Origin of the sequence: Paenibacillus sp. Dod16, from assembly GCF_049893405.1 — a bacterium.
Classification (GTDB): domain Bacteria; phylum Bacillota; class Bacilli; order Paenibacillales; family Paenibacillaceae; genus Paenibacillus_AQ.
In genome coordinates this window covers 1-54,069 of the sequence record NZ_JBNDYG010000021.1, presented here as the reverse complement: position 1 = coordinate 54,069, position 54,069 = coordinate 1, and the positions used below count along the sequence as shown (strand labels likewise).

Annotated in this window: 79 protein-coding genes; 69 read left to right on the top strand and 10 right to left on the bottom strand. The window is 44.2% G+C overall.

Annotation, left to right across the window (positions count from 1 at the left end; genetic code table 11):
* The first annotated feature begins 165 nt into the window (after positions 1–165).
* Entirely contained in the window at positions 166–546 is a 381-nt protein-coding gene (locus ACPV3A_RS16715) for a DUF423 domain-containing protein (protein WP_339219354.1), read from the top strand.
* Between the two features lie 85 nt (positions 547–631).
* On the opposite strand, the gene ACPV3A_RS16710 is transcribed toward ACPV3A_RS16715, so the two are convergent.
* Positions 632–1,183 carry a hypothetical protein gene (locus ACPV3A_RS16710; RefSeq protein ID WP_194544224.1) on the bottom strand — a complete coding sequence of 184 codons (552 nt, stop codon included), beginning with the start codon at positions 1,181–1,183 and terminating at the stop codon, positions 632–634.
* A gap of 223 nt (positions 1,184–1,406) precedes the next feature.
* Between ACPV3A_RS16710 and ACPV3A_RS16705 the strand changes: the two genes are divergently transcribed.
* Positions 1,407–1,709 carry a YunC family protein gene (locus ACPV3A_RS16705; RefSeq protein ID WP_113057527.1) on the top strand — a complete coding sequence of 101 codons (303 nt, stop codon included), beginning with the start codon at positions 1,407–1,409 and terminating at the stop codon, positions 1,707–1,709.
* 174 nt (positions 1,710–1,883) lie between these two features.
* Here the strand turns inward: ACPV3A_RS16705 and mtnA are convergent, their stop codons facing one another.
* Both mtnA and mtnK read right to left on the bottom strand, forming a co-directional pair.
* Positions 1,884–2,963, bottom strand: a complete 1,080-nt coding sequence (gene mtnA / locus ACPV3A_RS16700) for an S-methyl-5-thioribose-1-phosphate isomerase (RefSeq protein WP_220684112.1) — start codon at positions 2,961–2,963, stop codon at positions 1,884–1,886.
* Positions 2,960–4,183: an S-methyl-5-thioribose kinase gene (mtnK, locus tag ACPV3A_RS16695; protein ID WP_220684113.1), complete on the bottom strand. Its 1,224-nt coding sequence runs from the start codon at positions 4,181–4,183 to the stop codon at positions 2,960–2,962. Before mtnK ends, mtnA begins: the two co-directional genes overlap by 4 nt.
* Before the next feature lie 308 nt (positions 4,184–4,491).
* Here mtnK and ACPV3A_RS16690 point away from each other — a divergent pair, with 308 nt between their 5' ends.
* The 6 genes from ACPV3A_RS16690 (at position 4,492) to sufB (ending at position 10,580) form a co-directional block, all read left to right on the top strand.
* Entirely contained in the window at positions 4,492–4,968 is a 477-nt protein-coding gene (locus tag ACPV3A_RS16690) for a Dps family protein (RefSeq protein ID WP_071218026.1), read from the top strand.
* 445 nt (positions 4,969–5,413) lie between these two features.
* A complete protein-coding gene (gene sufC, locus ACPV3A_RS16685) occupies positions 5,414–6,196 on the top strand; it encodes a Fe-S cluster assembly ATPase SufC (RefSeq protein WP_071218027.1) in 783 nt (260 codons plus the stop codon).
* A 22-nt stretch (positions 6,197–6,218) separates the two neighbouring features.
* Positions 6,219–7,523 (top strand): Fe-S cluster assembly protein SufD, encoded by a 1,305-nt coding sequence (sufD, locus tag ACPV3A_RS16680; RefSeq protein ID WP_194544220.1) that lies wholly within the window; start codon positions 6,219–6,221, stop codon positions 7,521–7,523.
* Complete coding sequence (locus ACPV3A_RS16675) at positions 7,520–8,740, top strand: cysteine desulfurase (RefSeq protein ID WP_071218029.1); 1,221 nt, start codon at positions 7,520–7,522, stop codon at positions 8,738–8,740. The genes sufD and ACPV3A_RS16675 overlap by 4 nt, the downstream gene beginning before the upstream one ends.
* Complete coding sequence (sufU, locus tag ACPV3A_RS16670) at positions 8,730–9,149, top strand: Fe-S cluster assembly sulfur transfer protein SufU (protein WP_071218030.1); 420 nt, start codon at positions 8,730–8,732, stop codon at positions 9,147–9,149. The genes ACPV3A_RS16675 and sufU overlap by 11 nt, the downstream gene beginning before the upstream one ends.
* 33 nt (positions 9,150–9,182) lie before the next feature.
* Positions 9,183–10,580 carry a Fe-S cluster assembly protein SufB gene (sufB, locus tag ACPV3A_RS16665; protein WP_071218031.1) on the top strand — a complete coding sequence of 466 codons (1,398 nt, stop codon included), beginning with the start codon at positions 9,183–9,185 and terminating at the stop codon, positions 10,578–10,580.
* Positions 10,581–10,647: 67 nt separating this feature from the next.
* On the opposite strand, the gene ACPV3A_RS16660 is transcribed toward sufB, so the two are convergent.
* From ACPV3A_RS16660 to ACPV3A_RS16650, 3 genes are all read right to left on the bottom strand, one after another.
* A complete protein-coding gene (locus tag ACPV3A_RS16660; RefSeq protein WP_426200336.1) occupies positions 10,648–11,688 on the bottom strand; it encodes a tyrosine-type recombinase/integrase in 1,041 nt (346 codons plus the stop codon).
* Positions 11,689–11,756: 68 nt separating this feature from the next.
* Entirely contained in the window at positions 11,757–12,212 is a 456-nt protein-coding gene (locus ACPV3A_RS16655) for an ImmA/IrrE family metallo-endopeptidase (RefSeq protein ID WP_426200335.1), read from the bottom strand.
* 6 nt (positions 12,213–12,218) lie between these two features.
* Positions 12,219–12,548 carry a helix-turn-helix domain-containing protein gene (locus ACPV3A_RS16650; protein ID WP_426200334.1) on the bottom strand — a complete coding sequence of 110 codons (330 nt, stop codon included), beginning with the start codon at positions 12,546–12,548 and terminating at the stop codon, positions 12,219–12,221.
* Between the two features lie 183 nt (positions 12,549–12,731).
* On the opposite strand from ACPV3A_RS16650, the gene ACPV3A_RS16645 reads away from it, so the two are divergent.
* The 5 genes from ACPV3A_RS16645 to ACPV3A_RS16625 are packed head-to-tail and all read left to right on the top strand — an operon-like array spanning position 12,732 to position 14,509.
* Positions 12,732–12,947, top strand: a complete 216-nt coding sequence (locus tag ACPV3A_RS16645) for a helix-turn-helix domain-containing protein (protein WP_426200332.1) — start codon at positions 12,732–12,734, stop codon at positions 12,945–12,947.
* Between the two features lie 20 nt (positions 12,948–12,967).
* Positions 12,968–13,159, top strand: coding sequence for a hypothetical protein (locus ACPV3A_RS16640; RefSeq protein WP_426200331.1), 192 nt, complete (start codon positions 12,968–12,970; stop codon positions 13,157–13,159).
* Positions 13,156–13,950, top strand: coding sequence for a phage antirepressor KilAC domain-containing protein (locus tag ACPV3A_RS16635; protein WP_426200329.1), 795 nt, complete (start codon positions 13,156–13,158; stop codon positions 13,948–13,950). Before ACPV3A_RS16640 ends, ACPV3A_RS16635 begins: the two co-directional genes overlap by 4 nt.
* A 50-nt stretch (positions 13,951–14,000) precedes the next feature.
* On the top strand, positions 14,001–14,291 hold the full coding sequence (locus ACPV3A_RS16630; protein ID WP_426200328.1) for a hypothetical protein: 291 nt from the start codon (positions 14,001–14,003) through the stop codon (positions 14,289–14,291).
* Between the two features lie 41 nt (positions 14,292–14,332).
* Positions 14,333–14,509, top strand: coding sequence for a hypothetical protein (locus tag ACPV3A_RS16625; RefSeq protein ID WP_426200327.1), 177 nt, complete (start codon positions 14,333–14,335; stop codon positions 14,507–14,509).
* Here ACPV3A_RS16625 and ACPV3A_RS16620 read toward each other — a convergent pair.
* Complete coding sequence (locus ACPV3A_RS16620; protein WP_426200326.1) at positions 14,481–14,705, bottom strand: hypothetical protein; 225 nt, start codon at positions 14,703–14,705, stop codon at positions 14,481–14,483. The two genes, ACPV3A_RS16625 and ACPV3A_RS16620, sit on opposite strands and share 29 nt — an antisense overlap.
* A gap of 539 nt (positions 14,706–15,244) precedes the next feature.
* Here ACPV3A_RS16620 and ACPV3A_RS16615 point away from each other — a divergent pair.
* The 53 genes from ACPV3A_RS16615 to ACPV3A_RS16355 all read left to right on the top strand — a co-directional run bounded on the left by ACPV3A_RS16615 (position 15,245) and on the right by ACPV3A_RS16355 (position 48,155).
* On the top strand, positions 15,245–15,445 hold the full coding sequence (locus tag ACPV3A_RS16615) for a hypothetical protein (RefSeq protein WP_426200324.1): 201 nt from the start codon (positions 15,245–15,247) through the stop codon (positions 15,443–15,445).
* A gap of 60 nt (positions 15,446–15,505) precedes the next feature.
* On the top strand, positions 15,506–17,134 hold the full coding sequence (locus ACPV3A_RS16610) for an AAA family ATPase (RefSeq protein WP_426200323.1): 1,629 nt from the start codon (positions 15,506–15,508) through the stop codon (positions 17,132–17,134).
* 2 nt (positions 17,135–17,136) lie between these two features.
* On the top strand, positions 17,137–17,913 hold the full coding sequence (locus tag ACPV3A_RS16605) for a recombinase RecT (protein WP_426200322.1): 777 nt from the start codon (positions 17,137–17,139) through the stop codon (positions 17,911–17,913).
* Positions 17,894–18,706, top strand: coding sequence for a PD-(D/E)XK nuclease-like domain-containing protein (locus tag ACPV3A_RS16600; RefSeq protein ID WP_426200321.1), 813 nt, complete (start codon positions 17,894–17,896; stop codon positions 18,704–18,706). Before ACPV3A_RS16605 ends, ACPV3A_RS16600 begins: the two co-directional genes overlap by 20 nt.
* Before the next feature lie 12 nt (positions 18,707–18,718).
* Positions 18,719–19,132 carry a single-stranded DNA-binding protein gene (gene ssb, locus ACPV3A_RS16595; RefSeq protein WP_426200320.1) on the top strand — a complete coding sequence of 138 codons (414 nt, stop codon included), beginning with the start codon at positions 18,719–18,721 and terminating at the stop codon, positions 19,130–19,132.
* Between the two features lie 11 nt (positions 19,133–19,143).
* Complete coding sequence (locus ACPV3A_RS16590) at positions 19,144–19,497, top strand: hypothetical protein (protein WP_426200319.1); 354 nt, start codon at positions 19,144–19,146, stop codon at positions 19,495–19,497.
* 11 nt (positions 19,498–19,508) lie between these two features.
* Complete coding sequence (locus ACPV3A_RS16585) at positions 19,509–20,471, top strand: HNH endonuclease (RefSeq protein WP_426200318.1); 963 nt, start codon at positions 19,509–19,511, stop codon at positions 20,469–20,471.
* 14 nt (positions 20,472–20,485) lie between these two features.
* The gene (locus ACPV3A_RS16580; protein WP_426200317.1) at positions 20,486–20,848 is read left to right on the top strand and encodes a hypothetical protein; all 363 of its coding nucleotides are present in this window, start codon (positions 20,486–20,488) and stop codon (positions 20,846–20,848) included.
* On the top strand, positions 20,845–22,134 hold the full coding sequence (gene dnaB, locus ACPV3A_RS16575) for a replicative DNA helicase (RefSeq protein WP_426200316.1): 1,290 nt from the start codon (positions 20,845–20,847) through the stop codon (positions 22,132–22,134). The genes ACPV3A_RS16580 and dnaB overlap by 4 nt, the downstream gene beginning before the upstream one ends.
* A 15-nt stretch (positions 22,135–22,149) precedes the next feature.
* On the top strand, positions 22,150–22,281 hold the full coding sequence (locus tag ACPV3A_RS16570; protein ID WP_426200314.1) for a hypothetical protein: 132 nt from the start codon (positions 22,150–22,152) through the stop codon (positions 22,279–22,281).
* Positions 22,278–23,063 carry a sigma-70 family RNA polymerase sigma factor gene (locus ACPV3A_RS16565; RefSeq protein ID WP_426200313.1) on the top strand — a complete coding sequence of 262 codons (786 nt, stop codon included), beginning with the start codon at positions 22,278–22,280 and terminating at the stop codon, positions 23,061–23,063. The genes ACPV3A_RS16570 and ACPV3A_RS16565 overlap by 4 nt, the downstream gene beginning before the upstream one ends.
* A 16-nt stretch (positions 23,064–23,079) precedes the next feature.
* Positions 23,080–23,604: a crossover junction endodeoxyribonuclease RuvC gene (locus tag ACPV3A_RS16560; RefSeq protein WP_426200312.1), complete on the top strand. Its 525-nt coding sequence runs from the start codon at positions 23,080–23,082 to the stop codon at positions 23,602–23,604.
* An 82-nt stretch (positions 23,605–23,686) separates the two neighbouring features.
* On the top strand, positions 23,687–24,244 hold the full coding sequence (locus ACPV3A_RS16555) for a dUTP diphosphatase (protein ID WP_426200310.1): 558 nt from the start codon (positions 23,687–23,689) through the stop codon (positions 24,242–24,244).
* A 29-nt stretch (positions 24,245–24,273) separates the two neighbouring features.
* Positions 24,274–24,420 (top strand): hypothetical protein, encoded by a 147-nt coding sequence (locus ACPV3A_RS16550; protein ID WP_426200309.1) that lies wholly within the window; start codon positions 24,274–24,276, stop codon positions 24,418–24,420.
* A gap of 356 nt (positions 24,421–24,776) precedes the next feature.
* Complete coding sequence (locus ACPV3A_RS16545) at positions 24,777–25,181, top strand: hypothetical protein (RefSeq protein WP_426200308.1); 405 nt, start codon at positions 24,777–24,779, stop codon at positions 25,179–25,181.
* Between the two features lie 22 nt (positions 25,182–25,203).
* Positions 25,204–25,440, top strand: coding sequence for a hypothetical protein (locus ACPV3A_RS16540; protein ID WP_426200307.1), 237 nt, complete (start codon positions 25,204–25,206; stop codon positions 25,438–25,440).
* 51 nt (positions 25,441–25,491) lie between these two features.
* Positions 25,492–25,827 carry a hypothetical protein gene (locus ACPV3A_RS16535; RefSeq protein WP_426200306.1) on the top strand — a complete coding sequence of 112 codons (336 nt, stop codon included), beginning with the start codon at positions 25,492–25,494 and terminating at the stop codon, positions 25,825–25,827.
* 66 nt (positions 25,828–25,893) lie between these two features.
* Positions 25,894–26,352 (top strand): YopX family protein, encoded by a 459-nt coding sequence (locus ACPV3A_RS16530; RefSeq protein WP_426200304.1) that lies wholly within the window; start codon positions 25,894–25,896, stop codon positions 26,350–26,352.
* Between the two features lie 3 nt (positions 26,353–26,355).
* Complete coding sequence (locus ACPV3A_RS16525) at positions 26,356–26,523, top strand: hypothetical protein (protein ID WP_426200303.1); 168 nt, start codon at positions 26,356–26,358, stop codon at positions 26,521–26,523.
* Positions 26,516–26,824, top strand: coding sequence for a hypothetical protein (locus ACPV3A_RS16520; protein ID WP_426200302.1), 309 nt, complete (start codon positions 26,516–26,518; stop codon positions 26,822–26,824). Before ACPV3A_RS16525 ends, ACPV3A_RS16520 begins: the two co-directional genes overlap by 8 nt.
* Entirely contained in the window at positions 26,821–27,174 is a 354-nt protein-coding gene (locus tag ACPV3A_RS16515; protein ID WP_426200301.1) for a hypothetical protein, read from the top strand. The genes ACPV3A_RS16520 and ACPV3A_RS16515 overlap by 4 nt, the downstream gene beginning before the upstream one ends.
* The gene (locus tag ACPV3A_RS16510) at positions 27,171–27,386 is read left to right on the top strand and encodes a hypothetical protein (RefSeq protein WP_426200300.1); all 216 of its coding nucleotides are present in this window, start codon (positions 27,171–27,173) and stop codon (positions 27,384–27,386) included. Before ACPV3A_RS16515 ends, ACPV3A_RS16510 begins: the two co-directional genes overlap by 4 nt.
* Positions 27,383–27,658: a hypothetical protein gene (locus ACPV3A_RS16505; RefSeq protein WP_251535377.1), complete on the top strand. Its 276-nt coding sequence runs from the start codon at positions 27,383–27,385 to the stop codon at positions 27,656–27,658. The genes ACPV3A_RS16510 and ACPV3A_RS16505 overlap by 4 nt, the downstream gene beginning before the upstream one ends.
* Positions 27,659–27,660: 2 nt before the next feature.
* Positions 27,661–27,870 (top strand): hypothetical protein, encoded by a 210-nt coding sequence (locus ACPV3A_RS16500; RefSeq protein ID WP_426200299.1) that lies wholly within the window; start codon positions 27,661–27,663, stop codon positions 27,868–27,870.
* 101 nt (positions 27,871–27,971) lie between these two features.
* On the top strand, positions 27,972–28,436 hold the full coding sequence (locus ACPV3A_RS16495) for an ArpU family phage packaging/lysis transcriptional regulator (RefSeq protein WP_426200298.1): 465 nt from the start codon (positions 27,972–27,974) through the stop codon (positions 28,434–28,436).
* A 12-nt stretch (positions 28,437–28,448) separates the two neighbouring features.
* A complete protein-coding gene (locus tag ACPV3A_RS16490) occupies positions 28,449–28,667 on the top strand; it encodes a hypothetical protein (protein ID WP_426200297.1) in 219 nt (72 codons plus the stop codon).
* A gap of 528 nt (positions 28,668–29,195) precedes the next feature.
* Positions 29,196–29,345 carry a hypothetical protein gene (locus ACPV3A_RS16485; RefSeq protein WP_426200296.1) on the top strand — a complete coding sequence of 50 codons (150 nt, stop codon included), beginning with the start codon at positions 29,196–29,198 and terminating at the stop codon, positions 29,343–29,345.
* Positions 29,342–29,572, top strand: a complete 231-nt coding sequence (locus ACPV3A_RS16480) for a hypothetical protein (RefSeq protein WP_426200295.1) — start codon at positions 29,342–29,344, stop codon at positions 29,570–29,572. Before ACPV3A_RS16485 ends, ACPV3A_RS16480 begins: the two co-directional genes overlap by 4 nt.
* Positions 29,569–29,868 carry an HNH endonuclease gene (locus tag ACPV3A_RS16475; protein WP_426200294.1) on the top strand — a complete coding sequence of 100 codons (300 nt, stop codon included), beginning with the start codon at positions 29,569–29,571 and terminating at the stop codon, positions 29,866–29,868. The genes ACPV3A_RS16480 and ACPV3A_RS16475 overlap by 4 nt, the downstream gene beginning before the upstream one ends.
* Positions 29,865–30,161: a hypothetical protein gene (locus tag ACPV3A_RS16470; protein WP_426200293.1), complete on the top strand. Its 297-nt coding sequence runs from the start codon at positions 29,865–29,867 to the stop codon at positions 30,159–30,161. Before ACPV3A_RS16475 ends, ACPV3A_RS16470 begins: the two co-directional genes overlap by 4 nt.
* A gap of 144 nt (positions 30,162–30,305) precedes the next feature.
* A complete protein-coding gene (locus tag ACPV3A_RS16465; protein WP_426200292.1) occupies positions 30,306–30,671 on the top strand; it encodes a hypothetical protein in 366 nt (121 codons plus the stop codon).
* Positions 30,668–32,335 (top strand): terminase large subunit, encoded by a 1,668-nt coding sequence (locus tag ACPV3A_RS16460; protein ID WP_426200290.1) that lies wholly within the window; start codon positions 30,668–30,670, stop codon positions 32,333–32,335. The genes ACPV3A_RS16465 and ACPV3A_RS16460 overlap by 4 nt, the downstream gene beginning before the upstream one ends.
* A gap of 13 nt (positions 32,336–32,348) precedes the next feature.
* Positions 32,349–33,497 (top strand): phage portal protein, encoded by a 1,149-nt coding sequence (locus tag ACPV3A_RS16455; protein ID WP_426200289.1) that lies wholly within the window; start codon positions 32,349–32,351, stop codon positions 33,495–33,497.
* A gap of 13 nt (positions 33,498–33,510) precedes the next feature.
* Complete coding sequence (locus tag ACPV3A_RS16450; RefSeq protein ID WP_426200287.1) at positions 33,511–34,224, top strand: head maturation protease, ClpP-related; 714 nt, start codon at positions 33,511–33,513, stop codon at positions 34,222–34,224.
* Positions 34,221–35,462, top strand: a complete 1,242-nt coding sequence (locus tag ACPV3A_RS16445; protein WP_426200286.1) for a phage major capsid protein — start codon at positions 34,221–34,223, stop codon at positions 35,460–35,462. Before ACPV3A_RS16450 ends, ACPV3A_RS16445 begins: the two co-directional genes overlap by 4 nt.
* A gap of 13 nt (positions 35,463–35,475) precedes the next feature.
* Positions 35,476–35,637 carry a hypothetical protein gene (locus tag ACPV3A_RS16440; protein WP_426200285.1) on the top strand — a complete coding sequence of 54 codons (162 nt, stop codon included), beginning with the start codon at positions 35,476–35,478 and terminating at the stop codon, positions 35,635–35,637.
* A 2-nt stretch (positions 35,638–35,639) separates the two neighbouring features.
* Positions 35,640–35,933, top strand: a complete 294-nt coding sequence (locus ACPV3A_RS16435; protein WP_426200284.1) for a head-tail connector protein — start codon at positions 35,640–35,642, stop codon at positions 35,931–35,933.
* Positions 35,930–36,241 (top strand): phage head closure protein, encoded by a 312-nt coding sequence (locus ACPV3A_RS16430; RefSeq protein WP_426200283.1) that lies wholly within the window; start codon positions 35,930–35,932, stop codon positions 36,239–36,241. Before ACPV3A_RS16435 ends, ACPV3A_RS16430 begins: the two co-directional genes overlap by 4 nt.
* A 2-nt stretch (positions 36,242–36,243) precedes the next feature.
* Positions 36,244–36,693, top strand: a complete 450-nt coding sequence (locus tag ACPV3A_RS16425; RefSeq protein ID WP_426200282.1) for an HK97 gp10 family phage protein — start codon at positions 36,244–36,246, stop codon at positions 36,691–36,693.
* 6 nt (positions 36,694–36,699) lie between these two features.
* On the top strand, positions 36,700–37,086 hold the full coding sequence (locus tag ACPV3A_RS16420; protein WP_426200280.1) for a DUF3168 domain-containing protein: 387 nt from the start codon (positions 36,700–36,702) through the stop codon (positions 37,084–37,086).
* 5 nt (positions 37,087–37,091) lie between these two features.
* Positions 37,092–37,496 carry a phage tail tube protein gene (locus ACPV3A_RS16415; RefSeq protein WP_426200279.1) on the top strand — a complete coding sequence of 135 codons (405 nt, stop codon included), beginning with the start codon at positions 37,092–37,094 and terminating at the stop codon, positions 37,494–37,496.
* Between the two features lie 49 nt (positions 37,497–37,545).
* The gene (locus tag ACPV3A_RS16410; RefSeq protein WP_426200277.1) at positions 37,546–37,908 is read left to right on the top strand and encodes a hypothetical protein; all 363 of its coding nucleotides are present in this window, start codon (positions 37,546–37,548) and stop codon (positions 37,906–37,908) included.
* 20 nt (positions 37,909–37,928) lie between these two features.
* Complete coding sequence (locus tag ACPV3A_RS16405) at positions 37,929–38,228, top strand: hypothetical protein (protein WP_426200276.1); 300 nt, start codon at positions 37,929–37,931, stop codon at positions 38,226–38,228.
* Between the two features lie 44 nt (positions 38,229–38,272).
* The gene (locus ACPV3A_RS16400) at positions 38,273–39,190 is read left to right on the top strand and encodes a hypothetical protein (RefSeq protein ID WP_426200275.1); all 918 of its coding nucleotides are present in this window, start codon (positions 38,273–38,275) and stop codon (positions 39,188–39,190) included.
* 106 nt (positions 39,191–39,296) lie between these two features.
* Positions 39,297–41,777, top strand: coding sequence for a phage tail protein (locus ACPV3A_RS16395; protein WP_426200273.1), 2,481 nt, complete (start codon positions 39,297–39,299; stop codon positions 41,775–41,777).
* Between the two features lie 13 nt (positions 41,778–41,790).
* Positions 41,791–42,150: a DUF6711 family protein gene (locus ACPV3A_RS16390; RefSeq protein ID WP_426200272.1), complete on the top strand. Its 360-nt coding sequence runs from the start codon at positions 41,791–41,793 to the stop codon at positions 42,148–42,150.
* Positions 42,150–44,036, top strand: coding sequence for a hypothetical protein (locus ACPV3A_RS16385; RefSeq protein ID WP_426200271.1), 1,887 nt, complete (start codon positions 42,150–42,152; stop codon positions 44,034–44,036). The genes ACPV3A_RS16390 and ACPV3A_RS16385 overlap by 1 nt, the downstream gene beginning before the upstream one ends.
* 69 nt (positions 44,037–44,105) lie before the next feature.
* Complete coding sequence (locus ACPV3A_RS16380; RefSeq protein WP_426200270.1) at positions 44,106–44,603, top strand: stalk domain-containing protein; 498 nt, start codon at positions 44,106–44,108, stop codon at positions 44,601–44,603.
* 64 nt (positions 44,604–44,667) lie between these two features.
* Positions 44,668–44,895: a hypothetical protein gene (locus tag ACPV3A_RS16375; RefSeq protein WP_426200269.1), complete on the top strand. Its 228-nt coding sequence runs from the start codon at positions 44,668–44,670 to the stop codon at positions 44,893–44,895.
* The gene (locus ACPV3A_RS16370; RefSeq protein WP_426200267.1) at positions 44,849–46,576 is read left to right on the top strand and encodes a glycosyl hydrolase family 28-related protein; all 1,728 of its coding nucleotides are present in this window, start codon (positions 44,849–44,851) and stop codon (positions 46,574–46,576) included. Before ACPV3A_RS16375 ends, ACPV3A_RS16370 begins: the two co-directional genes overlap by 47 nt.
* 528 nt (positions 46,577–47,104) lie before the next feature.
* Positions 47,105–47,206, top strand: a complete 102-nt coding sequence (locus ACPV3A_RS16365) for a hypothetical protein (protein ID WP_426200266.1) — start codon at positions 47,105–47,107, stop codon at positions 47,204–47,206.
* Positions 47,207–47,226: 20 nt separating this feature from the next.
* Positions 47,227–47,430: a holin gene (locus ACPV3A_RS16360; RefSeq protein ID WP_426200265.1), complete on the top strand. Its 204-nt coding sequence runs from the start codon at positions 47,227–47,229 to the stop codon at positions 47,428–47,430.
* Positions 47,430–48,155, top strand: coding sequence for an N-acetylmuramoyl-L-alanine amidase (locus ACPV3A_RS16355; protein ID WP_426200264.1), 726 nt, complete (start codon positions 47,430–47,432; stop codon positions 48,153–48,155). Before ACPV3A_RS16360 ends, ACPV3A_RS16355 begins: the two co-directional genes overlap by 1 nt.
* A gap of 31 nt (positions 48,156–48,186) precedes the next feature.
* Here the strand turns inward: ACPV3A_RS16355 and ACPV3A_RS16350 are convergent, their stop codons facing one another.
* The gene (locus ACPV3A_RS16350; RefSeq protein WP_426200263.1) at positions 48,187–48,588 is read right to left on the bottom strand and encodes a hypothetical protein; all 402 of its coding nucleotides are present in this window, start codon (positions 48,586–48,588) and stop codon (positions 48,187–48,189) included.
* 345 nt (positions 48,589–48,933) lie between these two features.
* Here ACPV3A_RS16350 and ACPV3A_RS16345 point away from each other — a divergent pair, with 345 nt between their 5' ends.
* Complete coding sequence (locus tag ACPV3A_RS16345; protein ID WP_426200262.1) at positions 48,934–49,143, top strand: hypothetical protein; 210 nt, start codon at positions 48,934–48,936, stop codon at positions 49,141–49,143.
* 454 nt (positions 49,144–49,597) lie between these two features.
* Here ACPV3A_RS16345 and ACPV3A_RS16340 read toward each other — a convergent pair whose 3' ends face one another.
* Both ACPV3A_RS16340 and moaD read right to left on the bottom strand, forming a co-directional pair.
* A complete protein-coding gene (locus ACPV3A_RS16340) occupies positions 49,598–50,644 on the bottom strand; it encodes an HD-GYP domain-containing protein (RefSeq protein ID WP_194544218.1) in 1,047 nt (348 codons plus the stop codon).
* A gap of 88 nt (positions 50,645–50,732) precedes the next feature.
* Positions 50,733–51,470: a molybdopterin converting factor subunit 1 gene (gene moaD, locus ACPV3A_RS16335; protein WP_194544217.1), complete on the bottom strand. Its 738-nt coding sequence runs from the start codon at positions 51,468–51,470 to the stop codon at positions 50,733–50,735.
* Between the two features lie 113 nt (positions 51,471–51,583).
* On the opposite strand from moaD, the gene ACPV3A_RS16330 reads away from it, so the two are divergent.
* Positions 51,584–53,017 carry a bifunctional metallophosphatase/5'-nucleotidase gene (locus ACPV3A_RS16330; protein ID WP_426200261.1) on the top strand — a complete coding sequence of 478 codons (1,434 nt, stop codon included), beginning with the start codon at positions 51,584–51,586 and terminating at the stop codon, positions 53,015–53,017.
* Positions 53,018–53,086: 69 nt separating this feature from the next.
* Positions 53,087–53,911, top strand: coding sequence for an undecaprenyl-diphosphate phosphatase (locus tag ACPV3A_RS16325; protein ID WP_071218035.1), 825 nt, complete (start codon positions 53,087–53,089; stop codon positions 53,909–53,911).
* Positions 53,912–54,069: the final 158 nt, after the last annotated feature.

The window sequence follows — 54,069 nt, the reverse complement described above, 5'->3', positions numbered from 1 at the left end:
TGTGGTCTTCAATAAAAAGACATCCTTATTAATCTTTCACAAAATGGCCCTGAAATCAAGTCCAAAGCGTCTCAAATGCCGGTGGAAAAGCTTCCTTGAATCCGTTAAACTTAATTTGAATACATAAGGACACGGGTGTCCGCTGACAAAAGGGGTTGAAAAGGCATGAGTCGTAGATTCATCGCATGGGGTTCGATCCTGATGGCATTATCTGTCGCTATCGGGGCATTCGGCGCCCATATGCTGGAGGATAAGATTACGCCGGACGAACTTGCCATTTATGAGACCGGAGTCCATTATCATATGATTCACGGACTTGCGGTGCTGATTACGGGGATTGTGACGAAGGTTCTGGGCGAATCCCGGAAGCTGTTCTGGGCAGGGACTTTATTCATTGCGGGAACCGTCATATTTTCCGGAAGTCTCTACGTGTTAAGTTTATCGGGCTTGAAGTGGCTCGGTGCGATTACGCCGATCGGCGGTGTATCCTTTATCGTGGGCTGGCTGATGCTGATGTCTTCGGCGCTGTCCCGAAAAAATGCTTGATATTAAAAAAACGGCTTCACCGATCCCTTCTTATGGGGCGGCGAAGCCGTTTTTTTTTGATGGATACCGTGGACTTAATACCGACTCAGCTGACGCTGAACTCATCAATTTCATTGAGTTTGAAGGTATACACCTGTTTCTCATCGACATGATAGACGTTGACCAGGAAATTGCTTTCATCATAGTTGAGAATTCGGCAGGGAAGACTTGTCTGCTTACCGTGGCGGTTGGTTGTCAGGCGAACAAGGCGATTGTCCTTACTGTATACTTTTATCCATTCAAAGGGATCACTTCCGGTGAGTGGAGTTTGGACAGGAGGTACGCTTGCAGCGATCTTTTTTTCCGGAGAGGAAGCCGCAGGTGGCGCAGGTTTCTCTATCTGAGAAGCGGCAGAAGCCATCTTCCCGGAGGCTTTGCTAATAACGGAATCTTTCTTGGCTTGAACCAAGGTGTTGATAATTTCTCCAAGTTCCATTCCGGACTTAACCCGAAAATCGACGACTTCAGCCTTGTCGTTCAGCATTTCCAGCAAATATTGCAAAGCCAGTGCGTTGGAGGAACTCTTGACCAGAATATCAACGTTGAATAAAAAGCCGTTATCGTCGGTGACAGGAATTGTGTTCATAGCTTTTATCATTCACCAGCTTTCACTTGTTTTCTACTGAATCAAATATACCATAATTTTCGAATATTAATAGTCCTAATGTCATGTTGTGGTTCATCTTTATTCTATTGACTTACGAGTCATTCGCACCATGTGTGTGGGCTGGAATGCATAATATGAGAGACATTCGCACCATGTCGGTTCCAAAAGAATAAACATAATTCTAAGCCGACGTGTGAGGGGAGGTTTGTTGATATTGGTGACTTTACTGCCGATCGATATTGAAGGACATACCGTTATGGGCGTCGAGGTAAAGCTTCCGAAAACAACGCTGCTGGCCGTATACACTTCCCGCGGCTATATTATGTGCGGTGCACTCGATGTGGGCCTTCTTAACGAAAAGCTTGCGGACCGCAAGATTATCGCAGGAAGAGCCGTAGGGGTTCGCACATTGGAGCAGCTGCTGGAGGCGCCGTTGGAATCGGTAACCCTGGAGGCAGAGAAGTGGGGCATTCATCCTGGCTTGGCTGGCAAGGATGCGATCCTGCGCATGTTATGAGTCATGTATGCCTTCTCTCCCAAGAGTGATTCCCGTGCGGATCGCTCTTTTTTTGGAGATAACAAGGTTTAGACTTCAGATGCACTAAAATGCAAACCGTAAAAAAACGGACAATTCGGCTGGAGGGCCGGTTGTCCGTTTTATGATGCCATAAACATTTGGCGGATATAGCGATTATTCGAACAAGCTTTTTAAGCTCTCATGATAAGGAGCTTGCACGACGCCTTTTTCCGTAATGATGGCTGTCACATATTCATTCGGCGTAATGTCGAAGGCAGGGTTGTACACTTTTACGCCTTGCGGCGCTGTGCGCTTGCCGAAACCTTCCGTGATCTCTTCGGCAGGACGTTCCTCAATCGGAATATCGGCGCCTGTCTTCGTATTCAGATCAATCGTGGACAGCGGGCAAGCCACGTAGAAAGGAATGCCGTGAGCTTTAGCAAGTACCGCTACTCCGTACGTTCCTATCTTGTTGGCGACATCGCCGTTTGCGGCAACGCGATCCGTACCGACGATAACCGCTTGGATCCAGCCTTTGGACATAACCATGGCGGCCATGTTATCCGCCAGCAGTGTAACGTCAATCCCCGCCTGCTGGAGTTCAAAAGCAGTTAAACGCGCGCCTTGCAGGACAGGTCTTGTTTCATCCGCGAACACCTTGATGTTCAGGCCCTGCTCATGAGCCAGATACATCGGCGCCAGGGCGGTACCGTATTTGGCCGTTGCCAATCCGCCCGCGTTGCAGTGGGTGAGCACGCCCATGCCATCCTGGAAGAACGGCAGCGCGTTTTCACCGATGCGGCGGCATACATCCTCATCCTCGGCACGAATGGCTTCGGCTTCGGCGAGCAGCGCCGCGTTCAGTCCGGCTGTATCGAGATCCGAAGCTGCCAGCTTCTCAGCCGCAAGCTTGATACGGTCCAGCGCCCAGAACAGATTGACGGCTGTCGGTCTGGACGTTGCGAGATAAGCGCAAGTTTTTGCGACTTGTTGCAGCCATCCCTCGTTATCGTCGGCTTCAACCTGCATGCCGCCAAGGACTGCGCCGAATGCTGCCGCGATGCCGATAGCCGGCGCGCCGCGGACTTTCATGGAGTGAATGCCTTCCCAGACTTCCTCCGGTGTGAAGAGCTGAAGATAGACAATCTCTTCCGGGAGCAATCGCTGGTCCAGCAGGACCAGATGGTCTCCTCCCCAATAAACGGAGCTTAGCGGTTCATAGGTGCTGGCATTGCCGGTAGTCATACCGCTCATATCGATACCTCATTTCCTTTAGTTGCTTGCGTAATCAAAGTTAAAATGTCGTCAAAGGACTTGATGCTGCGATGATGCCGCACGAGATTTTTGCCGATGGCCAGCGCTTTGCGCTGCGCAGCTTCTCTGGCTTGATCATCGGCTATGGTGTCGATGTCCGCAACATGGGACAATCCAACGATGCGCCGAATCATTTTGCAGCCCGCGAATCCTGCGGTATCCTTCAAAATCTGTGATACATAGTGGTCCTGATAGCCTGGCGTGCGGGACATCTCGTCCAAGAGATCATCATTCCACAGCGCGCGGAAGTTGTTCTCGAAGTGGGTCCAGACATCGCTTGCCATCTCGAGGAGCCTGGCTTCCCGGGCGGCCAGCGTATGCTCGTCCCGACTCCAGCCAGGCTGTGACGCATAGTTTAGCAGCAGGTTGCCGATGACCGCACCGATATCGAATCCCATCGGGCCGAAATAAGCGAATTCCGGGTCGATCACCTTGGTGGATTCCGGCGTCACGAAGATGCTGCCTGTATGCAGATCCCCGTGCAGCAGAGCTTGCGCGTGAGTCAGAAACTTCTCCCTAAGCAGCGCGACCTCAAAGTGAAGCGGCAGGTCGGCGCGAAGGGCTTCCGCTTCATCGGCTATGCTCTGCGCATAATTGTTATTGGCGGATTCGCGGTATGGATCTTCGAAGATTAAGTCTTCGGTGATTTTGCATAAATCCGGATTGACAAAGCGGCCGGCAAGTTCCTTCTTCTTCTGTTGGTTCATCCCGAGATCCGACGTGTAGAACAACGTTCTGGCCAGGAAGCGGCCAATATGCTCTGCGAACTTCGGATAGTCATTACCCTCAATCAGGCCTTTGCGCATGATGGTATACTCACTCAGGTCTTCCATTACGGTGTAGGCGAGCTCATCCGAATAACCGTATACTTCGGGCACAAGGTCGGGACAAATGGAGTACTCCGTCTCCAGCGCCAGTCGTTCGATGCGGGCCCGGTCGAGAGACAGCGGCCAGGATTCGCCTACAACTTTTGCATAAGGAACAGCTTGCTTGATAATGATACTATCAGCCGTATTTTTGGCGGTGACATGAAACACCAGATTAAGATTGCCGTCGCCGATTTCGCGGCATTCGAGCTGGGCATGGTCCGGGAACCGGCCCGGTATACTTTTAGCTAATTGTATAGCTTCTTCCGCGTTCAGCGGATGATATGCAGACATGGATGGTCACCCCCAAATAGAATAGAAGAAAATCAAAGCCAACTTTTTTGCTTGGTATTACCTAGTATAACGTTTTTTCGCGAATTTTGTATAATTTTTTGGCAAGACGAAAGGTTATTGAACCTGATTCGCTCAGCAGTCCAAAGGGTAAACTACAAATAGACGCCCAAGTGCAGGATGTACTCATATATTAATGAAGGAATAGCATTAGCAGATGGTACCAGTTACAATGGGTATACACCGCTCTGCACAATGTTCCTTTGACGCAGTACAGGGTGCATTTCATATAGAAAAGGAAGGGATTAACCATGGCAAAAACTACATCTGGCAAAGCTGCAGGAAAAACGAAAAACGCAAGTCTGGAGCAATTGTTGAATCAACAGGTTGCGAACTTCAACGTGCTCTATGTCAAACTCCACAACTATCACTGGTATGTATCCGGAGAGCAATTCTACTCCCTTCATGTTAAATTTGAAGAATTGTATGACGAAGTTACACTTAAGATGGATGAGGTGGCGGAGCGCCTGCTCTCGATTAAAGGAAAACCGGCTGCTACGATGAAAGAATATTTGGAACTTGCGACTGTTCAGGAGGCTTCGGGCAACGAGGATACCCGCGGCATGGTACAAGCCTTGATTGAGGACTTTGCAACCGTATCCGAGGAGTTGGCGGAAGGCATCGAAATGGCCGAGGAAGCCGGCGATGCGCCAACCGCGGACATGTTCACCGGATTTAAGGCTGATCTTGAGAAGCACATGTGGATGCTGCGTTCGTTCCTTGGATAAAGCGTAATACAACAGAATGCTGCCTGTTCTTCCCTTGTATTTGCAAGAGCTGAGGGTGCCGGTTATCGTGCCGGTCCTTATAGTTCAAGATGTTGACCTGAGCACCGTCTGTCAACGCGCGATAAACGCCGGTGCCGGATGCCGTAATAGATTCTTTAGGAGCAACCGCAAATATGGAGGGGAACAGGGTGAACGAAACAGGCTTGGCCGGTCTATCGGTCATGCCTGTTTTTTAATTGTTACGGTTGTCCGAATGTTGTCTGCAAAACGCTTGTCCGGTTGAAATACGTCATATTTTATTATAAAATGGCTTGAGAATCATTGATAATCAGTTTAGAATGATTATAAATAAATAATTATTTTTTTGTTTTATGAAATCAGGGCGTCCAATCCTGTTATCATATAGGACAACAATACACTACCTATTCAACGGAGGGAATCTAATATGTCAACCAAGTTTGTCATTGAAGGATTGAAAGCAGCAATCGAAGGCAAGGAGATCCTTAAAGGTATCAACCTTGAGATGAAAGGCGGAGAAGTTCATGCCATCATGGGACCAAACGGTACAGGCAAAAGTACTTTGGCTTCCGCGTTGATGGGTCATCCTAAATATGAAGTTACCGAAGGTAAGGTATTCCTTAACGGCGAAGACGTGCTGGAGATGGAAGTTGACGAGCGCGCACGCGCAGGTCTGTTCCTGGCCATGCAATATCCGAGCGAAATCGCCGGCGTTACGAATTCCGACTTCCTGCGCAGTTCCATCAATGCGCGCCGCGGTGAAGGCAACGAGATTTCCCTGATCAAGTTCATTCGCCAAATGGAAGGTAAAATGAAAGAACTCGAGATGAATCCTGAGTTCGCTCACCGTTATCTGAACGAAGGTTTCTCAGGCGGTGAGAAGAAACGTAACGAAATCCTGCAAATGATGATGCTGGATCCGAAACTTGTCGTGCTTGACGAAATCGACTCCGGTCTGGATATCGATGCTTTGAGAATTGTAGCGAACGGTGTAAATGCCATGAAATCCGAAGAACGCGGTTTCTTGATTATTACCCACTATCAACGTTTGCTTAACTATATCACTCCAGATTATGTTCACGTGATGATGCAAGGACGCATCGTAAAATCCGGTGGTCCTGAATTGGCAGAGCGCCTGGAGGCAGAAGGTTATGACTGGATTAAGGAAGAGCTGGGCATTACTGATGAAACTGTAGGTCAAGACGCGTAAATAGACGGGAGGAGGAAACGATATGACTACACAAACCATTCTTCCGGTCAACGCTGAGGCTCTGAAGGCATTGTCCGAAAGTAAACAGGAACCGGCCTGGCTGACAGACAGCCGTCTGGCTTCCCTGGAACTGGCTGGCCAGTTGGAACTGCCCAAGCTGGAGAAACAACGCATCGAGCGCTGGAACATCCAAAGCTATGGTGAATATAAAGAGAGCAATAAACTTGCTTCCCTTGACGAACTGCCTGAACAGGTAGCTAAACTTGTTGAAGGTTCAAGAGAAGGCGGTCTGGTTATCCAGCGCAATTCGGGAACCGTATATGTGAGTCTGGCTCCGGAACTGGCTGCCAAAGGCGTCATTTTCACCGATTTGGAAACAGCGGTTAAAGAACACGCGGATTTGGTTAAGCCTTATCTGCACCAAGCGCTTAAGAATGACGAGCATGCGATGGCTGCTCTGCATGCTGCGGTATGGAACGGCGGGGTATTCCTCTATGTTCCTAAAAATGTGGAGGTTGATGTTCCGCTTCAAGCCGTTATGCTGACCGACGATGCCGAAGCGACATTTGCACCGCATGTGCTGGTGGTAGCCGAAGCGAACAGTCAGATCACTTACGTAGACAACTACGTTTCGGATTCACTGGCTGCGCCGGTCACCCATAACGGAGCGGTGGAAGTCTTCGTTAAAAACGGAGCGAAGGTGCGTTATGCTTCCGTTCATCAATTGGCTGGCGAAGCAACCGATGTTACATTCCGTCGTGCGGTGCTGGACAATGACGCTTCGATCGAGTGGATTGTTGGCGAGATGAACGATGGCGATACAGCTAGCGATACCATGAGTATTCTGAAGGGCAACGGTTCGACATCCGATGCGAAAGTCATCGCGGTCGGCTCCGGCTCCCAGAAGATCAACTACACCACGCAAGCGAAGCATTTCGGCAAGAGCTCGGCGTCCCAGATGATCACCCGTGCAGTCATGCGCGAAGAGGCACAAGCCATCATCAACGGCATTACCAAGATTGAGAAGGGTGCAACGAAGGCGGACGGACAACAGACCGAACGCGTGCTGATGCTTAGCCCGAAAGCCCGCGGCGACGCGAACCCGATTCTGTTGATTGACGAGGATGATGTAACAGCCGGTCACGCAGCGTCCGTAGGACAAGTGAATCAGGAGCAAATTTACTACCTGATGTCCCGTGGTATCTCGCGTCCCGTGGCGGAATCCTTGATTATTTACGGCTTCTTGGCTCCGGTTGTCAGCGAAATTCCGCTTGAGGGACTTCGTGACCAACTGCAGGGGCTCGTTGAAAGGAAGCTGGGACAATGATCGCCTCTGTCCGTGAGCAATTTCCCATTCTTCATCAGGAGATCAACGGACATCCGCTGGTATATCTCGACAATGCCGCGACATCACAAAAGCCGCAGGTGGTCATAGATGCTATCAAGCGGTACTACGAGTGGGAGAACTCCAATGTGCACCGCGGGGTTCATACACTCGGCAGCCGTGCTACCGATGCTTATGAAGGAGCCAGGGAGAAGGTTGCCCGTTTCATTAATGCCGAGAGTTCGGAACAGATTATTTTCACCCGTGGTACGACGACGGCCCTGAATCTGGTAGCATCGTCCTACGCGCGCTCCGTTTGCGGTCCCGGGGATGAAATCGTCCTGACGGAAATGGAGCATCACAGTAATCTCATACCGTGGCAGCAGGCGGCTATCGCCGTTGGCGCTACGCTGAAATATATTCCTCTGCAGCCTGACGGCACGATCCGTGTCGAAGATGTCGAGGCACTCGTTACCGAACGGACCAAGGTTGTAGCCATCGCTTACGTATCCAACGTCATGGGCGTTGTGCATCCCGTGAAACAAATTGCGGAAATCGCGCACCGCCACGGCGCTGTCATTGTGGTTGACGGTGCGCAAAGCACACCGCATATGAAGGTGGACGTCCAGGACCTGGATTGCGATTTTTACGCTTTGTCCGGCCATAAGATGTGTGCTCCAACAGGTATCGGCGCATTATACGGCAAGAAGGCGCTGCTGGAATCAATGGAGCCGATCGAATTCGGCGGAGAAATGATCAATGATGTTGGATTGTACGAATCAAACTGGAAGGAGCTCCCTTGGAAGTTCGAGGGGGGCACCCCTATCATCGCAGGGGCTGTCGGTTTGGGCGCTGCCATCGATTTCCTGGAGGAAATCGGAATGGACGCCATCGAACAGCATGAGACGCAGCTTGCGGCTTATGCCATGAACCGCATCTCCGAGATCGACGGGATTACCATTTACGGTCCTCGTGAACGTAAAGTGGGCCTTGTTACCTTTAATCTCGGCGACGTTCACCCGCATGACGTGGCAACGGTGCTTGATGCACAGGGGGTTGCGATTCGTGCAGGACATCATTGCTGTCAACCGCTTATGCGTTGGTTAAAAGTATCCTCTACGGCACGCGCGAGCTTTTATCTGTATAATACAGAAGAGGACGTTGATCGATTAGTTAGCGCCTTAATCCAGACAAAGGAGTATTTCGGCGATGCAACTTGACGATTTGTACAGACGTGTCATCATGGATCATTATAAGAACCCCCGCAATCGCGGCAAGTTTGAAGAAGATGCGGTAACCATCGATTTGAACAATCCGACTTGCGGAGATCGCATTTCCTTGCAGCTTAAGGTAGAGAACGGCGTAGTGGCCGATGCCAAATATACGGGGGAAGGCTGCTCCATCAGCATGTCTTCCGCTTCGATGATGACAGACGCCGTAAAAGGCAGAACGCTCGATGAAGCGATCAGTCTGGCGGACCGCTTCTCCTCCCTTATGAAAGGCGAGGCCGTAGATTTTGAAGAGTACGAGGATATTGAAGCCCTATCCGGTGTCAACAAGTTTCCTGCACGTATTAAATGCGCAACACTTGCGTGGAACGCACTCCGAAAAGGAATAGACGCGAAGTAAGCGAATGAATAGATCGATAGGGAGGTAAGTTAAATGGCTAAAAAAGCACCAGAAATTGAAGAGTATAAATATGGTTTCCGAGACGAGCACAAAGCTATTTTTCAAACCGGCAAAGGTTTGACGCGTGAAGTCGTTATGGAAATTTCCAAAATCAAGAACGAGCCGGAATGGATGCTGGAATTCCGTTTGAAAGCACTGGAGCAGTTCGAGAAAATGCCAATGCCTCGCTGGGGCGGCGATCTCGACGAGCTGGACTTCAACGATATCCAGTACTATGTAAGACCTTCCGACAAGCAAGGCAAGACTTGGGAGGAAGTACCTACCGAGATCAAGGAAACCTTTGATAAATTGGGTATCCCTGAAGCAGAGCAGAAGTTCCTGGCGGGTGTATCCGCACAGTACGAATCCGAAGTTGTTTACCATAACATGCAAAAGGATCTTGAGGATCAAGGCGTTATCTTTATGGATACCGATACGGCTCTTAGAGAGCATCCGGAGATCTTGAAAGAATATTTTGCAACGGTCGTGCCCCCAACGGATAACAAATTCGCTGCGCTGAACAGTGCCGTGTGGTCTGGCGGAAGCTTCATCTATGTTCCAAAAGGTGTGAAATGTGAAATTCCGCTGCAAGCGTATTTCCGTATCAACTCCGAGAACATGGGTCAATTCGAACGTACGCTGATCATTGCGGACGAGGACAGCTTTGTGCACTACGTAGAAGGATGTACGGCTCCGATCTACAGCACGAACTCGCTTCATAGTGCGGTAGTAGAGATCATCTGTAAAAAGAATGCGCGCGTTCGCTATACAACCATTCAGAACTGGGCACCAAACATTTACAACCTCGTGACCAAGCGTGCCGTTGCTGAAGAGAACGCAACAATGGAATGGGTGGACGGCAACATCGGTTCCAAGCTCACAATGAAGTATCCTGCCGTTATCCTGAAGGGTCGCGGTGCAAAAGGGATGGTACTGTCCATCGCTGTAGCAGGCAAAGGCCAGCATCAGGATGCAGGAGCCAAAATGATTCACTTGGCGCCGGACACGACTTCTACGATCGTATCCAAGTCCATTAGTAAGCATGGCGGTAAAGTAACATACCGTGGACTGGCTTCCTTCGGTCGGAATGCAGAAGGCGCGAAAGCCAACATCCAGTGCGATACACTCATCCTCGATAATGAATCGACGTCGGATACGATTCCTTACAACGAGATCAAGAATGACAACATTACGCTGGAGCATGAAGCAACCGTATCCAAGGTGTCTGAGGAACAATTGTTCTACCTCATGAGTCGTGGCCTTAGCGAGTCTGAAGCTACGCAAATGATCGTTATGGGCTTCATCGAGCCATTCACCAAGGAGCTCCCGATGGAGTATGCGGTTGAGATGAATCGATTGATCAAGTTTGAGATGGAAGGTTCCATCGGTTAATCAGAAATATGAGCGTATCAACGATAATCGAACATCTTTAAGGGTTGTGATACCGATATGATACCGATTAATCAAATACGCTCATTATTTCTTGTTTTCTTTCAGTGTAAAGGTGACCATAAGTATTAGCTGTCTGCTTGATATCGTCGTGGCGCATTAATTCCTTTACAAGATATATGTCTACACCTTTATTGATAAGATACGTTGCATAACTGTGCCGAAGATCGTGAATTCTGAGGTTAGGAAAAACCTCTTTGAATTTTTTAGAGTAATGGGAATAGTGATATGGCGCTAGCCCGCCAAACACAAACAATTGATCTGAGAATCCGTATATTTTTATTGCGGATTCTTTTTTTATCTCTTTCAACATATCTGCAATGAATTGAGGGAATGGTACATAACCCTCGCTCCCAGCTGTTTTAGGGGTGGTTAAGATTCTAGCTGAAATATCAAATGTATTTTCAACGTATAACTGATTCTTCTCCAGATCTATGTGATCCCATGTCAACGCGAGAGATTCCCCAATCCTTAATCCAGTGTAAAACAATAGTCGTGTCAGTTCTTTGTAATAGTGACAGTCTATTTTTACTACTTTCTCTTCGAATTCTTCCCTTTTTATAAAATTGATTTTCGGCCTTACCCTTTGGATTGGTTCCACAACAAGAGTGGGGTTAGCCTTAAGTCCGAAGTATTTGACGGCATGATTTATCAGCACTTTGAAGTTACTGAATACAGTCCTCGCACTATTTAATGATTTAAACTCCCCTTCCAACTTTGCTTTGAAATTAACTACATGTTGCACAGTAATTTCCTTAATCTTCAAATGACCAAATAGAGGTTTAATATGATAATTGTATTCATTTGTCCTCCGTCGTATTGTTTTCTCTTTTAGACGTTTGTGTTTGATATTATGCTCAAACAATTCATCTACAGTAATTTCGCTGCTGAACTGACTCTCAATCGTGGAGATGAAATCAGCTTCGGCTTTTACTGCATCGCTCCTCTTTTTAAATCCTCTTTTCATCTTTTGAGTATTACGGCCAAAATTGTCCTTGTAACGGACTTTGAAATACCATGTTTTCCTTACCTCATCCTTGTAGACTGGCATTTCAACCACCTATCTCGGAACATACGTTCGGTTTTTTGTCTATAATAAACAGCCTTTCGGCTGGGATTTTAATGCTCGAAGAATTCCAATACACCTAAAGGCTCGAAACATATTGTGTAATTGTTAATACTTACTAACAAGCCGTACTTTTCTCGATAACGGCTCAATGCGTATTCTAGATAATCTTCTGTTACAGATAAATGCTCTGCCAATTCATATCTATTACGTATACCAAGTCTATGACCTTCTATAAACGAACCTAATGGTATTAGCATTTCATACCCAAACATTCTGGCGCGCAGTTCTTGTTTCTTATTGCGTATATCCTCTATATCTAGTATGTTACCGGCTGATGTGTAATGATGCCCTAACTCTTCAGCGAGTACACATGCTTTTTCGGTTCTCGTTGGTATGTGTTTATTGATCCAAATAACATTGTCCCCATATAAACCTTTTATTCCGAGAGGCATGTCCATTTCGTAAACATAAGGTTCGGATTCCAAGAGTAAAGCATCATACCTCATCGTAGATCACCCCTGTTGTCTTCTTTGAGACTTAACAAACTCCTTAAATTTTCGAATTGTCTCATGTTCCTCTTCTGTCCATTCTTCACCATCATGATGTGCAGCAATTGTGCTTAAATCAGTATCTTCTTCATCAGCCATTTGCTGCAACTCATCCACTGTTATTCCTAGTGCGTGACAAACTTTAATAACATTGTCAACCGAAGCTCTTCCTATTCCTCTTTCTAACATCGATCTAAGAGTTGTGTATGGGACATCGGCTTTTTCTGCAAAAGCTTTTTGGTTCAATCCTGTTTTGTCTATTAGTTGTTTGATTATCTCCACTCGAATATCCATTCCTCATACTCCTTCTTTAGCAAATACGATTTTCCGTACTCTTAAATCCATTATAACAATAAAAACGGATTTGTAAACATGATATTCCGTATTTTTACGTCATTTTTGCTGTTGACATGATACGCAACTGAGTATATGATGAGTGTGCGATACGAAATTGAGTATCGTAAGGAGGTGAACAACATGTTCCCGAACCTCGATGCAGAAATGGCTCGTATGGGTGTCACCAAGAAAGATCTGTCTCAGCTCCTTGGCGTTCGTTATGCAACTCTGATCGACAAAACGAATGGTAAGTCGAGATTTACGCTTGATGAAGCTTTGGAGATTAGAAACTCTCTTTTCCCAGGTTGCACCGTCGAGTACCTGTTTCGAAAGTATCCATCTCATGTCAGTGCATGAGTGAACAGGAGGTGATGACCATGAAAACCTATTACGATTCGAAGGATGTTCGCAACCTACTTGATCTCGGATCGGTCAGAACGGCTCAACAACGAATAAAAACATTAAATGATGAGTTGGCGGCCGAAGGGTTTTGGGTAGAACGCGGCAAAGTCCCGGTCGCGTTCTTCCATGAGAAATATCCATACATTCAGAAAGGAGCAATGAAATGAAGGTGCTAACTAACGATCTATTACCTGTGTATGAAACGGATCAGGGAGAACGCATTGTTGACGGACGGGAGTTGCACGAGTTCTTAAAAGTTGGTCGTGACTTTACCTCTTGGATCAAAAACCGAATCGAAAAGTACGGATTTGTAGAAGGTGATGATTTTGCTTTAACGCTCACCAAAACGGGGGAACGTCAAAATGTCATACAGCACGACTACATTTTAAAGCTGGACACAGCAAAAGAACTCTGCATGGTAGAGAACAATGCCAAAGGCCGTGAAGCTCGCCGCTACTTCATCGAAGTGGAAAAGAGATTCAAGTCGGCATACGTACCTTCCTACATGATTGACGATCCAGTAAAACGCGCACAGCAATGGATAGAGGAGCAGAGAGCAAAGCAAGAAGTTGAAACCAAGGCACTCATGCTTGAGCAGCGTGTGGCTGAGTATGAACCAAAAATCAGTTATTTGGATCAGATTCTTAAATCCAAAGGTACAGTTACCATTACTCAAATTGCGAAGGATTACGGAATGTCCGGTAAGGCGCTGAATGAAATCCTTCATGAAGAACGAGTCCAGTTCAAGCAAAACAAGCAATGGCTCTTATACCGTGATTACCATGACAAAGGATATACCAAGTCTGAAACGATCGACATCACAAGAAGCAACGGGGATCCGGACGTAACTATGAATACAAGATGGACTCAAAAAGGACGGTTGTTCATTCATGATCTACTGAAAAAACGTGGTGTGTTCGCTTTGATGGATCGTGAAAATGAGAGCCGGTTGGCTTAGAGAGGAGAACCGAATGGATCAGACTAGAAAACAAACAATTCGAAAACCTGATGGAGAAATTGGAAAATAACACTCTCTCACCTCAAGAATTTATTGACGAACTTGTCCCGGTAGTGTCAAAAATGATTGCTTATTTACAGGTGAAACAATTGTCATTTGAAAAACGAATGGATGTTGTAGACCAAAGGGTTGAACAACTCATCGAGGATTTACAAACAGCAGACATTGTGAACGGTATCGCTCGAGAATTTTTGGAATCGAGAGGTTTGATTACAGAGTTTGATTTATACATGAACCGCACACTCGAAGCTGTAATGCTTCAAATCAGGACAATACATTAACGCTTGGAGATCCCACGTAAGGGATAGAGAGGAGAATGAATATGAACGAACAACCAGTAAGGGAAATTGTAAAAGAGGAACTGGAGAAAAGAGAAGCTACCGCTGTAACGATAGCTCCCACTATTAATGTAAGTCAAAACGCACCGATAGAAAAAATTGCTGAGAAAGTAGTTCAAGAAATTGGAAAATCTATTTCTCAAACTCCAAGACACGCTTAAATAATTCAACTGTGTACTGTTGGTTCTGATTAAAAACAGACAAAGATATAGCACCGATCATTTTACCAAGATCCTCGTTAAAATTTTCTGCTGTTTTATCAAGACCAGCAACAACAGATATAAAGTTTTCTTGGATTTTCTCGAGTGATTCTACTCTTAATTCAGCTGCGATTTTCTCGAACTCTTGAATCTTCATAGCGAACACCCCCTTTCAGACTTCACTATTCGACAAAGGGGTACAAAATACCTACTTGAAAGGAGAACGAACATGAACATTATCGTAGGAGCTTGGAAAGTGTTGACTACTGGTGAAAAGATGGCGCGACTACAATTTGTAGCAACGGAAAACAAGAAGAAACTGGTTTGTCAGAAATGATTTATTTGTTAATCGCATGGTTGCTGTTTAACATCTGGCTCCCGGTCGCTCTATATATGCGAGGTGACAGACGTGATCAAGTGTGAAGGATGCCCAAACGAAGCGAAATATCTTGTCCATGAACATGAGGAACCGCACTGTGAACGGTGCATGTTGGAAGCTGTTGAAAGTCGAAGTTGGACACTAGTGAGGTGTTTAGAAGATGCAACAAGCAATACGCAGAAAAGCGAGCGAAGATTTCGCAGATATCCTTCTTGCAAAGCAGATGAACATTGATACCAGTCAGGACGGTAAATGGTTTATTTTCCCGAATGGAGTTATCCGAGATGAATACGACCGTAGAAGGAGGGAAAGGAAACGTGAAAACGAGCGATTACGTGAAGGAATGTCTGGAGATTGTCGGACCGCTGACGGACATAAAGAAAGAATCAGGCAAACAGCCTCTTACAACTTTAACAAAGTTCCTAGACGGCCCGCTAGATAGGTTACATGACTGTTTACTGACGATTCAAGCTGATTTAGAAACGAAAAATGATCACGGCTGCAACCATGATCTTTAAGAAGGCATTTTATTAAAAATTGTTACGGAAAACATATCAGATTATTCGGAGGTTGTAAATATGCACATTAAAAAAATTGAAATAAAGAACTGGCTTGGAATTAAAGAATTGCTCTTTGCTCCAGGTAAATTTAATAAGGTGTCGGGTGATTCTGGCACTGGTAAGACTAGTCTTGTTGAGGCATTGGAGAAGGTGTTTACCAACAAAAGCCGCAGGACTGAGGTTGTTCGTCACGATCAGGAAGAAGCAGAACTTTTTGTGGAGTTGGATGACGGTCTCCAGACGTTGCGTAAGGTGCGAACTGAGAAAGCCGACTACCTCAAAGTGAAGCATGAAAGCATGGCTGTAAATAGTACTGAGGCTTTCTTGCGGCGGCTTATAAATGGTGATATTTTCAGGCCGATTGAATTTGTCCAAAAGACCGCGAAGGAACAAACGGAAATTATCCTTAACATGCTACAGATTGAATGGACCGTTGATGATATCAAAGCTTGGTTTGGCGAAGTACCTGAAGCAGATTACCAACTGCATATCCTTCAAATCCTCAAACAAATCGAGAATGGGTACTATGCAGAACGCGAAAGCATTAACCGTGAAATCAATTTGCTTCGGGCCAATATCGAAGGGATTAAACGTGACTTGCCACCTAACTACAATGGCGCTGAATGGAAAGAAGTAAACCTTCAGGAGCTTTATAAAAAGTTGTCCGATGCTGAGGAATCCAATAAACGTTTGCAAGAAGCGCAAGCTCTCATTGAAGGTCTGTCTATTCGTATCAATGACATTAAGCAACGATCAGCCAATGCTTCCATGGAGAAAAAGTTGGATTATCAACGGAAACGCGATTCCTTTAAGGACACAATTAATCGCTTGGAAGACAAGATCCAGCAGGAACAAATGAAAATTGATGATGTGGACCGGCGTATCCTGGAAACCAATTCACGTTTTGATAATGAGTTGGAACAGGCAATTGAACGATTAAAGTTGCAATATCAGGCGAAAAAGCAAACAGCACGCGAGGAAATCCAACAAGAAGTCGAACAATCCCGTGTATTTATAGCGGAGTACAAAGAACAGGCGGCAGAGAAAAAGGCAGCGCTTGAAAACATTGATGAGCACGAACGAAAGGACCTTGAGAAGATTGCAGATCATGAAGTAAACCTTATCGCATCGGAGAACGAGAAAACAGGCAATGCACAGCATATCATTGACACCGTTACTTGGATTAATCCAGAACCGTTGAAACAAGCTGCTGATGAGGCTGCAAGCATGAAAGAGTACCTCCGTGAGTGGGAACGGATGAATGATATCATTCGTGAAAAATTGACACCTAAAGAGGAACGGAGTGCAGAACTGAGCTCCAAGATTAAAACGGCTAGAGAATTACCGAAGGAGCTCCTTAAAACCGCCTCATTACCAGTTGAAGGTCTATCTGTAGATGATCAGGGACGCATCAGAATTGATGGAACATTGATAGATGGGCTGTCAGAGGGAGAGGCACTAGGGTTTGCTTTTAAGCTGGCTAAGGCACAAGCAGGGCCACTAAAGGTCATCTGTGTTGATGGCTGGCAAAATCTCGGCAGCAGACAACGTGAAATTATCGAAGCATCTAAACAAGATGACTATCAGTATTTTGTTTTGGAAACAGTTGACGGTCAAGACTTGAATCTTGAAGTGGTGGAGGGGTAAACATGTCTAATTCATTGACGGTAATTCGAGAAAAGTTAGATTCTTTCATTGATGAAAAGATTGATGGTATGCCGCAAGGCTTCAATAAAACTAGATTTGTTCAGAATAGTATGGCTGTGTTGCTTGAAACAAAAGGGATTGAAAATTGCTCACCAAACAGTGTCGTCCGAACTCTTATCAAGGGAGCTTTTCTAGGATTAGATTTCTTTAACAAAGAGTGCTATGCCATTCCATACGGTGGGAATGTCCAGTTCCAAACGGACTATAAGGGAGAAATCAAGCTGGCTAAGAAGTACGCCACTAACCCTATAAAGGACATTTTTGCAAAGGTTGTACGTGTAGGTGATGAATTTAGTGAAGAAATCATAGCTGGTCAACAAACGGTGAACTTCAAGCCTTTGCCGTTTAATAACGGTGAAATCATGGGTGCCTTTGCGGTCGTTCTTTATAAAGATGGATCAATGATGTATGACACCATGAGCAAGGAAGATATAGAGAATACACGCATGACTTACTCTAAACAACCGAAAGGCAAGACGTGGGAAAAGAGCACAGGAGAAATGTACAAAAAGACGGTTTTACGGCGGCTGTTAAAGTACATCGATATTCATTTTGACACTGTCCAACAAAAGGAAGCATTTGAAGATGCATCAGATATGGATTTTAACCAAGAAGTGAAACCACAGCAACAGAGCCCTTTAAATGATAATGCAACTATCATTGATGCTGAGTTCGAAGAGATCACAGAGGAACAAACCGATGGAACTGAACAAGAGTAATTACTTTAGTCTTGAAGCCGATCGTCACTATATGTCTAATTCGCAGTTTAAAAGCTTCCTGCCCTCCTATGGAGGGTGTGAGGCTCAGGCTATGGCAAAGATCAACGGAGAGTATGAACGACCTTATAACATATCCTTTGAGGTAGGGCATTATGTTCACGCTTGGAATGAGGGTACTTTAGAAGAGTTTAAGGCGAATAACCCAAATCTATATGCTAGTACCGGAAAGAATGCAGGACAACTAAAAAAAGATTTCCAACATGCTAATAAAATGATTGAAATTTTAGAAAATGATCCACTTGTTTTAAAAGCGTTGGCAGGACAAAAAGAGGTTATCATGACCGCTGAACTGTTCGGTATTCCTTGGAAAGTCATGCTAGATAGTTATCAGCCAGATACAGGGATGTTCGCAGATTTGAAAACATCAAAAGAAATGGGCGGCAAGTTCTGGAACACAGAAATAGGAGTGTACGAAAACTTTATTTACCATTACGGATACACAATCCAGATGGCTATATATGCCGAGGTTGAAAAGCGTGTAACAGGACGTAAGGAGTGGCTGCTACCACATATGGTCGTAGTAACTAAGCAGGACCCGCCAGACCATGAAATTATCTATTTTGATTATGACGTAATAGAACAGAGCTTGCACATCGTAGGCAAGCATATAGAACGTGTGAAGGCCGTTAAATCAGGCAATGTTGAACCGGCGCGTTGTGAGAAATGCGATTACTGCCGGTTGACCAAGAAGATCAATCGAATCAAACATTTTAGCGAACTGAGCTTGTATTAAGGAGGAATTACATTGATAAATCGTGTGGTATTAGTGGGTCGTTTAACTAGGGATCCTGAACTCAGGTACGGACAAAGCGGAACGGCCGTTACCAAATTCACTGTAGCATGTGATCGGCGTGGTGGAGAAGAAGCAGACTTCATTCAGATTGTAACTTTCAAAAAGACTGCTGAAGCATGTGCTGAACATTTGAGGAAGGGTAGATTAGTTGCCATAGAGGGCAGGTGGCAAACGGGTCGTTATGAGAGTGATGGCAGAACGGTATACACCAATGATTGCATTGCGGATAACGTCCGGTTCCTTGAATCGAATAGAGATAGCAGCGGACAATCCAGCAGCAGAACTGAAAGATCAAACAGTAATCAAGACCCGTTCAGCGATGACGGAAAACCAATTGATATTTCAAACGATGATCTTCCTTTCTAGGAGGTGGTCACATGATTGATTTCGGATTTAACCCAGTAGATAAACCTTCATACCGCCGCAGGAAGCCCACAAGTAAGATGCGCGGGAGGATCAAGCCAGAAGTATATGCGGCTGCTATGGAGCGCTCAGGAAGCCATTGTGAACGGTGTGGTAAGTACGGTAACCCCGAATACCAAACATTACAATGCGCTCACCTTGTACGCCGTTGGAGAATCGAAGTAGAAACAACCATAAACGATGTAGCCATGTTATGCGGTCCTAGTGTAAATACTGGGACCTGCCATAACTGGATTGATTATACCGCAGAGGGTAAATCCTGGGCCGAAGAGTACCGGCAGCAGTTATATGAGAAAGCAAAAGAATAGCAGGTGATGAAATGGCATGGTTGGAAAGTCACCAAAGTCTAGGGAGACACATCAAAACCAAGCGATTATCACGCAAGCTCGGTATCACTGTCCCTGCCACAATAGGTCATTTACACCTGTTGTGGTGGTGGGCAATGGATAACTTACCGGATGGGTGCATTTCACTCCTTGAACCGGAAGATATCGCTGATGAAATGATGTGGACTGGTGACGCTGATGAACTACTAAATGCTTTGATCGATGTCGGGTTTATTGATGAGATCGACGGTCAGTTATTTATACATGATTGGCATGATTACATTGGAAAGTTATTGCAATCCAGAGAGAAGAAGAGCAACCGAACTTCGGAAATGCGAAAGGCGTATCAAGATGGGACTATCAACAAGGTCAAGAATCGAGATTGTGATTGTTGCCGATATTGCGGAAATGAAGTGGATTGGACAGACCGAAAGACTGGTAAAGGCGGTACTTACGATCATGTTGACCCTGATGGTCCAACGACATTTGAGAATCTTGTTGTGGCTTGTAGAAGTTGTAACTCCAGAAAAGGAAAGCGACTTCCTGAAGGGGCCAGAATGCCATTGATACCATTAGATCGAATCAAGCGATTATCTAATGATTCATCTAATGGCGCATCAGATGATCATCTAACTACAGTACAGTACAGTACAGAACAGTACAGTACAGAAAATAAGAATACTACTACTGACAAATTCGCAAGAATTGAAAAGGCATATGCAACCATCCACAAGACTATGGGACTTAAACCGGTTGATTGGCCTATAGTAAACCAGCTTTTAGAAAAAGGGGTTACTGCTGACTTGATCATTGAAGTCATGGAAGAGAAACATGCCAAGAAGATTCAAGAAGGTGGAACTGTGAACGGATTTTCGTTTTATACAAACGCAATTAACGAGCGGTTTAATCAAGGGCAACGAAATGAAGGAAGGCTCGACTTTTTAAATGATTTGTAAAGGTGGCGAATCGATTGGAACGAGAAGATGCAAAAAAGTTGTTCAGGAAACTTGCCGCCAGCTATCCAAACTGGAAAGTTGATAAAGGCATTGCAGAAATATGGATCGAGGAATTAGAAGAGGCTGACGCTGAACATGCTTGGGCAAATGCCAAGGAACATATCAGGGAAAGTAAGTTCGCTCCTACCATTGCCGATATCGTGAAGCCTAATGCAAGAATAGACGCTGATCGAGAGATAGAACGCACACGGCAATATCTCAAGGAACAGGAGGAACGAGAAAAAAGCACAGTTCCCCCTCCATGGGTGGAAGAAGGGATTGACAAAAAAGTTTGGATTAAGCGTGAAATGGCGAAGGCGAAGGAGAGGTTGAAATGAGCTTTTACAGTATCGAAACTGAACAAGCGGTACTCGGTTCTGTCCTTCTTGAGCCGGAACTGATTTACGAAACAATACTAACACCTGAACATTTTTACCATGATGGACATCGCCTGATATTCGATCAAATGCTTCAGATGCGAGAAAAGCAAGAGCCAGTGGAAATTGTGAGTTTAGTGGCGCGCCTGGGACCAACCGTTGCAGATGTGGGGGGAGTACAATACATTTCTAGTCTCAGTGGTTCCTTCCCGTCTGTCCAACAGTTTGCAACCCATGAACAGATCGTCAAAGAGAAATACCTGATGCGCACCGGAATGACCGCAATTAAGGAACTATACAACGAGTTACCGGATAATCCGAGGGAATTGGCAGCGGAACTAATGAGCTTGTCAGAGGTGATCGGTGATCAGGTCCGGGCAGAAGGTGGTTTCCGACATATCAAAGACGGCCTAATGGACCATGTGGACCAACTAGAACGCAAGAAAGAGAATGGGATGGAGTCCGGGGCGAGAACGGTTGGAACTGCATTAGACAAGATTACAGGCTGTTGGAAGAAACAGACGCTTAACATCATAGCCGCAAGGCCCTCGGTAGGAAAAACTGCTTTCATGCTCAATAATGCCACCAAAGCAGGGGGAGACGGACTTACTGTTGCGTTATTCAGCTTGGAGCAGCCTGAGGTTCAACTTCTAGATCGGATGATTGCGGCAGAAGGCCGGATTGACGGCATTAACGTCCGAGATGCAAAACTAACGGATGATGAATGGACCCGATATACCATGGGCATAGCAAAGCTGGCTGACATGGATATCTATATTGACGACAAGCCAGGACGGACCATTCAAGAGATCCGGGCAGCAGTTCGCAAACTGAAGAAGAAACACCCTAATATCATTGTGTTCATCGATTACCTTCAACTAATTCACGGCGGCAAGAAATTCCCAAGCCGAAACGAAGAGGTTGGATATATAAGCTCATCGCTAAAACAGATGGCTCGGGAAAATGATTGTCCGGTGATTGCACTGGCCCAGCTCAGTAGAGGCGTGGAACAGCGGCAGGATAAACGACCGATGATGTCAGACCTTCGGGAGTCTGGAAACATTGAACAGGATGCTGATACAATCACATTCCTTTATCGGGATGACTACTACAACCAAGAAACCGAGAAGAAAAACATAATCGAATGTATCGTTGCGAAGAACCGGAACGGATCGGTAGGAACGGCAGAGATGGTGAATATGCGGCAGTACGGAAAGTTCGTGGATTTAGAAACGAGATACGCATAAGGAGGTAACGTGGTCATGGAAAACATGAAGGATACAGAGTTAATAACGATCATCATGAACCTGGCAGAGAAAGAGAATACAAGAGTGAGTGCGGCAAGAGAGTTTGCTCGCAGATTAGCAACCGATAATCGAGGTATTGCGAAATGACAACGATGTTCAAGAAGGATTTATATGCTTTAGCCATAGATGAAAACGAAGAATTGGAAGGACGGTGGGAAGCGTTGCATCAACTAATGAATCACAAGCTACACAATCCGCATTTAGGTGATATCGATATTTTTGTTCAAGAGAATAAAGGCCTGGTAGCACTAGTAGCAAAGAGGTCAGTTTATAAAACGAAATACAAGGTTGAATTTGAGGACTTAATGCAAGAGGGCTATATCGGCCTCATAAAAGCGTACTGCAATTATACACCGGATAGAAGCACATCATTTTCAACATATGCGTACTACCACATATCCAATCAAATTATGAGATATATCGCCGAAAAAGTCCCGATGATACGCACACCAAGAGGGGTTTATGAGTTGGCAGGAAGGATCCTGAAAAGAAAACTTGGAGAATCATCCGCTGAAGAGATATCAAAAGAACTAGGATGTACAGTTGCTGCTGCTAACAGAGCGCTAAGGAACCTAAAAGGGAGCATGGTAATGTCCCTCAATATGATCATGACAACAGATAAAACTTCTCATAGAAATGTTGAACTACAGGATGTATTACCAGAAGAACAAGATTTCACAAGTTACGAAGTAGAAGAGTTTATAGATAGCCTGAGTGGCGATATGAAAAAAACGTTAGAACTTGCTTTAGAGAATAAAACACAAAAACAGATTGGTAAAGAATTGGGTTTCTCACAGGTCCATGCTGGCAGATTGATAAGTCGTATCAGAGAAAAAGCAAGCAAACACTTCGATGAAGTAATTGCATGAATTGGAGGATAACGAAATGACAAGGTATGTAGGTATTGACCCAAGTGGAGAAACAGGAATAGCACTGATAGACATGCACGGCAATTACTTGGACGGTTTAGAGATTGCTCCTGAAATAGAAAACAAAACAGTAAAGATATGTGAAATCGTAGAAGGGATATTCGACAATCTTGAAGCAGATGACGTGGTGGCGATTGAAGGATTCAGTTATGGATCCAAGGGTCAAGGAATAGATTTTCAATTCGGTTTGGGGCATGCAATCAGACTGGAGTTATATCGGCAGGATATGAAATGGATCGAAGTGGCTCCAACTCAAGTAAAAAAATACGCAACTGGTAATCACCAAGCATCTAAAAACAACATGGTTCTTCCAATCTACAAACATTGGGGGTTCGAACATAACTCAGACAACGTGCGAGATGCCTTTGTTTTGGCTCAGATTGCCCGCGCTACACAAATCCTAACCGTAGGTACCAAATATCAAGAAGAAGTCATACAAGCGATTCTAGACCCTAAGCCAAAGAAGAAAAAGAAAGCATAAAGGGATAAGGCAATCAGTCGCACCCCGTTACACCCAATAAACCAAACTGGTGTTCCAGTGAATACAAATTATGGAGGTAAATATGAACCTTACAAAGCTGTTTGAAATGCAACGTGAACTGGATGAACGGATCGTCAAGGAAAAGGAATTGGAAGGAAAGGACCTGCTGCCGCAAAAGATTCTCGCGCTTCAGGTGGAGCTAGGGGAATGCGCGAATGAATGGCGAGGGTTCAAGTTCTGGAGTAAGGACCAACAGCCGCGAACACTTAAGGTTTATTCGGATCGTGATGCCTACTTAGAAACGAACCCACTTCTAGAAGAATACATTGATTGCTTGCACTTCATATTTTCGATTGGGATTGAACTCAGCCACAAAGAAGACCTTTCAAATGCTGATATGAACGAAGCGCTGAATTACGCACTTACTTATTTTGATGATAGAGACATTGTGGATCTGTTCAATAGTACCTTTGACAAAATTGGTGACTTATCTCAATTCACAAACAGGGGAAATTACATCCGGTCATTTGAAAAAATCATTCGCTTAAGTAAGGCGCTCGGCTTCACCTGGGAACAAATCGAAGCAGCATACATGGATAAGAACAAAACCAACCACGAACGTCAAAGTACCGGCTATTAACCCATTAACCCCCAAAGGAGCGATAAAGGATGCTAGGAAAAGCGAAAGAAATATTCAGCGACCTAATTGATGCCCGCGAATTGAACCAATGGTTAGAAGACCATCCAGAATCCGAAGTGCTCGTCAGCAGGAACAAGCTCAATGGGCATCGTTCCATCGGTCTTAATTATCTATAAATAGTTACCCCCATACCCTTATAAATAAGCGAAGCAGGTGAATCGTATGAAAAAATTCTTATGCATATTATTCGGACACAGACCAGTAAAAACACAGGAAAAAGACATGTTTGGTTACGAGTATGTTTGGCAGAAAGTTTACTGCAAAAGGTGCGGTAAAAGGCTGAATTAGCATGTTTCGAACGGGTTACAAATCATACCCCATATAAGGAGAGATAACGGATGGATACTAAAACTAAACCATGCGTACGATGCAATTTTGATGATGAATTTATAACTGACTATAAAGAGGACGGAACGGAGTATGTGTTTTGTGGTAATTGCGGTCAAATTGTAGAGCCGGAGGGCAGATAACAATGAGCGAACAGAACAAGATAGACGAGATAACAGAAGATTTGAACGAGGTTGCTGATGAGGTTTGGGAAAAAGACGTGTTCGATGTTATTACCAATCAGGACGGAAAAATCATTGCGGAGGTATTTGATAAGGACGCTGCTCAACTTTTCGCCAAATCCAACCAATACATCACATACCTATTACAAGAGATCGAACGCCTACAAGGAGAAGTAGAGTTCTGGAAGATTTCAGCAGAGAACCAACAGCAGAACAACTTCAGGTTCATGGCAGAGATCGAACGCAAGGATGAAGCGCTGAAGAAAATATCTGAATATGACGTTTCAGAAGAACACGGCACTATAGACGAATGGAGCGAATCACAAGGGTTCACTGCATGCCAAAAGATCGCTAGGGAAGCCCTATAAACCCAAGGAGGGATAAGACGGAATGCTCAGACTTAATTGGGAGCAGCACCGGCAGTTAGTCGATAGGATAGCAGACACTCCAGAAGGTGAATGGACACATATGGTCAGAGGGAAGAAGGTCAGATTCGAGCGCCGGGCGTTATCTTGTGGTCATGATACGGTATTTTTCCGTGGCGAGGATTACGTAGGGCGATGGGTTGCAATGAATTGGGCGAAGGAAGCAGTAAAGATAGAGCCTGAGCAATTAACCCTATTTTAACCACAGGGGAGTCTAATCCCTCCCCTACCTAACTATAAGGAGGAAATAAACATGCGTGAATCAGTTGATTGCCCTTATTGCGAACATGAAAACGATATGTCAGATGCCTTATGTGATGGTGTCCCAAGTGACAATAAATTTGATTGGGAATGCGAGAATTGCGAGAAAGAGTTTGAAGTGTATGTTGAGTTTGATCCGAGTTACAGCGCGAGTGAAATCGTTATTATCAATTGCGGTAGCTGTGGAAAAGAGACAAGGGACATTTACGAAGATGGCAGGGTGTTTCCGTTTCCAGAAGCATTGATCGGTAAAAAGGTTTGCAGAGAATGTTGGCTTGAAGCATACAGGCAAGAGTTGGATAACTCCGAGTCGACCGAATCAGCCTAGGCGTAAGCCGGGGGCCGTATAAGGCCCTTCAGGTTTCCATCCCTTTAGAGAGGAAGAAGAGAAGATATGAGAGATTACAAGTTTCGTGGCAAGCGAATAGATAACGGTGAGTGGGTGTATGGCGACCTAATGACTGGCAAGAATCCAAGCATTACTTGGTGGAAGCCTGTAGGAGAACAATCCTATGAAATTGACTGTGCCGATGTCGATCCCGAAACAGTAGGTCAAGTATTTGATTTTGGCGACAAGGAAGAAAACGAACTTTATCCGGGTGACATCATAAAGACTGTTCATACACGCGCTTCTGAAAATGCTTCAAGTGACGATCCATTCAGTAATACAGCGACCGGATACGAAGAATATGAAAAAGTCGGATTAATTGAATATCACCGAGGATACACCTTCGGCCCTCGTTTGCGATGGAAAAAGGGACACATGATGATTCCAAACACTTCCACACTATGGAGGATGAAAGCTGTAAAACTCGGCAACCGCTGGGACAATCCCGATCTATTGGAGGGGTAGAGAATGACACACTTTACCATGATCAAAAAAGAGACTGGCGAAGAAGTTGGTTGCTCGAATGGTATTTTGCCTGTAAAAGTACTCGATTTGATGGGTGTCGAGTTGAAAGAAAGTGACGCGGAAAATTGCTCGGATTGTAACGAGGATTTATTGGAGGGTGGATATGAATAACCAAGTAAAGCTAATAGATGCCGACAAATTGAGGATTTGGCTTGCTAAAAGAATGCACCATCCTAGAATTTATGGCGATCCATTCAAATGTGTCTTAGACGCTATGCTAAATGGTGAATTTGACCCTGACACCCCACCAGTACCCACCATTAAGCCGGGAGATAAGGTTTACCACAAACGGTTCAAAGCTCAAGGAAAAGTTAAAAAAATATCCGCTAGTGGAAAACGTGCATATGTAGTGTGGTTTGACGGGTATGTCCCATCATATGTCAGTCTAGATAGTTTGGAGGTAGTGGAATGAGTAGAGACTGGCAAAAGGATATGGAGACCGTAGAACGATTTAAGTACTTTCAGACGCTTTGTCACGGAATCCCGATGTTAGTACACGGACAAACAGAAGCCCCAGAACCTGTAGAAGTAGCGCTGGAATATTGGCTCCAACAATACGCAGCAGAAGAGCGACACAATGTGAAGTTGTGTAAACAGATTCTTGAAACAGAACTCAGGGAAAAGAAGCTAAGGGAAGCAATAGATAAAGCAATAAGAGAATATGGTCTATGGCATGACGAAGGATCGGCAGCCAATGTAATGGTTGAAATACTGCATAATGCTGTGACACCCCTTTATCCAAAGGAGGAAACCAAACCATGATCAACTGGATAGAGTACGATCCACACAGCCGAGATATTGAAAGCCACGTACCCCATCTTGTATCGAATGGTGAACGATTTATGGTAGCTGAACACCAGAAAAGCTTGGATGGTGATGGCTATGAATGGCGGCATGCTAACGCAGGGTACAAGGTTAGCGGCGTAACACATTGGTCACCCATCAACCTTCCAGGGGAGGAAACAACCGAATGAACATTAAGGACTTTGAACGATTCCGAATCGATAGCAACTCATTCTGCTTTATGGATATCGAAAAAATTGGACACCACAGCAACAATGGGTTTATGGCAACGGCATATCTAATGGGGGCAACAGAGAAATATATCCAGCAAAAAGTGGAGGTAAGGAAAAAGGAAAGGCAAGTGGCATTGATTACGTACCACTACAGCGATGCTGAAATACCAGAATACTGGCGTGATGCTGAAGTTCTGTTTTCTTGGACTGAGCCGGTCAAGGAGGAATAACAGTGACACCTAACACCGTAAAAGCACAATCGCATTGGGTTTGGACGGACAAAGCAGAGAAACAAAACCCTCAGCGTTCAAAGGCTGGTACACCTATATGGCCTCATTACCTACAGAATGCACCAGAACAGTGGCTAACGGATGGATTGATATGTGATGCAAGTGAGTATATAGCTGAAGGGCAAACGGACTTATTTGATTATATTAAGTAGAAAAGTGCAAACACATTGGGTAAATATGATAAAATAAGCATAGGTTATACCCGGAAACACAGGAAACGCATGTAAATTTGTACAAAAGGGTGGTGAATACGTTGAGAGCAGAAGCAAGAGACGTGTTCCAACTGGCGCTAATGGAAATCAACCGTGAAGAGACTCGCCGCAGAGTGGGACAAGAGTTAGAACGGGCCAGAATATATAAAATGGTCGGATTTGTCCGTAGAGAAACACAACAAACTCCATCATACGAACCTCGCTACCACGGAGCCACTAACACCACGTCAAATCAGATCGAGAATGTCGCTATTTTCAACGTAGATACAGAAGCAAGACTAAAACAATCCTATGACCGTGTAAACGCTGCTCTAAGGGGCCTGAGCCGCATGGAAAAGGACATAATCAATATGAGATACTTAGATGAGGAAGACGTGCAGGATTTTAGCGTATACAATGAGCTGGCGCTGTCTGAACGGAGCTATTACCGGAGGAAGTCACGAGCATTATACAAGATGGCTTTTGCAATGTGCTTGGAAGTGTACGTTGGTGAGGAAACGGCATAGGAGGTTTTATGAATGATTGAATGGATAAAAGTAGACCCGAATAACCCACCAGAAGGAAAGTACCTATTCTGGTATGACGGCAGTGTATTTGAGGGTTGGACTTTGAATGATGTGGATGAAGATGGTTATCCTCTTTGGGAAGCAAACGAATCACATATCAACAGCGCTTACGGGGTTAGATGGTATGCAAAAATCAATGAACCGCCAGAACCCCAAGAAGCGTACTTGTAAACAAAAAAATAGTGGCAGGAACTTGGCAGACTATTGGCAGATCATTAGGAAATAACCGTGTTATAGTTGTATCATGGGATATCGAATAAAGGACACCATAGAGGCATGAATGCCTTGGTTAACAGGTCGGCAAAGCGCCGGCCTTTTTATATGGGAGTGGTGAAATTCCTGACGATTACCATATACGGGTGAAGGACGCCGCGATAACTATACGGCACGGTCGCGGCGTACTATTATTTTTCGAACAACTCCTTAACATATCGAATACTCCACATAGTCTTTCAGAAAATAGGGAGTGTTAGTCCGGATGATCTGTAAGAAATGTATGAGAGAAATGAGTAGGATTGACCACAGATATGAAGGTGGAAAGTTTTATGAGTCCTACAAATGTAGCGAATGTAAACGATGGTGCGAAGGTAGGTTGGTGAAGGGTTCACTGAAAGAGGTCACTTGGCATCAAAATAATGAACAGGAGAGTCGCTGATAACTCAGCGGCTTTTTTTATTTGCATAAGAAAGGGTGGGAGTGGTGAAGAAAAAGATCGTTATCGAATTAGATGTCGTTAAGGGTGAAGTAGTCATGGATAACCCAGATGAACTAACTAACTTTGAAGTAATAGGATTATTGGAATATGTAAAGATGACAGTATTTGAAGGTACGGGGGAGGTGTTAGAGTGAGTAAACATAACGAAAGCAAAAGCGGTGGTATTGGAGTGTTAGGATTGCTTGGGGTTGCGTTTGTGGTATTGAAGCTAATCGGAGTAATTGATTGGTCATGGTGGTGGGTGACGTTGCCTTTTTGGGGTGGAATAGCTCTAGTTCTTATTATCATAGTTGCTATACATCTTGTAAGTGCAGTGATTGAAGTGATTGAGCAAAGGCAAAGGAATAACAGGCGCCAATGAAACCATGGGCAAAGAAGTTCTACAATTCGCGAGCCTGGAAAGAGTGTAGAGCTTCATACATCGTAAAGGTACATGGTCTATGTGAGAGATGCAGTAAGCCAGGAAAGATAGTCCACCATAAGAAGTACCTAACACCATATAACATAAACAATCCAAACATTACTCTTAGTCACGATAACCTAGAGTATGTATGTCAAGACTGTCACAACAACGAACACCATGGTGATGGACCAGCAGGGCAAGGGCTTATGTTTGATGAGGAAGGGAATCTAATACAGAGGGGTGAGGGACTATGATTGGAGAAAATCATACTGTTACGCTAAACAATGAAGGTCTTCATATTGATGGAGTGAAGCTTGAAAAGGGAAATGTGTTTGTGGTCAATGAACGTGGAAAGATTGAGGTGTTCAACCAACAAGCGGCACTTATATTCATTCAAGAAAAGGTCGGTGGCATGAGAGGGAATATCAAGGTATATCAAGATGGCGCTGAGGTACAAGGGATAAGATCCATAAACATAAGCGCACATGTAGATGATGTTACCACTCACACTATTGAATACATTACAGGATGCACAAAGAAAAAATAGGAAATATAACGCTTTAGTACTGTAAAGCGTCACCCCCCCATATGCTTTAGTTGACTAAAGTGCCTAAGACCGATGTGTCCACACCAATTTTAACGCGTGATAAATTCACGTGACCCCCTACCCTGAAAGGAGGCGATATATACAATGAAATCGGGGGATATACCAAAAGATCAACGGATTGAAAAAGAAAAGAACCGGCTTAAACGGATTTACAAGGAAATGTCCAAAGATAAGAAGGACTTGATTGAGGGATTAATCCAACGAGCAGCGTATATGCGCATTACCTTGGAGGATTACGAGGCGGACCTTGATGAACATGGCTATGTGGAGTTGTTTTCCCAATCAGACAAAACAGATCCATACGAACGAGAACGTCCGGTAGCGAGATTGTACAATACGATGAATAAGAACTATCAAAGTATCATTAAACAATTAACAGAATCGCTGCCAAAAGGAAATAATGAAGACAAGGATGAATTATTGGATTTTTTGGCTGGTGGTAAACGTTGATTGAACTAGAATTATATTTCACAAGTTTACTTGATGGGAAAATAATAGCCTGTGACAAGATGAAACGCGTTTCTAATATGTTACTTGAAGATTTTTATAATCCCAAGGAGTTTCATTACGATCATGAAATCGCATCAAAACATATTAATTTTATTGAGACGTTCATAAAGTTACCAAGTGGGAAAATTGGAACACCGCTACAATTAGAGTTGTTCCAAAAGGCACGATTTCAAGCTGTTTTTGGATTTGTGGATGATAATGATCTCCGACAATATAACGAGGTTCTAATTATTGAGGCTCGAAAAAACGGAAAAACGACTGAAAATGCTGCAGTTGAAATAGATTTGCTCATAAATGATGATGAGGGGTCACCACAAATTTATAACGTGGCAACCATGTTAGAACAAGCTAAGCTCGGTTTTAACGCCGCTCATAAAATGATTCAGCAGTCACCAATGTTGAGCAAACACGTAAGAAAGAGAGCAAATGACTTATATTTCCCTCTTAATTTTGGGTTTATCAAAGCATTAGCCAGTAATACGAACTCCCTTGATGGGCTAGATGTACACGGAGCAGTAATTGATGAATTAGCAGCGATTAAAAACCGCGATATATACGATTTAGTTAAACAAGCGATGGGAGCAAGACAACAGCCATTGCTTTTTTCTATTACGACAAACGGTTTTGTTCGGGAAGGCATTTTTGATTCCCAGTATGAATATGCAACGAATTTACTTTATGGGAAATTGAGTCAACCCAACAGACGTTTTCTCCCGTTTATTTATGAATTAGATGATCGGGACGAATGGGATAAGGAAGAGTGTTGGATCAAAGCAAACCCTGGTCTTGGAACGATTAAAAGTGTTGATTATCTTAGACAAATGGTAGAAAAAGCAAAAGACGATCCTTCTTTCAAACCTACTGTTATGGTAAAGGACTTCAACATGAAGGAGAACTCTGCAAGTGCTTGGCTGACATGGAACGAAATCGAAAACAAAACAAAATTCGACTTTAAAAAGATGGGCTTCCGTTATGCCATCGGCGGGTTTGATGCTGCTGATACCACGGACTTAAACAGTGCCAAGGTGTTATGTATGCGGCCTAATGACCCTAATATTTATCTTAAGTCCATGTACTGGATGCCAGAAGATGTTCTGAATCAAATGACTCAAGACGGGAACCGGAGGGAACGTGATAACGTTCCTTATTTAATTTGGGAAAGAAAAGGACTTCTGAGGACTTATCCAGGAAACAAGGTTGATAAACGGGTATTCTTGGATTGGTTCAAGGAACTACGTGAAGAGGAAGATCTTTATGTCTTATACATCGGATATGATCCTTGGCACATAGATGATAGCTTACTTAGGGAATTCCACAATGAGTTCGGGAAAGACAGTATGATTCCAATACGACAAGGTCCTGCAACGATGTCACAGCCATTGAAGGAATTAAAGGCTGATCTGAAGGCACATAGGATCATTCACAATAGCAACCCGATAGACATGTGGAACCTGAGTAATGCAGAGATTAAAGCAGATATTAACGGGAATATACAACTTGTTAAGGGATTAGATAACCGTAAGCGCATTGACGGAGTGGTGTCATTGGCTTGCGGTTATATTGTGTTGAAAGATAAATGGGACGAGTATTCAAACTTGATCTAAAGGGGGTGATGAATTGGGTTTGTTAGATCGCTTTAAGAATAGGGCCGTTACTGTCACTAAATATCAAATGGTAGTCGATAACGGCGGTGGTTTTTWCTCATGGAATGGTAACCTCTACAAATCGGACATTGTACGAGCAGCTATTAGACCGAAGGCAAGGGCCATAGGCAAGGCTGTAGCCAAACATCTACGACAAGGTACTGACGGGACTAAAATCAATCCTGACGTGTATCTTAGGTTCTTGCTTGAGGAACCAAATCCGTACATGACCGGACAACAATTGCAAGAAAAGCTTATCACACAACTTGAATTGAATAACAATGCTTTTGCATTTATCAATCGTGATGACAACGGGTATCCAACAGAAATCTATCCAATTACGGCTGTTGCAACTGAAGCAATCCAAGATAGCGCCGGTACTCTATATTTACGTTTCAACTTACGAACCGGGAAAACTGTGACGTTTAAGTATGCAGATATCATTCATTTGCGTAAAGACTTTAACGACAATGAAGTTTTCGGTGATTCTCCTGGACAGGTCTTAGCACCATTGATGGAAATCGTCAACACAACTGATCAAGGCATTGTGAAGGCAATCAAGAACTCCAATATCATTCGATGGCTATTGAAGTTCAACCAGACGCTCAGACCAGAGGATATTAAAAAGAATACCAAAGAGTTCGTTGATAGTTTTCTTAATACAGAGACTTCCGAAACCATTGGAGCTGCTGCAACAGATGCCAAAATGGATGCTCAACAGGTAGAACCAAAGGATTATGTTCCTAACGAGAAGCAAATGGATGCAACAACGAAGAGGATCTATTCTTTCTTTAATACCAACGAGAAGATCATACAAGGCAGCTATACAGAGGATCAATGGATATCTTATTACGAATCAGCAATTGAGCCAGATATTGTTCAGTTGAGTGGTGAATACACCAGGAAGATATTCTCACGAAGAGAACGAGGGTTTGGAAACAAAATCATCTTTGAATCATCCAACCTAACATTTGCAAGCATGCAGACAAAGCTGAAATTGGTCGAGTTGGTTGATAGAGGAATCTTCAATCCAAACGAAGTGCGTGAGGTATTTAATAAAGCGCCTCGTGAGGGTGGAGATGAGTTTATAAGAAGACTTGATACTAGGCCGACTACGGAGTAAAGGGGGTGATTAAATGGCAAAGGTCAATATTAAAGGGCCTATTATCTCAAGTGATGAACAATGGATTTATGATTGGTTTGAAATCGAAGCAACCAGCCCGAAATCTGTAGCCAAAGAAATTGAAGCAGCTAACGGAGGTGATCTTGAAGTTGATATCAATTCCGGTGGTGGATCGGTGTTTGCTGGCTCAGAAATTTATACCGCCTTGAAGTCACACAAAGGCAATGTGACAGTGCGGATTGTCGGTTTAGCCGCTAGCGCTGCAAGTGTAATTGCGATGGCTGGCAAAAAGATCACCATGGCCCCAACTGCTCAAATGATGATTCATAACGTGTCCACTAGGGCTTCGGGTGATTACCGGGACATGGAACACATGGCTGGCATATTGAAGAGTGCGAATGAAACCATAGCCAATGCTTACAGATTAAAGAGCGGTATGACTCAAGAAGAATTGTTGGGCATGATGGACACAGAAACTTGGCTGACACCACAACAGGCTTTGAATTACAAGTTGATTGATGAAGTCATGTTTGAAAATGAAGTCCAACTTGTGGCTAGCTTTGGCCAATCGCAAATGCTGCCTAATGAAGTTATCGAAAAAATCAGAAACACAATTAAGGATCCGTTAGGTTCTCGACAACTTGAGAACAAAGCGGATTTTTTAATGCAACAAAAAGCAAATGCGCAATTAAAACTATTGAAACTCAGGGGAGATGAGAGGGAATGAAAAAAGAACAATACGTAGCACAACGCAAAACACTGATGGAAGAAGCGGAAAACATGATTACAGAAGGAAAGATCGAGGAATCGCAAGCGAAGATGCGAGAGGTCCAAGACCTTGACAACAAGTGGGAAAACATCAAGTTGGCTAACGCTAATTTGAATGCTCTTAAAGACAATGACAAAGTGACAGAGCTTGAAAACAAATCTGTTGATGTTAAAGGAGGTAAGACGTTGGAGAACATCCACGAAGCAAAACCAGTGAGCGAACAAAAGGTCTATGAAAATGCATGGGCCAAACATATGATGGGCCAAAAGCTCACGGGCGATGAGTCCGAAGTGTTCAACAAAGTGAATGCGGAATTCAATAACGCTTATACACACGATACAGGCAATACAGGTGTGTTGATTCCTACAACCGTAGCAGCCGGTATTTGGAGCCGCGCGGAGGAAATGTACCCTCTGTTCGCTGATGTGAAGAAGTTCGGTGTAAAAGGTAGATTTGTAATTAAAAAACATGTGTCTATTGACGCTGGTGACGCTGACTGGTACACAGAAGGAACGCCGACAGCAGATGAGCAAAACACGTTCGGCGAACTGGTTCTGGATGGTCATGAACTTTCCAAGGCTGTCACTGTGTCCTGGAAACTTAGAGCAATGGCAATTGAGGACTTTATCCCATACATCATTAACGAGCTCGGGGAGCGTGTAGGCGTGGCCCTTGGCGTATCGGTTGCACGTGGTACAGGAACAAATCAACCGCGTGGTGTTGAAACGGCGCTAATTGCACAGGCTGGAACGCCGCAAGTCGTTACTTACGATCCTGATAATGCTACAACTCCAGTTGATCTTTCCTATGGTCTTATCACAGAGGCGATTGGTAAAATTCATTCTTCCTACCTCTCTGGTTCTGCTATTTACGCTAACAATGGCACTATTTGGGGCCAACTTGCAAACCTGATGGATGCAATGGGCCGACCACTCTTCATTCCTGATGTTACATCTGGTGGTGTTGGTCGCATGTTCGGCATGGTGGTTAAGCCTGATGCTGGTTTGTCGGCTGGTAGCATCTTGATTGGCGATGCAAACAAAGGTTATGTGTTTAACACTAACGAACCTTTCTCGGTGGTTACAGAGGATCATGCCAAACAGCGTGTAACTGACTATGTTGCTTATGCCGTTGTGGACGGGGATGTAATGGACGAAAAAGCATTTGCATTGATTCGCAACGTACCAACACCATAAGGAGGGATGAACGATGAAATACGAAGTAATCAAAGAGTTTAAAGACAAAGAAACCAATGATATTTTAATCGTTGGTTCTTCTTATGAAACCGAGAAAAAACAACGGGCAAACGAATTGATTAAAGCGGGATTCCTTAAAGGTGACGAGAAACCGGACAAAAAAGATGGTGAATAACCATGCTTCTCGACAAGATTAAAAAAGCTTTGCGCATTACATCCTCTGCTTTTGATGAAGAGGTGGGGGATTTAATCGCGGCCTGTCAACATGATTTAAAGTTGTCTGGTGTGAGTGATGAAAAGGCGGCAGATGAATCTGATCCGCTTATTTTGCGTGCCATTACGGTATATGCCAAAGCGAACTTTGGTTTTGACAATCCCGATGCAGACCGGCTGCAATTATCTTACAACATGATCAAGACACATCTGACACTATCACAGGAGTACACTCCCAAGGAGGAAGTAACGCCATGATGTGGAGAGATGTTATCGACTTGATACCTGTTGTGGTTACTAAGAACGGTTACGGGGAGGAAGTCGAACAAGACGGAATCCCCAAAACTGTTTTCGCCAATAAGAAATCGGTGCGGCAAACGGAATTTTATCAAGCTATGGCAGCGGGAATGAAGCCGGAAATCGTATTTGAGGTTATGGTTGCTGATTACAGCGATGAACCCAAAGTGAAATACGGTGACGATAAGTATTACCGCGTTATACGCACCTATTCAGCCAATGACGAGCGCATAGAGTTGGTATGCTCCATTTACCCTATGGAGGAATAAAGATGGCTAAGAAGAGCGAAATAGTGGGTATGAAGGAACTTGAGAGGTCCATCAAGAAACTCGGTAGGGTGCCTCAAACTGTAGCAACCAAAGCGGCAGTTGCTGGTGCGCGGATTGCTTGGAGAGCCGCAAAGCGAAATGCTCCTGTGGAAGACGGTGACCTTAAAGGCGGTATCATCATGAAAGGTGAACGCCGGGTTAAGGTCGGGAAGAAAATGTATGACATTATGATGGATCCATCCAAGAATGATATCTTCGTTAAAATCTCTAAAGATGGCAAACGATCGTATTATCCAGCATCTCAGGAATACGGATTTATGACCGTTGATGGTGGCTATGTTCCCGGTTATCAATACATGAGGAAATCCATCGTTGAAAACTCTCATGAGATCGAAAGCAAGATTGTTGAAGTGGCAGCGAAAGCTATAGATAAAGTGTTAAGCGAGAGGTGATCAAGCTTGAATTTCGAAGAATCCTTAGCGTTTGAGCTTGAAACAATTCCAAGGTTAAAAGGTAAGGTTTATCCCGGTTTCTTGCCGGGGAAAACAGCGCCTTATCTTGTATATCTATCTAGTCCAGGACTTAGGACAAAGCAACTTGGTTCGGGCTATCTGGTTGGAAAAGAAGTAAGCCCCACCTTAAATATCATCACGACAAAGTACTCAGACTTAAAACCTTTGAGTGATCAAGTGGTTGATATTATCTTAAGTTTTCAAGGCCGCAGGATAGGTGTGGACGGGCCGTATATACAAGAAGTAACCTATCAGGAGCCTACAGAATTATACGAGTCAGAACCGAATTTATATCGATGTGTAATAGAATTTCAAGTTTATTTTGAGGGGTGATTATTTTGGCAAATAGAGCAGTAGGAACAAAATTAATGTTTGGTACAACTCCGGTTGCTGAACTTACATCGATTGGTGGTCTTGAATTGTCCGCTGATACGATTGATACAACCAGCTTGGATTCTGACGGAGGATACAGAACGTTCATCGGTGGATTCAAAGACGGTGGCGAGGTTTCAATTAGTGGATTCTTTAATCCAGGTGATGCAGGACAGGCAGCGGTATACGCGGCATTTAACACTGGAGCGACAACTGCCTGTGAGATTCAATTCCCGGCAGCGCTGAAGGCAAACTGGTCCTTTGATGCAGTCGTTACAGCATTCTCTACTGGCGCTGAATTGGAAGAAGCAATTTCTTTCGAAGCAACATTGAAAGTATCAGGGGAACCTACTTTAGAAATTACACCTTAATATAATGCCGGGACACGTCTCCCGGCTTTTTTCATGGAGGGATTAATTAATGGGTAAAAACGAATCTAAAAATGATGTAGTAATGATTAATTTGGATAGACCGCGTGAATTACGGTATGGACATAAAGCATTGAAGACATTGTTAGCTATGACAGGGAAGGACATTGATTCCATCGACATGGAAAACATCGATCTCGGAGATGTGGAAAAGTATATTTATTGCGGTTTGTTGTCAGATGCAAGGGCGAATGGGGAAACGCTTCAGCTCGAACAAATGGAGGATCTGCTGGATTGCGCACCTTCCATTAGCCACATCATGGAAAAAATGAACGAAGCATTCAGCGTTTCGTTTGGTTCGCTCGGTGCGGAGGGAAACCAGAAACAGCCGGAGGAGAATCCGGTACAAGCTTAGGTTTTAACTGGCAAGATTCTATGAAAGCGGCATTCGCTGTTGGGTTGAGTTTATCGGAATACAACGACATGACACCACATGAATTGAACTTATACATCAAAGGTTATAATGATCGATTGATCCGAGACAACAAGGAAGGATTAACATTGGCATATTTGACTGCTACTTGGGGCCGTTCGAAGAAACTTCCTGATCTCAAGAAGATCTTGAAGGAAGATAAGCCGAAAAAAGGACAAACACCAGAAGATATGCTAGGTATCGTGAAACAATTGAATGCCGCTTTTGGCGGTAAGGAAGTTGAGAAAAGTGTATGTAGTTAAAAACCTTGTAGTATGGTAAAATATACTACGAGGTGGATGAATAAATGGAATGTAATTACTATGTTTATGAATGGTTCTTTATTGACTCTGGTAAGGTATTCTATGTTGGAAAAGGCAAAGGCAGAAGGTATAGAGAAAAGAAAGATAGAAACGATAAATTCATTAAATACGTTAACAAGCTACCATGCTCCGTTAGAAAGGTCGCCGAGGGATTAACTGAGGAAAAAGCTTATGAAAAAGAAATTGAATTAATTGATTTTTATAAGCGATCTGGTCAATGTGATTGCAACTTCACTTGCGGAGGAGATGCACCACCAATTCACATAGGGGCAGATGCGCCCAACCGAAAGCGAGTAGTGCAATTAACCTTAGATGGCCAGTATGTGAAAACGTGGGATTATATAACGGAAATTGAAAAGGTATTAGGATTTCAGAATTCAGCTATAGTAGGTTGTTGTAAAGGCAAGAAAGGGCGGAAGTCTGTTGGAGGATTCCTTTGGGTCTATGAAGATGAGTATGATCAAGGGAGAACCTTTACCTACAATCGAAATACGAACGCAAAAAAAATTTTGCAATACCGACTTGACGGGACATTTGTCCGAGAGTGGGATAGCGCAAAGCAGATTAGTGAGGAACTGGGTTTTCGCAGGAGTGGATTATCTCTTTGCTTGAAAGGCAAACAAAAAACCTGTGAAGGGTTCATATGGATGTTTAAGAAAGGTAATAACATACCAAAAAACATCGAAGGGAAAACTGAATCCAGGGTTCCCACTCCAATCGTTCAACTCAGCTTAGATGGAGATTTTATAGCAAGACATAAGGATTGTGCTGATGCTGCTAGAAACCTTGGGAAAAACCACAATTCGAGCATAGTGAAGTGTTGTCAAAAAGAAAGAAAAACGGCTTACAAATTCAAATGGATGTTTGAATATGAATACGAGCAAACGAAGAACCGCATTTAGCGGTTCTTTTTTGTTTGCCAAGGGGGTGATTCGACCATGGCGGTTGTAAAGAACCTCATGGTCCGCTGACCGAGCTGGGGCGGACTTTTCAGCTATGAGGAAAGAAATGCAGAAGGCGCAGCAAGACCTCGCCTCATTTAAGTCAGGTTTGACCAAATCTATAAAAGGCATAGTTGGAGTGCTTGCTACAATTGGCATCGGGAGCGCAATCAAGGATGCAACCAAAGATGCTATGCAGTACGAAGCATCCATTGTGCAGTTAAACCGAACTATGGGTGAGAGCGCGGCAGGGTTTAGGTCCTGGGCCAAGGAAAACGCCGCGGCATTTGGCATGAGCCAATTGGAAATAGCGAAGTACGGTGCGGTTTACTCTAATCTGCTAAGTTCCTTCACATCCGGAACAGCTGAGACCACGCAAAAGACACAGGAACTTCTCCAAGCGTCTGCTGTAGTTGCATCAGCGACCGGACGAACCATGGAAGACACCATGGAACGAATACGTTCCGGTTTGCTTGGTAATACAGAGGCGATTGAGGACCTGGGCATCAATGTTAACGTTGCGATGATCGAATCAACAAAAGCGTTCCAACAGTTTGCTAACGGCAAGAGTTGGCAACAGCTTAACTTCCAAACACAACAACAGATTCGTTTGATGGCAATTCTAGAACAAGCTCAAAGTAAATACGGGAACGAAATAGCAGATACCACTATTGCAAGACAAAATCAGTTGGTTGCTCAGTTGAAGAATGTCAGGCTCGGGCTTGGTCAAGCGTTCATGCCTATCTATAACTTTATTCTTCCAGCATTAATACGCTTTGCAACAGCGTTAGCAACGGTGATGAACTATATTGCTCAATTTACAACCGCTCTTTTTGGTGGATCTGTAAAATCACAAAATGCACAAGCGCAAGCCACTAATGCTCAAACCAGTGCTGTGAGTGGGTTGGGGGATGCTTATAAAAAAGCTGGAGATAAAGCGAAAAAGGCAGGTAAGAAAGCTAAAGATTCAGCGGGTAGTTTTGACCAATTAAACTTAGTGGGTGGTAAGAACAGCGATTCTTCTGGATCGAGTGATGATGCAAGTGGAGAAGATCCGTTAGCAGGGATGGACCCTGGTGGAGCTGGATTTCTAGGAGATCTTTCAGAAGGTTTTATTGATGTATCTGATCAGGCTCAGTCCATGGCAGATAAGGTCCGGACTTCATTCCAGAATGCTTTTACAGCAATAAAAGATGCGTGGAAAATGTTAGTCGTTACATTTGCACCATCTTTTCAACAGGCATGGGGTCAGATTCAACCCGTCTTGCTTCAGTGGAAAGAACAATTTAAAACCATGTTCAGTGATATTATGTCTTTGGGCCAACCGCTGGCTGATTGGATTCAAACAGGATTAATACCATTATGGCAGGACGGAATTACAACGGTAGGGCATATACTTTCAGGATTACTTGATTCAATCCTCAACATCGTTAGAAGTATATGGGAAGCGGCTTTTCCTATCCTGGATAAGTTTGTACGAGAAGGGTTGCCGAGAATCACCGAATTTCTTACGGGTGCCATGGATATATTCAAGAAGCTGTTCGACCTAGTAAAAAAGATATTCGATGACATCTGGAAAAATGTTGTTGACCCAGTCATGAAACTTATCTCCAAAATTATTACGGAAACCTTGGACCTCATATTCCAATGGTGGGATAAATGGGGCAAAAAGATTTTCAACTCTTTAAAAGAGGCTGTAGATAAACTCAAAGAGTTGTGGAATAACCTTTGGGAGAATTTCTTGAAGCCCATTACCGAGAGGGCGCTCAAGTTTTTGACAGACATATGGGACAAACACTTGAAGGATTTGATTAGAGAGGTTCTTGATTTTATAGGGAAACTAGCTCAGGCAGCACTTGATATATTTAATGAATTTATCATGCCAATCGTCAATTGGTTAGTGAAGAAACTAGGGCCGATTTTCGCTGAAATATTCGATGGTATTATGGATGTGCTTACAACAGCAATCGGCGCTGTGATTGATGCTGCTAAAGGAATAATTAAGGCGCTTGGTGGAATCGTTGAGTTCATAGCTGGTGTTTTCACAGGTGACTGGAAGCGAGCCTGGGAAGGGATCAAAACCTTTATGAGCGGGATTGGAGACGCAATTGTCGCCATCTTCAAAGGTGCGGTTAATGCCGTTATCGATGCCCTTAATTGGATGATCAGACAAGTTAGCAAGGTCAAGATTGACATACCAGACTGGGTGCCTGGACTTGGTGGCAAAAGCATGGGCTTCAGTATCCCCGAGATCCCAAAACTTGCAAAAGGCGGTCTGGCCTATGGTCCTACGCTTGCCATGGTCGGTGATAACAGAGGTGCGTCAGCGGATCCCGAAGTTATAGCTCCATTATCTAAACTGCAAGACATCATGGGCGGTGGTGGAGACAGTCAACAAACAGTGTCTGTTTTGAATGCTATCCTTTCTGCCATAAAGTCAGGCCAAAACGTAAATGTACAAATCAGCCAGAAGGCAATTGGTCAAGCAGCTATTCAAGAAATTAAAAACGAAACGCGCCGAACTGGTGCTGTTCCATTCCCGGTATAGGAGGTGATGAATCTTGCAGCTAAAAGTAAATAATGTTCCGTTAGTGGCTTCTCCAAGTGATTTCAGAGTAACTATTCTCGACCTTGATGATGCGGATTCATCCGTCCGTACTTCGGATGGACGATTAAACCGTGATAGGGTTCGGGTGATTCGACAGATAGAGATTGGATGGAACGCTTTAACAACGGTTCAGATTAAACAAATATTAGATGCGATGGAGGATGTATTCTTTGACTTTACTTTCCCCGATCCTAAAGCCGGGGGATACATCACAAGGAAAATGTACGTAGGCGATAGACCTTCTCCAGTAGCATTCGAAAGGAACGGCGTGTTGTGGTGGAAAGACCTTAAATTCACGCTGACGGAACAATAATGTATCCGATATCACCGCTATATGCGGCATTACTACGCCAACCGGATCGGGAATTCAAAGTAAAAGTAAATGTTGATGGAACTGAGTATGATAATTCGGTCATTGCTGATTTTGTAATAGATAATAGCGTTACTTCACTAGATGGGTTTGAGGTGGGAACTGCAATACCTTCTACCTTAACCATCACACTGAGGACGAACTACGAAATACCGCCTAACGCAAAGATGGTCCCTTACCTAGCACTTTCAACGTCTGGATTGACCTGGGAGCAAACTGATATCCCTTGGAATGAAATGAATGTTCCTTGGGATGGTACCGGCACAGCTTGGTTACCGCTCGGCGAGTTTTACGTTGATAAGCGTGAAAAGATCAATGGAGTCTGGACATTCACATGTTTGGATAAGTTGGTATTTGCTGATGTCGCCTATATATCTACACTAAATTATCCAACAACAATGAAAGCGGTATGGGACGAAATTTGCAACCGGTTAGGGTATACGTATGACTCAAGCGTACAAATCAATCCTAACTACCGAATCGAGGTCGGCCCTGCTGGGTACACCATGCGTCAGGTATTGGGATACATCGCTGGGGCTAATGCAGCCAGCGTAATTGTGGGTAAAGATGGGGTTGTTAAGTTTAAACGATTCACAACGGCAGAGGAACCGGTATTTGACATGGGATCATCGGATTATATCCGAGCAGTACAAACCAATCCTATTAAGACATATTCAAGGGTCGTAGTTACCTATGACACTGAAGATCAATTAACCCTTGAAGCTGGTTCAGGTGATGAAAACCATACACTAAACCTTGAAAATCCTTTGATGAATCAGACCATGGTGAACAATCTTCAAGCATCCTTAAATGGATTCGCTTATTTACCGCTCTCTATGGATGCTAGAGGCTTTCCGCAACTTGAACACGGGGACATCATCGGATTCGAACAAGACGAGCATACAACGTGGTTAGAGACCGTCACATCATGGGAAGATACGCATATCCCGTGGGACGGCATCATGAAATACAAGACCACCATCTTGAGACAGTCCTTCAGCTTCAGGGGCGGTCTAAAGATGACCATCGAATCCCCTTCAGTGTCGGAGCAGCAGAGCGAATTTGTAGTTGAGGGATCGTTGACCCAACAGGTTAACAAGATCGATAAGACTGCAATAAAGGGAGGCAAAAAATACTATGGCGCAACCATTACACGAACAGAAGGTCTAATCATTGAACGAGAGGACCATTTATCAAAAGCAGTATTCAACTCGGATGAATTAAGTTTCTACGCTGATGGTAATAGAGCGCTTTGGTTTGACCTGCCTAGCCGTAAATTTAAGTTTGAAGGGACGCTGGAAGCTACTGACGGGGTGTTTAGCGGCACTCTCCAAGGTGTAGACGGGACGTTCACTGGAACGCTACAAGCGGCGAACGGGACCTTTACAGGTACTCTTCAAGGGGCTGACGGAACATTCAGCGGCACTGTACAAGCTGGACGTATTGAGGGTGGAGAGATTGTTGGTTCGTATATTGAAGGTGCTGACATTTTAGGTAGTTCCATCAGAACGGCCACCAACGGTGAACGAATAGAACTGGATCCGTTTGGCTTCAGGTTCTATGATGATTTCGGCGCTAGACGGGTTGAATTAGGAACTAACCCACAAGCAAACATTGCAGCTCATACTTATTACAATAATAACGGTCAGTCTGAAGGGCTTATTTATGCAACAAATGGTGAACTGCACGTTATAGGCAATAACAATCTGAGGTTGGGGACGAACTTCGGTACAACATTTATGCAAGGGAGTCTGATTAATTTTATATCAGATACAGTTCAGTTTCGAGGAGTTGTAGATTTTTCAAATGCAACTGTTATAGGGTTATAAATATGAAACGTTTACCAATACTTTTTCGTAAGATATACTTACCATATCACATAAATAGGAGGTATATTTATGAAAAAGTGGATGTATGCTGTTGGCGCTTTCGTATTAGGAGTAGTAGTTGCGAGTTCTAGTGATGCTGTAGCGGCTCAGGTTAAGTCGATGACAGGACAAAAAGTGACAGGTGAATATACAGTAATCGTAAACGGTCAGAAGCTTTCAGACAAAGGGGCGATCATCTCGGGGAGAACAAACGCTCCTGTTCGAGCCGTATCCGAGTCATTAGGGGCTGATTTAATGGTAGACAACAACAATAAGGTTGTTGAAATAAACACCAGCGACAAAGAAGCGCTTTTAAAGGAAAAGGAAAAGTTAGAGCGCAATATTGATTCTTTGCAAACGGAACGAGACGAGACTCAACGAAAATTTGAAAGTTCCAAGATTCCTGGCACGGATAAGTACGAAGCAGAAGAGACATGGAGGGCGGCGTTGAATTCACTCGACAGATTCCTCCAGACGAGAACAGAACAATTAGCCGTAGTCAATGAAAAACTAAAAGCATTCGAATAAAACACATAAACTAAGGTCTCGCTAATGCGGGGCCTTTTTATTATGCCATGAAAGGGTGAATGATTTGGCAAAACTACAAACATTGATCATCGCCGAACTGGATCCTTCTAGGCCGGTACCTGAAGCATGCGTGGTTATCGATACACTACTTAAACACAACAACCCTATTCATGAGGAAGAGATTTTACTAGGGATCAAAACAGCTATTGACAGTTTACTAAACAAAAAGAAAGGGGTTGAGACAGATGGCAAGTCGGTACGGGGGAATAACGGGAAGCAAGAGGATCAGTGAGGACTTTCAAAATATCAATACAGCCTTTGAAAATGTGCAAGCGGACATGGATTCTAACAAAACAGTTGTTGATAATCACATAGTTTCTACATCAGCACATGAAGCGAAGAACATCACTTATTCCGGTTCAGCAGCAGGAACAAACGTAAAAGAAGCTGTTGAAGGCGTTAACGATCGTGTTAACCAAATCATTCAGGGTGGTGGCCCGGATAAGGACGCTGAGCTTGTTGATATTCGCACGCCGGACCCAACATACATGCCTTTAAGGACAATAACTGTGGCTGGCGATATTGTAAGGGATATGCAAGCGCAATTTGGTTCGCAGTTGGCGGATTTTATGATAAACGTTAAACTGTTTGGCGCAACTGGAGACGGGGTAACGGATGATACGCTTGCCATACAAAGCGGCATCGATGAGGCGGTATCAAAAAAAGGCACTCTATATTTACCGCCCGGAGTGTATAAACTGACAAACGTATTAAATGCGGCGGGATCGAATTTTGGTATAAAAGGTGCAGGGAAAGGTAAGACCGTCCTGATTACGAATACCCATGGTTTTGATGTGCAAGGTGATTCGGTCAGTCTGGAAGGATTTAGTTTGCATACTACGGAATCAACTAGTCATGGCATCACCATTACTGGAAATTACCACAGTATCAAAAATGTATTATTGCAAGGTGATGATCTTGCTAATGATTATTGGGACAAGAGTATTTACTGTAAAAACTTATGGTACTCGGAACTGTCCGAAATCGACGTTTTTGGCGGTACACAAAACATATTGAGGCAAGGATCTGGAATATATGCGGATTATTCGGTAAACAACAAAATAAACAAGTGTTTATTTAACTCGGTAGACTATGGAGTATACTTATCTAATGCAGTACACCCTGTCCATAATTTCAGGTGCGAAGGGTGGAGCATAAGGGATAACATTTTTATTGTAAGTAATTACGGGGTATATGCTCTAAGTGGTCTGTTTATATCGGTAAATGAATGTATCATTGACATCATACAAACAAAAGGCATATATATGGAGGTAGGAGGATCTTGTTCCATTGCGAACAATTGGATCGCGGCAGCCAACGAGGATAGTAACTTTGTCGGTATTCACATTAAATCCGGGGAGAAAATTGTTGTAACGTCCAACAATATATCCTCCAAAAATGCTCTCGGTGTTGGAATAAAGGTTGAATCATCGTATAATATAATAACGGCGAACACCTTGTTTTCGACAAACATAGGTGTTCTAATAGAAAACCAATTTAATACCATCACGAGTAACTTGGTAAACGGCATGGGTTCTTACGCTATTCGAGTAGCATCTGCAAATTGTGTAGTGTCAGGGAACTATATAGACAATTCCCGCATCTTTGCGGATTCCCAGAACTGGAATCAGTTTGATAAATGGGCAACAACGGTCGTTGTAACACTAGCCGGCGGTCTAACTCAAAACATTGATGTACCAATAGCCAACGGCGCATTCAGCGCCGTTCCGGTTATTGGTTTTTTGCAGTCGGCATCGGCTGGGGCTAAGGTATCGGCTTATTATGACGTTGACAATCCAGCTACGACCAACACAAACGCAAGATTTGTTGTTTACATGCCAAATGGTACTAATTTACCAACAACAACGGCAAGATTCAGTGTATTTTTAGCAAATGCCGACTTTTTTATATAAGTGATATCGGTTTAAATTCATAACATTAACAGGAACTAGGTATTCACAATATTATAAATAATGGTAAAATAGAGAGGGTGAAGGACGACCAGAAAAAGAAAGGGGAATGTTATATTATTATTCCGCTGCTTATAATAATCGGCATCTTAGTTGTGGCATTCATAATTTTGTTTTCTGATGAAGCAAAGGAAAGCTACGAATATAAAAAATATTTTTAGAACCATAAGGATAGTTTGAGTTTCAATGTAATAACAAAACTACACAACAAGCCACTGATTAACTTCAGGGTTTGTTTGCATTTGGAGGTGACACCTTCAAGGCCAAGAGAAAAATAGCTTCTGGATAAAATGGGTGATATAGAGAGAATGGGGGAAAGGGTATGGACGGTGTGCAGTCCGAAATGCTCCAAAGAATCACCAGAGTAGAAACGAAGGTGGACAACATGGATGAAAAATTAGACAGAGCGATTAACGCAAATGAAACGGCAGTTGAAGCACTTGCTTCTGCCACAGGTCAGCGCACCATAGATTGGACAAAATTGAAGATGGTCAAAAGTGGCTCTGGCGTACAATCGCCGGGGCTTTTGTTTTGGCAATAGCGGCTTTTATTATTTCGGGTGGACTTAAATAAAGTTGAGAGGATGATTATAAATGACAATTAAATGGTTTAAAGCGGCAAGTGTACGGGCAATTAAAACAGCAGCACAAACAGCAATCGGTGTGATCGGTGCTACTACAGTATTTAATGAGGTTGATTGGTATGTGGTAGGCGGCACGGTTTTACTGGCTACTATCATCAGTTTCTTGACGAGTTTGGCAGGATTGCCTGAGGTGAGTCAGGAGGCAGACAAATAATGAAGAAAGTAAGAATTGACGCTGGTCACGGCGGTAAGGACCCGGGAGCTGTCGGCAACGGACTTCAAGAAAAGGATATCGCTCTAACGGTATCTCTTTGGGTAAAGGATCGATTGGAAGCAGAATACGAAGGCGTTCAGGTGTTGCTGTCCCGGTCTACTGATGTGTTTCTGGAGTTGGCTGAACGTACAAACGCAGCAAATAAAGCCGGTGCGGATCTCCTTGTATCCATCCATTGTAATGCCGGTGGTGGAGCTGGTGGTTTTGAATCGTTCCGGTACACAAGCGCATCAGCATCTACTCGCTCCCTACAGAATGTTCTTCACACCGAGATCATGGCGGCGCTGAAACCCTTTGGTGTAATCGACCGCGGACAAAAGGCCAAGAACCTTCATATGTGCCGTGAAAGCCGTATGCCAGCCGTATTGACAGAGAACCTGTTTATAGACGTTGTGTCCGATGCATCCAAATTAAAGCGACATGAAGTCATTAGCGCTTTGATTGATGGTCATGTAAAAGGGATTGCTAAGTATCTCGGACTGAAGAAGAAAGAAGGTGCTGTTGCGGTGGGCGACAAGGTAAACGTCATTGTAAACGGCAAACAGATCAAAGATGGTAAGTTGGAGAATGGCGTAACCTATGTACCTTTACGGGCAATTGGCGAGGCGCTAGGGGCAAGTGTTGGATGGGATAAAGAAACCAAGACAGCTACATTAACGAAGTGATGTATAACCCTGCTGGCTCATGCTGGTGGGGTTATTTTTTATCCCCATCTGGTATATGCCCCTCGTATTTGCTTATATCTAAGCCTAGATATTTACGCATCAATACAGATGCTTCAGCAGTGATAAACTCCCAGCGCAGCTCCATTTCCGATCTATATCCCCTACACATAAATTTTGCATGTATCCCGTTTTCTGTGTTGTTCTGCTCATATACTTTAAGGCCTTTGGAACGAAAGTGTTTCTTTATCTCCTTCATGTCTCCCCACGCTCGGTCTATGGCTAATTTAATTGTATCTATATATGGTCCCGGTGTTTTTAGATTAGCTTCAATGTGTCGGCAATCGCGTTCATATGCAGATATAACTAGCAGTAGCAATATGTACTTTTTAACATACACGCGATCATCAGACGAAATAGCTTCTGGGAAACTCATGTATACCCCTCCTATACATTGGGATCATACGTTCTATGATACATGTGCATAGTTGTGAAAACAAGCCTTGATAAGAACTTATGTTCGTAGTATCATCATATTACTATGAAGGAGGGATAAGGATGAGATATGAATATAAGTTGGTTACTAATGGTCCTGTTGACAAGGGATTTGTTAGGTCGAGATTTAACATAAAATCATCTTTGTACAAACTCCCTTGCAAGTTTTCGGTTTTTTATGGGGAGGAGCAGCAGTCCTTTTATATAGAAAAAAGTAATACTAATAATGGGGTAATGGTGTTGAACTGGTCCAGTATAGCTGAACCAATGAGGAAGGAGTGGGACCATGCAGCTTTGGTTTGAGATATACGTGGTTACGATAGGAAAGAGCAAAAATAATATTTTGGTTACTACGGTATTCAATGATGCGTTTGGTGCATATATGATGTCCAAAGATCCTGACAAATGCATTGAGGTGTGGGACGAAGGAAAGTGTATTGCTACGTATTATACGCTTGGTGATTTTATTGCGGCTGGCAGGGTAGTTAAGGGGTGAATTTTACACACATATAATAGAAGGGAAAATTTAAAGAACAACTACACTATTGTGATACCACTTATGATACCGTTTTAAATTAAAAAAACAAAAAGCCGCAATAAAACATGTATGCACAGTTTGCGTAATGCACCAGTTTATGCGGCCTAGAGATTTACTTGCGTGTGGTTATTGTCGAGATGGAAGGTTCCATCGGCTAAATATTTCTTATATTCAAGGGGGCAAATCACTCAGAACGAGTGGTTTGCCCCTTTTTATGTTTGGATGGTTTATGAATTGTTGATTTCATTGTGACTTTGAGGGTTGCGTGGGCCCTCTTGTCAGGTCACGACTTTTATTGTGCCAGAAATCAAGAGTAAGAGGGGAGAAAAGTCACGCAACCACCAAAAAAAACCGTCAGGCTTGTACGCCGACGGTTATTTGGCTATTCGGGGACCTAGACGAAAAACGCCAGTTACAGAAGTATCTCCTGGATTTCGGTATTATACTCCTTGGAGAGGTCGATGAAACGATCCTCGGTCTTCACGAGCGGACGGAAGTAATCCGAAGGATTGTTCATGACGATCATGCCGGATTCGCCGGTCGTCAGCAGAACCTTCTTACCGATAAAGTTCGGCAGCATCTGCTGGATGAAGGCATGCGTCGGCTTGCCGTTCAGTTTCCCGAAACTAAGACTATACAGCTCCCGAAGTACGGTTAACAGCTGCTGCTTGGATTGATAAACCCGGTTCGTAGTCATCGCGCTATATACATCGGCTACAGCGCAAATATGAGAATATGGATGAATCTGGTCAGCATGGAGCGCTCGTGGATAACCGGAAGCGTCATCCCGTTCATGATGCTGGAGCGCAACCATAGCGGTGACCTTATCATCCATGGATTCAGAGATCATCTCGTAACCATAGATGGTGTGCAGCTTCACTTCTTCATACTCTTGAGGAGTCAGTTTCCCTGGCTTGTCCAATATATCTCTAGGAATCTTGCTTTTGCCGATATCATGGAGATAGCCGGCTTTGCCGATTTCATAAGCTTCCTTGTCGGAGTAACCCATCCAATCCGCGATGTAGTACGATAACATTCCAACTTGAATGGAGTGCCTGTAGGTATAATCGTCTTTACCATTAAACAGCAATAGCAGGGAGACAACATCCGTATGCTCGTTCAGTGAGCCGACTAAGGGCATGAAAACATCGTCCACAACGGACTCATTGAATTTTCCGGATTGCGACGCTTCCGTAAATAAGGTGGAGCACCCGTCAAATGCAAGATTGAAATGGGGTTTAACCTTGTTGTATGATTCAGAAATTTCAGACGAAGAGTCGAGGGATACAGACAGTGCGCGTGGCTTTATTTCTATGTAATCGATACCGTGCTGCAGTAGCTTGGATATATCCTCTAAACGAAGGGTAACCCCTTTTTGTAGAACATGAACGCCGTTTGTGTTGTAAGCATCATGCTGCATTTGATCACCGGGTATCAGGTCCGTGACATGTACTCTCAAATCATTGCACCTCTTGCCCTTATATTAAGTAAAAAGATCAAAACTATCTTAGCAAGAAAATTATGGTTTTACAATGTGTAATCATGACTTATTGCCTAACGGTTGGGTCCCATGGTCCGGTCTGTGGGCCTTTCCACTCTGAACCATCGTCCCAGATCTCCTTCTTCCAGATTGGAACGGATCGCTTCAGTTGTTCGATCGCATAGCGGCTGGCCTCATAACATGCATTCCGATGCGGGGAGGAGACAGCGATCACAACACTGGTTTCTCCAATTCCGACCGTACCGATACGATGGGAAATCGCACATTGCGTACCGGGCCATTGTCGAAAGATGTCCGCGCATATTTGCTGCATTTCTTTAAGCGCCATCGGGATGTATGCTTCATACTCCAGCGTAACCGTTCGCATCTGGCCGGTCATCTCTCGCGTTGTACCTACAAAGGATAGCGTTGCTCCGTGATTATCATCATGAACTTTGGCAATGGTTGTCTCTACGGAAAGCGGGCCGTAGGATATCGTGCATTTCCCATCTGCCGAGGACCTGGATCCGGAGTCCTGCGGGGTTATGCCGTCACCACCGGACACAGGCGGAATTAGAGCTACCTCGTCGCCGCTCTGAATAAGCTGTTCCGAAGGCGCATACTCTTGATTGACCGCGACGAAAGCCGTGGAAATCTGAGATTGGGCATCAGGATAAGCCTCACTAAGCAGCAGCTTTAATTCCCCGGCAGTCAGGGGCAGGCCAGGCACGTTGAATGTAAGCGAAGCTGTGCCGATTCGATCAGCTAATCCTGCAAATAGTAATATAGAAATGGTTGTTGACATTCTTCATCACCTCGTAATTCTTATGGGCTACAATATACCATATTCTTCGCTAAAATGTTATGCTTGTAAGACCGGAAATTATCGAATAACGAACTTGGGGAGGGGGCCGCCAAATGGGGTTAGGAAGCAACAAACAGAAGCTGACGATATTGTATACCAACGATATACATAGCCATTTTGAGATGATGAGCAGTGTGGCGGCACTTATTTCCCGGGAAAAGGCGGCTGCCGGCGACGGGGCAATCGTACTGGATATCGGTGATCATATGGACCGTGCATCGGTGGAAACCGAAGGCACCATGGGCCAAGCCAATGTGGATGTCATTAATTTGACAGGATACGACGCCATTACGATTGGCAATAACGAAGGGCTCACCATTTCATATGATGTTCTGGAGAGTGAATACGCCGGACTGCAGTGTCCCGTTGTGTGCTGCAACATTAGTGAGACTAAGAGTGGTAATCCTCCTCGATGGATGAAGCCGCATGTGATCCTGGAACGAGAAGGCATTCGAATCGGACTCACCGGCGCAACGGCTGCTTTTGCAGGTTTTTATCAATTGTTAGGCTGGGAAGCCGGAGATCCGGTGCAGGCTATTGCTGAGCAAGTGCGAGCGCTTCAGGGCCAGTGTGATATCATAATTGTTTTATCCCATTTAGGACTAACGATTGATAAAAGATTAGCAGAAAATGTTGAGGGGATTGATGTTATTCTTGGCGGTCATACCCATCATATACTCGAGGAGCCCCTGATGATCGGAAAGACAGCCGTGTGCGGTGCAGGCAAGTTCGGACAATATGTAGGTCGCCTCGTCATGCAGCGCAGTCATGCTGAAGATCGCTTTACCTGTATAGAGGGAAGTTTGCTCCCTGTGGATAAAAACTTAATAGAACCCATCGTAGAGCAGGCGATCATGAGGCACCATGAGCTGGCAAGGGAGAAATTAACGGAGGCTGTTGCCGTTAATGATCGTAGTCTGCCCATCCACTATGAGGAGGAGTCGCCGTTTGCAAACCTGCTGGCTCAGGCCGTGCTGCAGCATACGGATGCGGATTTTGCCATCGTGAACTCGGGGCAGCTGCTCGGGCCGCTGCCGGAGGGCGAGATCAGCACCGGTATGCTGCATGGCCTGTGCCCGTCACCGATTAATCCCTGCATCGTGAAGCTGCGCGGAGAACATATCTATCAGGCGCTTGAGGAGAGTTTGCTTCAAGAGTTCAGCGGAAAGAAGATAATGGGCTTTGGTTTCCGCGGTTATATATTAGGCGGCCTGGCAGTCGATGGGTTGAAAATTCACTACGACAAGAACGGAGAGCCTTACCGAAAGATTACGCATATCTCCATGAAGGGGCAACCGCTAGAGCCGCAGCGGGAATATAAGGTGGGGACACTCGATATGTTCACTTTTAAAATCGGATACGAGTCGTTGTCACTTGGTAAGGATACGGTATATATGCTGCCGGAGTTTATTAGAGACCTGCTGCGAAGTGAGCTATCGAGGCCCGGTTCGCTTGAAGAGTCCATGATTCCACGCTGGATATCCTGACAATCCCGACTAACTTCCTTTGGCCGAGCATACATATGAGGAGGACAAAGGTAAGGGAGGGGAAGGACGATGGATTTTATCACATCCATTATACTGGGGATCGTGGAAGGACTAACCGAATTCATTCCGGTGTCTTCCACAGGTCATATGATCTTGACGGCCAAGGTGCTCGGTTACGACGATCAAACTCCGATCATGAAGACGTTTGAGGTTGTCATTCAGCTTGGCGCCATTATGGCGATCGCTATCGTTTACTGGAATCGAATTTTGAACCTGCTCGGCTGGAGCCGAAGTGAACCGTTGACCAAGAAAGAGCCTCGAAAAAGATTGAATCTGATTCATATATTTTTGGGGATTGCTCCGGCCCTGCTGGTTGCATTTTTCGCGAGGGATTTTATCAAGAGCCTGTTCCATGCGCAGACGGTGCTGTTTGCACTCGTTGCCGGCGGTATTTTTATGATTTTTGCAGAATGGTACAATAAGCATAAAGTTCAAGTGACATCACATGATTTGGATGATTTGACATACAAGCAGGCCCTTCAGATTGGCGTCTACCAGATCATATCCGTTTTATGGCCGGGCTTTTCCCGCTCGGGCTCCACCATCTCCGGAGGAATGCTTAGCGGGGTGAGCTATAAGGCATCGGCCGATTTCTCGTTCATTATTGCAATTCCCATTATGTGTGCTGCATCCGGATATGAATTGCTGGATTCTTACCGATATTTTACTTTAGATACGATCGGCGTATTTCTTGCCGGATTTATCGTTTCGTTTGTTGTTGCTTATTTTGTCGTCTTGGCCTTCATGAAGCTCATACAGAAGATAAGGCTTACTCATTTTGCGATCTACCGTTTTGTTCTCGCTGCCGTTTTTTGGCTGTTTATCATGCATTAAGCAGGAGTAGACACAAGGAGGAGATCCGGCTTCTTCGTATCGTGATCCACTGAAGACTGGACGCTATATCCCACACAAGTTTGAGAATAGCAGAGGAAGTGACGGATTTTGCGTCTTATACCTATCAACGCGTTGGTCTTATACCTATCAACGCGTTG

Bases quoted from the DNA above. Each gene is read 5' to 3' on its own strand.
- ACPV3A_RS16715 (WP_339219354.1), top strand. From the start codon at position 166: ATGAGTCGTAGATTCATCGCATGGGGTTCGATCCTGATGGCATTATCT.
- ACPV3A_RS16710 (WP_194544224.1), bottom strand. From the start codon at position 1,183: ATGATAAAAGCTATGAACACAATTCCTGTCACCGACGATAACGGCTTT.
- mtnA (WP_220684112.1), bottom strand. From the start codon at position 2,963: ATGAGCGGTATGACTACCGGCAATGCCAGCACCTATGAACCGCTAAGC.
- mtnK (WP_220684113.1), bottom strand. From the start codon at position 4,183: ATGTCTGCATATCATCCGCTGAACGCGGAAGAAGCTATACAATTAGCT.
- ACPV3A_RS16690 (WP_071218026.1), top strand. From the start codon at position 4,492: ATGGCAAAAACTACATCTGGCAAAGCTGCAGGAAAAACGAAAAACGCA.
- sufC (WP_071218027.1), top strand. From the start codon at position 5,414: ATGTCAACCAAGTTTGTCATTGAAGGATTGAAAGCAGCAATCGAAGGC.
- sufD (WP_194544220.1), top strand. From the start codon at position 6,219: ATGACTACACAAACCATTCTTCCGGTCAACGCTGAGGCTCTGAAGGCA.
- ACPV3A_RS16675 (WP_071218029.1), top strand. From the start codon at position 7,520: ATGATCGCCTCTGTCCGTGAGCAATTTCCCATTCTTCATCAGGAGATC.
- sufU (WP_071218030.1), top strand. From the start codon at position 8,730: ATGCAACTTGACGATTTGTACAGACGTGTCATCATGGATCATTATAAG.
- sufB (WP_071218031.1), top strand. From the start codon at position 9,183: ATGGCTAAAAAAGCACCAGAAATTGAAGAGTATAAATATGGTTTCCGA.
- ACPV3A_RS16660 (WP_426200336.1), bottom strand. From the start codon at position 11,688: ATGCCAGTCTACAAGGATGAGGTAAGGAAAACATGGTATTTCAAAGTC.
- ACPV3A_RS16655 (WP_426200335.1), bottom strand. From the start codon at position 12,212: ATGAGGTATGATGCTTTACTCTTGGAATCCGAACCTTATGTTTACGAA.
- ACPV3A_RS16650 (WP_426200334.1), bottom strand. From the start codon at position 12,548: ATGGATATTCGAGTGGAGATAATCAAACAACTAATAGACAAAACAGGA.
- ACPV3A_RS16645 (WP_426200332.1), top strand. From the start codon at position 12,732: ATGTTCCCGAACCTCGATGCAGAAATGGCTCGTATGGGTGTCACCAAG.
- ACPV3A_RS16640 (WP_426200331.1), top strand. From the start codon at position 12,968: ATGAAAACCTATTACGATTCGAAGGATGTTCGCAACCTACTTGATCTC.
- ACPV3A_RS16635 (WP_426200329.1), top strand. From the start codon at position 13,156: ATGAAGGTGCTAACTAACGATCTATTACCTGTGTATGAAACGGATCAG.
- ACPV3A_RS16630 (WP_426200328.1), top strand. From the start codon at position 14,001: ATGGAGAAATTGGAAAATAACACTCTCTCACCTCAAGAATTTATTGAC.
- ACPV3A_RS16625 (WP_426200327.1), top strand. From the start codon at position 14,333: ATGAACGAACAACCAGTAAGGGAAATTGTAAAAGAGGAACTGGAGAAA.
- ACPV3A_RS16620 (WP_426200326.1), bottom strand. From the start codon at position 14,705: ATGAAGATTCAAGAGTTCGAGAAAATCGCAGCTGAATTAAGAGTAGAA.
- ACPV3A_RS16610 (WP_426200323.1), top strand. From the start codon at position 15,506: ATGCACATTAAAAAAATTGAAATAAAGAACTGGCTTGGAATTAAAGAA.
- ACPV3A_RS16605 (WP_426200322.1), top strand. From the start codon at position 17,137: ATGTCTAATTCATTGACGGTAATTCGAGAAAAGTTAGATTCTTTCATT.
- ACPV3A_RS16600 (WP_426200321.1), top strand. From the start codon at position 17,894: ATGGAACTGAACAAGAGTAATTACTTTAGTCTTGAAGCCGATCGTCAC.
- ACPV3A_RS16590 (WP_426200319.1), top strand. From the start codon at position 19,144: ATGATTGATTTCGGATTTAACCCAGTAGATAAACCTTCATACCGCCGC.
- ACPV3A_RS16585 (WP_426200318.1), top strand. From the start codon at position 19,509: ATGGCATGGTTGGAAAGTCACCAAAGTCTAGGGAGACACATCAAAACC.
- dnaB (WP_426200316.1), top strand. From the start codon at position 20,845: ATGAGCTTTTACAGTATCGAAACTGAACAAGCGGTACTCGGTTCTGTC.
- ACPV3A_RS16570 (WP_426200314.1), top strand. From the start codon at position 22,150: ATGGAAAACATGAAGGATACAGAGTTAATAACGATCATCATGAACCTG.
- ACPV3A_RS16565 (WP_426200313.1), top strand. From the start codon at position 22,278: ATGACAACGATGTTCAAGAAGGATTTATATGCTTTAGCCATAGATGAA.
- ACPV3A_RS16560 (WP_426200312.1), top strand. From the start codon at position 23,080: ATGACAAGGTATGTAGGTATTGACCCAAGTGGAGAAACAGGAATAGCA.
- ACPV3A_RS16555 (WP_426200310.1), top strand. From the start codon at position 23,687: ATGAACCTTACAAAGCTGTTTGAAATGCAACGTGAACTGGATGAACGG.
- ACPV3A_RS16550 (WP_426200309.1), top strand. From the start codon at position 24,274: ATGCTAGGAAAAGCGAAAGAAATATTCAGCGACCTAATTGATGCCCGC.
- ACPV3A_RS16545 (WP_426200308.1), top strand. From the start codon at position 24,777: ATGAGCGAACAGAACAAGATAGACGAGATAACAGAAGATTTGAACGAG.
- ACPV3A_RS16540 (WP_426200307.1), top strand. From the start codon at position 25,204: ATGCTCAGACTTAATTGGGAGCAGCACCGGCAGTTAGTCGATAGGATA.
- ACPV3A_RS16535 (WP_426200306.1), top strand. From the start codon at position 25,492: ATGCGTGAATCAGTTGATTGCCCTTATTGCGAACATGAAAACGATATG.
- ACPV3A_RS16530 (WP_426200304.1), top strand. From the start codon at position 25,894: ATGAGAGATTACAAGTTTCGTGGCAAGCGAATAGATAACGGTGAGTGG.
- ACPV3A_RS16525 (WP_426200303.1), top strand. From the start codon at position 26,356: ATGACACACTTTACCATGATCAAAAAAGAGACTGGCGAAGAAGTTGGT.
- ACPV3A_RS16520 (WP_426200302.1), top strand. From the start codon at position 26,516: ATGAATAACCAAGTAAAGCTAATAGATGCCGACAAATTGAGGATTTGG.
- ACPV3A_RS16515 (WP_426200301.1), top strand. From the start codon at position 26,821: ATGAGTAGAGACTGGCAAAAGGATATGGAGACCGTAGAACGATTTAAG.
- ACPV3A_RS16510 (WP_426200300.1), top strand. From the start codon at position 27,171: ATGATCAACTGGATAGAGTACGATCCACACAGCCGAGATATTGAAAGC.
- ACPV3A_RS16505 (WP_251535377.1), top strand. From the start codon at position 27,383: ATGAACATTAAGGACTTTGAACGATTCCGAATCGATAGCAACTCATTC.
- ACPV3A_RS16490 (WP_426200297.1), top strand. From the start codon at position 28,449: ATGATTGAATGGATAAAAGTAGACCCGAATAACCCACCAGAAGGAAAG.
- ACPV3A_RS16475 (WP_426200294.1), top strand. From the start codon at position 29,569: ATGAAACCATGGGCAAAGAAGTTCTACAATTCGCGAGCCTGGAAAGAG.
- ACPV3A_RS16470 (WP_426200293.1), top strand. From the start codon at position 29,865: ATGATTGGAGAAAATCATACTGTTACGCTAAACAATGAAGGTCTTCAT.
- ACPV3A_RS16465 (WP_426200292.1), top strand. From the start codon at position 30,306: ATGAAATCGGGGGATATACCAAAAGATCAACGGATTGAAAAAGAAAAG.
- ACPV3A_RS16450 (WP_426200287.1), top strand. From the start codon at position 33,511: ATGGCAAAGGTCAATATTAAAGGGCCTATTATCTCAAGTGATGAACAA.
- ACPV3A_RS16445 (WP_426200286.1), top strand. From the start codon at position 34,221: ATGAAAAAAGAACAATACGTAGCACAACGCAAAACACTGATGGAAGAA.
- ACPV3A_RS16440 (WP_426200285.1), top strand. From the start codon at position 35,476: ATGAAATACGAAGTAATCAAAGAGTTTAAAGACAAAGAAACCAATGAT.
- ACPV3A_RS16435 (WP_426200284.1), top strand. From the start codon at position 35,640: ATGCTTCTCGACAAGATTAAAAAAGCTTTGCGCATTACATCCTCTGCT.
- ACPV3A_RS16430 (WP_426200283.1), top strand. From the start codon at position 35,930: ATGATGTGGAGAGATGTTATCGACTTGATACCTGTTGTGGTTACTAAG.
- ACPV3A_RS16425 (WP_426200282.1), top strand. From the start codon at position 36,244: ATGGCTAAGAAGAGCGAAATAGTGGGTATGAAGGAACTTGAGAGGTCC.
- ACPV3A_RS16410 (WP_426200277.1), top strand. From the start codon at position 37,546: ATGGGTAAAAACGAATCTAAAAATGATGTAGTAATGATTAATTTGGAT.
- ACPV3A_RS16405 (WP_426200276.1), top strand. From the start codon at position 37,929: ATGAAAGCGGCATTCGCTGTTGGGTTGAGTTTATCGGAATACAACGAC.
- ACPV3A_RS16400 (WP_426200275.1), top strand. From the start codon at position 38,273: ATGGAATGTAATTACTATGTTTATGAATGGTTCTTTATTGACTCTGGT.
- ACPV3A_RS16395 (WP_426200273.1), top strand. From the start codon at position 39,297: ATGCAGAAGGCGCAGCAAGACCTCGCCTCATTTAAGTCAGGTTTGACC.
- ACPV3A_RS16385 (WP_426200271.1), top strand. From the start codon at position 42,150: ATGTATCCGATATCACCGCTATATGCGGCATTACTACGCCAACCGGAT.
- ACPV3A_RS16380 (WP_426200270.1), top strand. From the start codon at position 44,106: ATGAAAAAGTGGATGTATGCTGTTGGCGCTTTCGTATTAGGAGTAGTA.
- ACPV3A_RS16370 (WP_426200267.1), top strand. From the start codon at position 44,849: ATGGCAAGTCGGTACGGGGGAATAACGGGAAGCAAGAGGATCAGTGAG.
- ACPV3A_RS16360 (WP_426200265.1), top strand. From the start codon at position 47,227: ATGACAATTAAATGGTTTAAAGCGGCAAGTGTACGGGCAATTAAAACA.
- ACPV3A_RS16355 (WP_426200264.1), top strand. From the start codon at position 47,430: ATGAAGAAAGTAAGAATTGACGCTGGTCACGGCGGTAAGGACCCGGGA.
- ACPV3A_RS16350 (WP_426200263.1), bottom strand. From the start codon at position 48,588: ATGAGTTTCCCAGAAGCTATTTCGTCTGATGATCGCGTGTATGTTAAA.
- ACPV3A_RS16345 (WP_426200262.1), top strand. From the start codon at position 48,934: ATGCAGCTTTGGTTTGAGATATACGTGGTTACGATAGGAAAGAGCAAA.
- moaD (WP_194544217.1), bottom strand. From the start codon at position 51,470: ATGTCAACAACCATTTCTATATTACTATTTGCAGGATTAGCTGATCGA.
- ACPV3A_RS16330 (WP_426200261.1), top strand. From the start codon at position 51,584: ATGGGGTTAGGAAGCAACAAACAGAAGCTGACGATATTGTATACCAAC.
- ACPV3A_RS16325 (WP_071218035.1), top strand. From the start codon at position 53,087: ATGGATTTTATCACATCCATTATACTGGGGATCGTGGAAGGACTAACC.